50 protein-coding genes, 2 tRNA genes and 1 rRNA gene (1 of these 53 cut by a window edge) are annotated in these 57124 nt (G+C 72.0%); 11 read left to right on the top strand and 42 right to left on the bottom strand.

What is annotated here, in order from left to right:
* Positions 1-670, top strand: the 3' portion of a protein-coding gene (locus tag ABD999_RS42050) for an aldo/keto reductase (RefSeq protein ID WP_148030011.1). Its footprint begins 284 nt before the window's first position; the window shows 670 of its 954 coding nt (coding positions 285-954); its start codon lies off the left edge, out of view; the stop codon is at positions 668-670.
* 15 nt (positions 671-685) lie between these two features.
* On the opposite strand, the gene ABD999_RS42045 is transcribed toward ABD999_RS42050, so the two are convergent.
* The 3 genes from ABD999_RS42045 to ABD999_RS42035 all read right to left on the bottom strand — a co-directional run bounded on the left by ABD999_RS42045 (position 686) and on the right by ABD999_RS42035 (position 3434).
* The gene (locus tag ABD999_RS42045) at positions 686-1348 is read right to left on the bottom strand and encodes a response regulator (protein ID WP_148030010.1); all 663 of its coding nucleotides are present in this window, start codon (positions 1346-1348) and stop codon (positions 686-688) included.
* Positions 1338-2072, bottom strand: a complete 735-nt coding sequence (locus ABD999_RS42040) for a sensor histidine kinase (protein ID WP_148030009.1) — start codon at positions 2070-2072, stop codon at positions 1338-1340. The genes ABD999_RS42045 and ABD999_RS42040 overlap by 11 nt, the downstream gene beginning before the upstream one ends.
* Positions 2073-2519: 447 nt before the next feature.
* Positions 2520-3434, bottom strand: a complete 915-nt coding sequence (locus ABD999_RS42035) for a UbiA family prenyltransferase (RefSeq protein WP_271279808.1) — start codon at positions 3432-3434, stop codon at positions 2520-2522.
* Between the two features lie 357 nt (positions 3435-3791).
* On the opposite strand from ABD999_RS42035, the gene ABD999_RS42030 reads away from it, so the two are divergent.
* A complete protein-coding gene (locus ABD999_RS42030; protein WP_345483221.1) occupies positions 3792-5570 on the top strand; it encodes a 2-isopropylmalate synthase in 1779 nt (592 codons plus the stop codon).
* 122 nt (positions 5571-5692) lie between these two features.
* Positions 5693-8467: a helix-turn-helix transcriptional regulator gene (locus tag ABD999_RS42025; RefSeq protein ID WP_271278539.1), complete on the top strand. Its 2775-nt coding sequence runs from the start codon at positions 5693-5695 to the stop codon at positions 8465-8467.
* A gap of 5 nt (positions 8468-8472) precedes the next feature.
* On the opposite strand, the gene ABD999_RS42020 is transcribed toward ABD999_RS42025, so the two are convergent.
* The gene (locus ABD999_RS42020) at positions 8473-8682 is read right to left on the bottom strand and encodes a DUF5988 family protein (protein ID WP_148030005.1); all 210 of its coding nucleotides are present in this window, start codon (positions 8680-8682) and stop codon (positions 8473-8475) included.
* A gap of 25 nt (positions 8683-8707) precedes the next feature.
* Complete coding sequence (locus ABD999_RS42015) at positions 8708-10177, bottom strand: acyl-CoA carboxylase subunit beta (protein ID WP_271278538.1); 1470 nt, start codon at positions 10175-10177, stop codon at positions 8708-8710.
* A 197-nt stretch (positions 10178-10374) separates the two neighbouring features.
* On the opposite strand from ABD999_RS42015, the gene ABD999_RS42010 reads away from it, so the two are divergent.
* Positions 10375-13581, top strand: a complete 3207-nt coding sequence (locus tag ABD999_RS42010) for a GH92 family glycosyl hydrolase (protein ID WP_271278537.1) — start codon at positions 10375-10377, stop codon at positions 13579-13581.
* 4 nt (positions 13582-13585) lie between these two features.
* Here the strand turns inward: ABD999_RS42010 and ABD999_RS42005 are convergent, their stop codons facing one another.
* The 7 genes from ABD999_RS42005 to ABD999_RS41975 form a co-directional block, all read right to left on the bottom strand.
* Positions 13586-14491 carry an SMP-30/gluconolactonase/LRE family protein gene (locus tag ABD999_RS42005; RefSeq protein WP_219548621.1) on the bottom strand — a complete coding sequence of 302 codons (906 nt, stop codon included), beginning with the start codon at positions 14489-14491 and terminating at the stop codon, positions 13586-13588.
* A gap of 39 nt (positions 14492-14530) precedes the next feature.
* Positions 14531-14603 (bottom strand) — tRNA-Ala (locus tag ABD999_RS42000).
* A gap of 52 nt (positions 14604-14655) precedes the next feature.
* A complete protein-coding gene (locus ABD999_RS41995) occupies positions 14656-15483 on the bottom strand; it encodes an alanyl-tRNA editing protein (protein WP_271278536.1) in 828 nt (275 codons plus the stop codon).
* A 5-nt stretch (positions 15484-15488) separates the two neighbouring features.
* Positions 15489-16709 (bottom strand): CynX/NimT family MFS transporter, encoded by a 1221-nt coding sequence (locus ABD999_RS41990; RefSeq protein WP_271278535.1) that lies wholly within the window; start codon positions 16707-16709, stop codon positions 15489-15491.
* A 129-nt stretch (positions 16710-16838) separates the two neighbouring features.
* A complete protein-coding gene (locus tag ABD999_RS41985) occupies positions 16839-17450 on the bottom strand; it encodes an SRPBCC family protein (protein ID WP_271278534.1) in 612 nt (203 codons plus the stop codon).
* Positions 17451-17481: 31 nt separating this feature from the next.
* Positions 17482-17862 carry a hypothetical protein gene (locus tag ABD999_RS41980; protein WP_271278533.1) on the bottom strand — a complete coding sequence of 127 codons (381 nt, stop codon included), beginning with the start codon at positions 17860-17862 and terminating at the stop codon, positions 17482-17484.
* Complete coding sequence (locus ABD999_RS41975) at positions 17859-18224, bottom strand: hypothetical protein (protein WP_271278532.1); 366 nt, start codon at positions 18222-18224, stop codon at positions 17859-17861. The genes ABD999_RS41980 and ABD999_RS41975 overlap by 4 nt, the downstream gene beginning before the upstream one ends.
* A 79-nt stretch (positions 18225-18303) precedes the next feature.
* On the opposite strand from ABD999_RS41975, the gene ABD999_RS41970 reads away from it, so the two are divergent.
* Positions 18304-18837 (top strand): 2-thiouracil desulfurase family protein, encoded by a 534-nt coding sequence (locus ABD999_RS41970; protein WP_271278531.1) that lies wholly within the window; start codon positions 18304-18306, stop codon positions 18835-18837.
* Positions 18838-18875: 38 nt separating this feature from the next.
* Here the strand turns inward: ABD999_RS41970 and ABD999_RS41965 are convergent, their stop codons facing one another.
* The 3 genes from ABD999_RS41965 to ABD999_RS41955 form a co-directional block, all read right to left on the bottom strand.
* Positions 18876-20375: a M28 family metallopeptidase gene (locus ABD999_RS41965; RefSeq protein WP_271278530.1), complete on the bottom strand. Its 1500-nt coding sequence runs from the start codon at positions 20373-20375 to the stop codon at positions 18876-18878.
* A gap of 75 nt (positions 20376-20450) precedes the next feature.
* Positions 20451-22010 carry a M28 family metallopeptidase gene (locus ABD999_RS41960; RefSeq protein WP_271278529.1) on the bottom strand — a complete coding sequence of 520 codons (1560 nt, stop codon included), beginning with the start codon at positions 22008-22010 and terminating at the stop codon, positions 20451-20453.
* A gap of 106 nt (positions 22011-22116) precedes the next feature.
* Positions 22117-23136, bottom strand: a complete 1020-nt coding sequence (locus ABD999_RS41955; protein ID WP_271278528.1) for an ABC transporter substrate-binding protein — start codon at positions 23134-23136, stop codon at positions 22117-22119.
* Positions 23137-23258: 122 nt separating this feature from the next.
* Between ABD999_RS41955 and nhaA the strand changes: the two genes are divergently transcribed.
* The 3 genes from nhaA to ABD999_RS41940 all read left to right on the top strand — a co-directional run bounded on the left by nhaA (position 23259) and on the right by ABD999_RS41940 (position 26002).
* On the top strand, positions 23259-25082 hold the full coding sequence (nhaA, locus tag ABD999_RS41950) for a Na+/H+ antiporter NhaA (protein WP_271278527.1): 1824 nt from the start codon (positions 23259-23261) through the stop codon (positions 25080-25082).
* A gap of 18 nt (positions 25083-25100) precedes the next feature.
* Complete coding sequence (locus ABD999_RS41945; protein ID WP_271278526.1) at positions 25101-25598, top strand: hypothetical protein; 498 nt, start codon at positions 25101-25103, stop codon at positions 25596-25598.
* Positions 25599-25702: 104 nt separating this feature from the next.
* Positions 25703-26002 carry a hypothetical protein gene (locus ABD999_RS41940; protein WP_271278525.1) on the top strand — a complete coding sequence of 100 codons (300 nt, stop codon included), beginning with the start codon at positions 25703-25705 and terminating at the stop codon, positions 26000-26002.
* Here ABD999_RS41940 and ABD999_RS41935 read toward each other — a convergent pair.
* A complete protein-coding gene (locus ABD999_RS41935) occupies positions 25999-26451 on the bottom strand; it encodes a hypothetical protein (RefSeq protein WP_148029989.1) in 453 nt (150 codons plus the stop codon). The two genes, ABD999_RS41940 and ABD999_RS41935, sit on opposite strands and share 4 nt — an antisense overlap.
* A gap of 44 nt (positions 26452-26495) precedes the next feature.
* On the opposite strand from ABD999_RS41935, the gene ABD999_RS41930 reads away from it, so the two are divergent.
* On the top strand, positions 26496-27470 hold the full coding sequence (locus ABD999_RS41930) for a helix-turn-helix transcriptional regulator (protein ID WP_271278524.1): 975 nt from the start codon (positions 26496-26498) through the stop codon (positions 27468-27470).
* Here the strand turns inward: ABD999_RS41930 and ABD999_RS41925 are convergent.
* Together ABD999_RS41925 and ABD999_RS41920 are read right to left on the bottom strand one after the other, a co-directional pair.
* Positions 27458-28411 (bottom strand): GNAT family N-acetyltransferase, encoded by a 954-nt coding sequence (locus ABD999_RS41925; RefSeq protein WP_271278523.1) that lies wholly within the window; start codon positions 28409-28411, stop codon positions 27458-27460. The two genes, ABD999_RS41930 and ABD999_RS41925, sit on opposite strands and share 13 nt — an antisense overlap.
* A gap of 30 nt (positions 28412-28441) precedes the next feature.
* A complete protein-coding gene (locus ABD999_RS41920; protein ID WP_271278522.1) occupies positions 28442-29371 on the bottom strand; it encodes an MBL fold metallo-hydrolase in 930 nt (309 codons plus the stop codon).
* A 114-nt stretch (positions 29372-29485) separates the two neighbouring features.
* Here ABD999_RS41920 and ABD999_RS41915 point away from each other — a divergent pair, with 114 nt between their 5' ends.
* Entirely contained in the window at positions 29486-30304 is an 819-nt protein-coding gene (locus tag ABD999_RS41915; RefSeq protein WP_271278521.1) for an NAD(P)-binding domain-containing protein, read from the top strand.
* A 47-nt stretch (positions 30305-30351) separates the two neighbouring features.
* Here ABD999_RS41915 and ABD999_RS41910 read toward each other — a convergent pair.
* From ABD999_RS41910 to nadD, 4 genes are all read right to left on the bottom strand, one after another.
* Positions 30352-30424, bottom strand: a tRNA-Ala gene (locus tag ABD999_RS41910).
* Between the two features lie 119 nt (positions 30425-30543).
* Positions 30544-31185, bottom strand: coding sequence for a histidine phosphatase family protein (locus ABD999_RS41905; RefSeq protein WP_148029985.1), 642 nt, complete (start codon positions 31183-31185; stop codon positions 30544-30546).
* Positions 31182-31577, bottom strand: coding sequence for a ribosome silencing factor (rsfS, locus tag ABD999_RS41900; protein ID WP_148029984.1), 396 nt, complete (start codon positions 31575-31577; stop codon positions 31182-31184). The genes ABD999_RS41905 and rsfS overlap by 4 nt, the downstream gene beginning before the upstream one ends.
* An 86-nt stretch (positions 31578-31663) precedes the next feature.
* Complete coding sequence (gene nadD / locus ABD999_RS41895; RefSeq protein ID WP_148029983.1) at positions 31664-32281, bottom strand: nicotinate-nucleotide adenylyltransferase; 618 nt, start codon at positions 32279-32281, stop codon at positions 31664-31666.
* A 96-nt stretch (positions 32282-32377) separates the two neighbouring features.
* Here nadD and ABD999_RS41890 point away from each other — a divergent pair, with 96 nt between their 5' ends.
* Complete coding sequence (locus ABD999_RS41890; RefSeq protein ID WP_148029982.1) at positions 32378-33391, top strand: M48 family metallopeptidase; 1014 nt, start codon at positions 32378-32380, stop codon at positions 33389-33391.
* 3 nt (positions 33392-33394) lie between these two features.
* Here the strand turns inward: ABD999_RS41890 and ABD999_RS41885 are convergent, their stop codons facing one another.
* From ABD999_RS41885 to rrf, 20 genes are all read right to left on the bottom strand, one after another.
* Positions 33395-35530, bottom strand: coding sequence for a serine/threonine protein kinase (locus ABD999_RS41885; RefSeq protein ID WP_345483219.1), 2136 nt, complete (start codon positions 35528-35530; stop codon positions 33395-33397).
* Positions 35531-35630: 100 nt separating this feature from the next.
* On the bottom strand, positions 35631-35792 hold the full coding sequence (locus ABD999_RS41880) for a hypothetical protein (RefSeq protein ID WP_187281013.1): 162 nt from the start codon (positions 35790-35792) through the stop codon (positions 35631-35633).
* A gap of 65 nt (positions 35793-35857) precedes the next feature.
* A complete protein-coding gene (locus tag ABD999_RS41875; protein WP_271279035.1) occupies positions 35858-37141 on the bottom strand; it encodes a glutamate-5-semialdehyde dehydrogenase in 1284 nt (427 codons plus the stop codon).
* A 231-nt stretch (positions 37142-37372) separates the two neighbouring features.
* Positions 37373-38488: a glutamate 5-kinase gene (proB, locus tag ABD999_RS41870; protein WP_378525367.1), complete on the bottom strand. Its 1116-nt coding sequence runs from the start codon at positions 38486-38488 to the stop codon at positions 37373-37375.
* A 31-nt stretch (positions 38489-38519) separates the two neighbouring features.
* The gene (gene obgE, locus ABD999_RS41865; RefSeq protein WP_271279037.1) at positions 38520-39872 is read right to left on the bottom strand and encodes a GTPase ObgE; all 1353 of its coding nucleotides are present in this window, start codon (positions 39870-39872) and stop codon (positions 38520-38522) included.
* A 277-nt stretch (positions 39873-40149) separates the two neighbouring features.
* Positions 40150-40407, bottom strand: a complete 258-nt coding sequence (rpmA, locus tag ABD999_RS41860) for a 50S ribosomal protein L27 (protein ID WP_068925700.1) — start codon at positions 40405-40407, stop codon at positions 40150-40152.
* Between the two features lie 15 nt (positions 40408-40422).
* On the bottom strand, positions 40423-40725 hold the full coding sequence (gene rplU, locus ABD999_RS41855; protein WP_148029977.1) for a 50S ribosomal protein L21: 303 nt from the start codon (positions 40723-40725) through the stop codon (positions 40423-40425).
* Between the two features lie 220 nt (positions 40726-40945).
* Positions 40946-44110: an Rne/Rng family ribonuclease gene (locus tag ABD999_RS41850; RefSeq protein ID WP_271279038.1), complete on the bottom strand. Its 3165-nt coding sequence runs from the start codon at positions 44108-44110 to the stop codon at positions 40946-40948.
* Between the two features lie 130 nt (positions 44111-44240).
* Entirely contained in the window at positions 44241-44993 is a 753-nt protein-coding gene (locus ABD999_RS41845; protein ID WP_261808373.1) for a TIGR03936 family radical SAM-associated protein, read from the bottom strand.
* A gap of 166 nt (positions 44994-45159) precedes the next feature.
* Positions 45160-47070 (bottom strand): TIGR03960 family B12-binding radical SAM protein, encoded by a 1911-nt coding sequence (locus ABD999_RS41840; protein ID WP_148029975.1) that lies wholly within the window; start codon positions 47068-47070, stop codon positions 45160-45162.
* A 28-nt stretch (positions 47071-47098) separates the two neighbouring features.
* Positions 47099-48265, bottom strand: a complete 1167-nt coding sequence (gene rodA / locus ABD999_RS41835) for a rod shape-determining protein RodA (protein ID WP_219548655.1) — start codon at positions 48263-48265, stop codon at positions 47099-47101.
* A complete protein-coding gene (gene mrdA, locus ABD999_RS41830; protein ID WP_271279043.1) occupies positions 48262-50298 on the bottom strand; it encodes a penicillin-binding protein 2 in 2037 nt (678 codons plus the stop codon). The genes rodA and mrdA overlap by 4 nt, the downstream gene beginning before the upstream one ends.
* A gap of 5 nt (positions 50299-50303) precedes the next feature.
* On the bottom strand, positions 50304-50768 hold the full coding sequence (gene mreD / locus ABD999_RS41825; RefSeq protein ID WP_271279039.1) for a rod shape-determining protein MreD: 465 nt from the start codon (positions 50766-50768) through the stop codon (positions 50304-50306).
* Positions 50765-51643 (bottom strand): rod shape-determining protein MreC, encoded by an 879-nt coding sequence (gene mreC / locus ABD999_RS41820; RefSeq protein WP_271279040.1) that lies wholly within the window; start codon positions 51641-51643, stop codon positions 50765-50767. Before mreC ends, mreD begins: the two co-directional genes overlap by 4 nt.
* Complete coding sequence (gene mreB, locus ABD999_RS41815) at positions 51643-52674, bottom strand: rod shape-determining protein (protein ID WP_219552595.1); 1032 nt, start codon at positions 52672-52674, stop codon at positions 51643-51645. Before mreB ends, mreC begins: the two co-directional genes overlap by 1 nt.
* Positions 52675-52948: 274 nt before the next feature.
* Entirely contained in the window at positions 52949-53359 is a 411-nt protein-coding gene (ndk, locus tag ABD999_RS41810) for a nucleoside-diphosphate kinase (RefSeq protein WP_148029969.1), read from the bottom strand.
* A gap of 136 nt (positions 53360-53495) precedes the next feature.
* Positions 53496-54977, bottom strand: coding sequence for a hypothetical protein (locus ABD999_RS41805; protein WP_271279041.1), 1482 nt, complete (start codon positions 54975-54977; stop codon positions 53496-53498).
* 11 nt (positions 54978-54988) lie between these two features.
* Entirely contained in the window at positions 54989-55339 is a 351-nt protein-coding gene (locus tag ABD999_RS41800; RefSeq protein ID WP_219552603.1) for a DUF4233 domain-containing protein, read from the bottom strand.
* Positions 55339-56661 (bottom strand): bifunctional folylpolyglutamate synthase/dihydrofolate synthase, encoded by a 1323-nt coding sequence (locus ABD999_RS41795; protein ID WP_271279042.1) that lies wholly within the window; start codon positions 56659-56661, stop codon positions 55339-55341. The genes ABD999_RS41800 and ABD999_RS41795 overlap by 1 nt, the downstream gene beginning before the upstream one ends.
* Before the next feature lie 364 nt (positions 56662-57025).
* A 5S ribosomal RNA gene (gene rrf, locus ABD999_RS41790) occupies positions 57026-57124 on the bottom strand; the annotation flags it as partial.

Genomic DNA, 57124 nt, shown 5'->3' with positions numbered 1-57124 from the left:
ACAGGCCTGCGAGTCCTCGCTCAAGCGCCTCGGCGCCGACCACGTCGGGATCTACTACCTCTACTGCCAGGACTCCCGCGTCCCGATCGAGCACAGCATGACCCGCCTGGCCGCCCTGGTGCGGGCCGGCAAGATCCGCTACATCGGGCTGTCCAACGGCACTCCCGACCAGCTCCGGCGGGCGCACGCCGTGCATCCGGTCACGGCGCTCGCCATCGAGTACTCCCTCTGGGGCACCTGCGTCGACTCCGCGCTGCTCGCCACGGCGCGCGAGCTGGGCGTGTCCGTCGTGGCCGCCCGCCCGCTCGGCCGCGGCTTCCTCACCGGCCGCATCAGGTCCGACGACCGCCTGGACCCGGGCGACTGGCGGCGCGCCGACCCCAGGTTCCGGCCCGAGCGGCTCCGGTCGCACGCCGGGCCGCTGCAGCGGCTCGAAGCCGTGGCGGCGCGGCTCGACCTGGGCTCGGGCCGGCTGGCGCTGGCCTGGCTGCTGTCGCGCGAGGAGCACATCGTGCCGGTCCCCAGCACGCGCGACCAGGTGCACCTGGAGATGAACATCGCCGCCTCGGCGGTCGAGCTGCCTCCCGAGTCCCGCGAGTGGCTGACGGGGTTGTCTCCCCAGGGCTTCCCCCCCGACACCGGCGGCCGGTCGCCCGCTCCCCTGCTCTGACGCGCGCCGGGCGCCTCAGTCGAGGTCGCCCCGGGTGCGCGGCGCGATCAGGGAGGCGGCGAGTGCCTTGTTGACCGCGTCGATCCGCGAGACCGCGTTGAGCTTGACGAAGATGTTGCGCATGTGGCGCTTCACCGTCGCCTCGGCCAGGCCGAGCTTGCGGGCGATCTGGCTGTTGCTCAGCGCGTGCGCCGCGAGCTGGAGCACCTCCAGCTCCTTGTCCGTCAGCGTGGGCGCGGCCGTCGCCTCCACCTGCGCGACGCTGTTGCGCGAGACGGCGAGCACGATCCTCGTGGGCTCCTCGTGCACGCTGCGCACCGCCGCGATCAGCTCGTGCCGGTGCACGCTCTTGAGCAGGTAGCCGCGGATGCCCGCGCCCAGCAGCCGGCTGAGCAGCTGGGGTCCGTCGTACATGCTGAGGATGATGATCCTGGTGTCCGGCGACAGGGTACGGATCCGCGACACGGTCTCGGTGACCTCGTCGCCGGGGATCTCCACGTCCAGCAGCACGATGTCCGGGCAGGTGTCGGCGATCATGGTCACCGCGGACATGGAGTCGCCCGCCTCGCCGACGATCCGCATGTCGCCGACGGACTCCAGGATCTCCCGCAGCCCTTCCCTGAACAGGGCGTGGTCGTCCACCAGGGCGATGGTGATGATGAGGTCGTCAGCCACCATCGGGGCCGTCGCTCTGCCTCTTGAGCGGGATGAACAGCTCGACCAGGCATCCGCCGCGCGGCTCGCTGGAGATCGCGACCCGGCCGCCGAGCAGCGTGGCCCGCTCCCGCATCGAGGCCAGTCCCACACCGCCGTGCTCGCGGGCGCTCGCCGGGTCGAAGCCCCGCCCGTCGTCCTGCACCGAGGCGATCAGCGCGTGGGGGGCGATGTCCACGCGGATGAACAGGGCCGCCGCCTCGGCGTGGGTGAGCGCGTTGCGCGCGGCCTCGCGGATGATGAGGAACGCCTCGTCGATGCACCTCGGCTCGGCCCACGACTCGTCGCCGTTGACGTCGAGCCCGATGCAGATCCGGTCTTCGTCGACGGTCTCCAGGAAGGCCAGCAGCGACTTCTCCAGGCTTCCCACGGAGGCGGCGGGGTGCAGCTCGGAGGTGATCTGCCGCAGGTTCTCCATGATCTCCTGTACGGCCTGCTGCACGATCGCGATCTTGGCCAGGGCCCGCGCCGGGTCGGTGGCGTGGTAGACCTCCGACAGGGCCAGCTGCTGGTGGGCGACGCTGATGCCGTGCCCGATCCGGTCGTGCAGCTCGCGCGCTATGCGCCGGCGCTCGTCCTCCTGGGCCTGGTGCACCTGGTTGAGCAGGAAGCCGTGGTAGCTCTCCGAGGCCTCGCGGACGCGCCGCGACAGGCTCTCCTCCATGCCGGTGACCGCCAGCGCCAGCACCTCGGCGGGCGAATCGAAGTCGGCGGCTATTCGCCGGGCGAGATGAGCGACCGCGGTGCCGAAGAAAAGTGAGCCAGCCTCAAGAGAAGCGGCGGGATGAACCCCTCCCGCCGCGCGCGCGTTCCCGACTTCCCGCGCGTGATGTTTGTAGAGGTTACTTACCTGAACCTTTCCGGCGCGTAGCGTAGCGGCCACGTCCTCCAGGATGTACTGCGCGGTCAATAGGGCCTGATGCCGGGCCTGAGAGGCAGTGAAGGCCGCGTTTCCGGCGGTCAGCAAGGCCGACTCGAATTCGGCCAGGATTTCGTCCCGACAGGCCTCCACGCATCTCGCCGGATCATCGGCCGCCTTGTATTCCCCCTCCACTGACGTCCCCTCCGCCCGTGGGCCGAGTACAAGCACGCCTTCCACTATCGATCATCCGAGTGATGTGCGCAACATTTATCGTCATATGTTCGACAGGACAGCCGTAACATGAACGAGCTGTTGCGTCGCCATAAACGTCTCGTAAGGCCTGCGCCGCGCGGCGCGGCCCTGCTCCCGGCCGACGGCGCGCGTCCCCGCGACGACCACGGCCACGACGCCGGCCGCCATCACCGCCAGCACGCCGACCAGCGGCACGTCCCACACGACGACCGCCACGCAGAAGGCGGTGAGCAGTCCGGGCGCCGCCACGACCATCATCCGGCGCGCGGCGCTCTCGCCGATCAGGACGCCGAGCGTGCGCCGGCCCGCCGCCGCGTCACCCGGGATGTCGGACAGGTCCTTCGCCGGCACGCCGACCAGCACCATCCAGCAGACCGCGGCGGCGGCGAACACGATCAGCCCGGTCGGCGCGACCTCGCCGGTCCCGGCCGTCGCGACGGTGAACCCGGCGAGGTAGGAGAGCAGCCCCGACAGCATGAGCACGATCACCGTGCCGCTCGAACTGGCCTTCAGCGGAGCGGGCGGTCCCGAGTAGAGATAGCCGAGTGCGAGGTTGACCGCGATGATCCAGGTCATCGGGCCGGGCAGGCCCACCGTGGCGACGAGCGACAGCACGGCGGCCACCGCCGCCACGGCCGCGGCGGTGCGGGGGCGCAGCTCGCCCCTGGCGATCGGCCGGCCGGAGCCGTTGATCCGGTCCTCGGCGATGTCGGTGACGCCGTTGTAGAGGTAGATCGCGAAGATCGAGGCCACCCAGGCGACGCCTCCCTGGAAGACCATGAGGGGATCGGCGAGCGAGGTGATCGGCAGGGCCAGGGCGACCCCGGTCAGGTAGCGGAGCGACGAGACGGCCAGCACGGACGGGCGGGATTCGGCGAGGCACAGCGTGATGACGCGGGCGGGGAAAGGGGCCAACAGTGTCCAATTGGCTGACATATTCGGGATTGTGACCAGGGGTGACCCGCCTGATAAGAGGGGCGCACGGAAGTTGTAGTGGGTCTACGCCTTTCGATACCCCAGGTTGCCTCCTTGGATACCGGTCCCGAACTCATGGTGCACCCGCTTGTCCCGCCTTGGCGACCCCTATAGTTTCGCCCTCGTACCCAGAGATCCGTCGACTTTCGAGACCGGCGCGCAAAGTCGCCCTCCGGAGAAGGCTCCGGGGACGATTTCCGTGATGAATCCCGCGATATTCGAGAACCCCGGCACGCTGCCGGAATCCGCCTCCGCCACGGCCGGTTCCCATCCGCCGCATATCCCAGAACAGGACGTCATCAGGAAGGAAATCAGACCATGCAGGGCGCCGAACGCTATACCGGTTTCACCCCCCTCGACCTCCCCGACCGGACCTGGCCCAGCAGGCGCCTGCGCTCGGCCCCGCGCTGGCTCTCGACCGACCTGCGTGACGGCAACCAGTCCCTGGCGCGCCCGATGACCCCCGAGCGCAAGCTCATGATGTTCGACCTCCTGGTCTCCATGGGCTACAAGGAGATCGAGGTCGGGTTCCCGGTCGCCAGCCGCGACGACCACGACTTCGTACGGCTGCTCATCGAGCGCGACCTGATCCCCGACGACGTGCGGATCACCGTGCTGACCCAGGCGCGCGAGGAGCTGATCAGGGCCACCCTGGACTCGCTCAAGGGCGCGGACCGGGCCATGGTCCACATCTACAACGCCACGTCCCCGCTGTTCCGCCGGCTGGTCTTCGACCTCGACCGCGCCGGCTGCCGGCAGCTCGCGGTCCGCGGCACCCAGGTGATGATGGACCACGCCGAGCGCGTGCTGGGCGACTGCGACCTGGGCTACCAGTACTCCCCCGAGCTGTTCAACGAGACCGAACCCGACTTCTCCCTCGAAGTCTGCTCGGCCGTCATGGACGTCTGGCAGCCGGAGGCGGGCCGGGGCATCATCCTGAACTTCCCGACCACCGTCGAGCGCTCGCTGCCCAACGTCTTCGCCGACCAGATCGAGTGGCTGGACCGCAACCTGCCACACCGCGAGCACGTGTGCCTGTCCGTCCACCCCCACAACGACCGCGGCACCGGCGTGGCCTCCGCCGAGCTGGCGCTGCTGGCCGGCGCCGAGAGGATCGAGGGCTGCCTGTTCGGCAACGGCGAGCGCGCCGGCAACGTCTGCCTGGTCACCCTGGGCATGAACCTGTTCTCCCACGGCATCGACCCCGGCATCGACTTCTCCGACATCAACGCCGTGCGCCGCACCGTCGAGCTGTGCAACCAGCTGCCGGTGCACCCCCGGCACCCCTACGGCGGCGACCTGGTCTACACCGCCTTCTCCGGGTCCCACCAGGACGCCATCAAGAAGGGCTTCGACGAGCGGGAGCGCCAGGCCGCGGCCACCGGCGCGGACCCGTCCGGCCTGCCGTGGCGCATGCCGTACCTGCCGGTGGACCCCAAGGACGTGGGCCGCACCTACGAGGCGGTGGTACGGGTCAACAGCCAGTCCGGCAAGGGCGGCGTCGCGTACGTGATGAGCGCCTGGCACGGGCTCAACCTGCCGCGCGGGCTCCAGGCCGAGCTGGCCGCCCGGGTCCAGGAGCGGGCCGAGACGCTGGAGGGCGAGCTGTCGCCGAGCGGGATCGGGGCGGTGTTCCGCGAGGAGTACCTGTACCGGGGCGACCCCGCCGCGCCGCTGGCGATCGGCAGGACACCGCTCGTGGCCACGCTGCACGTCGACGGCCGCATGGAGATGAGCGGGCCGCGCGCCGACGCGGTCCGCACGCTCGGCGCCGCGCTCGCCCCGTGGGGCGTCCGGCTCCGCGCCGTGCACCGCACCGCACCGCCGCTGGACGCGGACCTGACCCCGGAGCAGCCGGCGCTCGCCGGCCACTCCCCCGATGACGTCGTGGTCTACGCCGAGTGCGGCACGGGCACCGGCGCGGGCACGGGCGTGGCGTGGGGTGCCGGCATCGGCGCGGACGTGACGGCCGCGGCGCTGTCGGCCGTGCGGGCGGCGGGCCGCAGGCTGGCCCGCAGGGCCGACCGGCCGGCCCAGGCGCAGGACCGCGCGCGCCCGGCCGCCGACCGCCCCCACCTGATGGCCGCCGGAGAGTAGCCCGTCATGTCACGGATCAGGACCAGACGCCCCCGGCCCAGGCGATCCGGCCAGGACCCGCTCGACCTGCGGACGCCCTCCGGACGCAAGCTGCCCTACTGAACCCGCGCAAGAGGAGGATCATGGCACCGGACGATCGGCGGCAGGACGCGGCTCTCCTGATGGAGCTGCTGGAGGAGGCGAAGGCCGGCAGGGGCCGGATCGCGATGGTGACGGGCGCCGTCGCCACCGGCAAGAGCGAACTGCTGCACGACTTCGCCGAGCAGGCGCTCCGGCACGGCGCGCTCCCACTGTCCGCGACAGGCTCCCTCGCCGAGCGCGACCTGCCACTCGGCGTGCTCTCGCAGCTCGTGCGGAACACGCCGGCCGACGAGCACCGCGCGGCCACGCTGGACCTGCTGCGCGAGGGCGCCCGCGCGCACCTGTCACGCGCGCCGGGCGCGGAGTCCTTCGCGCACGTGGACGCGCAGATCGTGGACGCCCTGTGCACAGTGCTGCTGAAACTGTCGGAGCGCCGCCCCTTGGCGATCGTCGTGGACGACGTGCAGCACGCCGATCGCGCCTCGCAGCTGTGCCTGTCCTACCTCGCGCGCCGGGTGAGGTACGCCCGGGTCATGCTCGTACTCAGCGGCCCTGACCACCACGCCCACCCGCACCCGCTCCTGCGCACCGAGGTGGAGCGCCAGCCGCACTGCCGCCCGGTGCGGCTGGCGCACCTGGCGGAGGAGGGCGTGGCCGAGCGGGTGCGGCAGCGGGAGGGGGCGCAGGCGGCCGACCGCTTCGCCGCCCGGTGCCACGAGCTGAGCGGCGGCAACCGGCTGCTGGCGGACGCGGCGCTGGAGGACCTGCGGGCCACCGGCGAGCCCGGCGAGAAGTACGCCGACGCGGTGCTGGCCTGCCTGCAGCGCGCCGATCCCGACCTGCTCCCCGTGGCCCGCGCGCTGGCCGTGATGGGCGAGCCCGGCGCCGCCGGACGGCTGCTCGGCCGGGGCGAGGCGGCCACGGCCAGGGCGGTTCAGGCGCTGGCCGGGGCCGGGCTGCTCGCCGGCGGCCGGTTCCGGCACGAGGCCGCCGCGTCCGCCGTGCTGGCCGGGCTGGACACCTCGGAGCTGATCGACCTCCACCGCCGGGCGGCGGAGCTGACCTACCAGGAGGGCGCGCCCGCCGCCGTCGTGGCCGGCCACCTCCTGCGGGCCACCCACGCGGGAGACCCGTGGGCGCTGTCGGTGCTGGAGGAGGCCGCCAAGCAGGCGCTGCGCGACGACGGGGTCGAGTCGGCCATCGAGTACCTCAAGCTGGCCTGGCAGGCGTGCGACGACGAGCGGCGCAGGGCGCGGATCACCACCACGCTGGTGCGGGCCAGGTGGCGGATCGACCCGGGGACGCAGACCGGCCAACTGGCCGAGCTGACCGAGGCGCTGCACCAGGGCCATCTGGGCGGCGGCGACGCCATCGTGCTGGCCAGGGCGCTGCTGTGGCACGGCCACGTCGCCGACGCCAAGGACGTGCTGGGCTGCCTGGGCGACGGCGGGGAGCTGGACCGCGAGGCGGTGGCGGAGCTGGACGCGACCCGCGCCTGGCTCCGCAGCAGCTGGCCCGCCTTCCTGCCGCATCTGCCTGAGCCGCCCGCCGAGCAGGCGGGCGGCGCGGCCCGCTCGCTCGGCGCCGACCGCCGGCTGGTGTCGGCCGACGCGCTGGCCTCCACGCTGAGCGAGGGCCCGCAGGAGGAGCTCGTGACCGTGGCCGAGCGCATCCTGCGCGGCTCCCGGCTGGACGAGATGTCCATGGACGCGGTGGAGTGCGCGCTGCTGACCCTGATCTACAGCGACCGTGCCGACCGGGCCGCGCCCTGGTGCGACGTCTTCGTGTCCGAGGCGGCCGACCGGCACGCGCCCAGCCGCCAGGCGAGGCTGTCGGCGATCCGGGCGGAGATCTCGCTGCGCCGGGGCGACCTGGCGGCGGCGGCGCGCGACGCCCAGCGGGCCCTGGAACTCGTCTCGCCGGAGAGCTGGGGGGTCGCCGTCGGCGCGCCGCTGGGCATCCTGCTGATGGCCGGGGCCGGCATGGGCCGCCACCTGGACTACCTGCGCCAGGCCGCCCAGCCGGTGCCTGAGGCCATGCTGGAGACCCGGTTCGCCGCCCAGTACCTCTACGGCAAGGGCCGCTTCGCGCTGATGTCGGGCCAGCCCAGGCAGGCGCTGCGCGACCTGCGGCTGTGCGGTGAGCTGACGTGCGCGTGGGGGCTGGACGTCCCGGAGTTCGTCCCGTGGCGGCTGGACGCGGCCGAGGCGCTGATCCGCCTCGGCGAGGTGGACGAGGCGCGCGGGCTCATCGAGACCCAGCTCGCCGGGTGCGGCAAGCGGTCGAAGCGGGTGCACGGGATGGCGTTGCGCCTGCTCGCCGCGGCGAGCGAGGTGCGGCACCGCGTCATGCTCCTGCGCCGCGCCGCCGACCTGCTGCGGGCGGGCGGAGACCGGTACGAGCACGCCAGGGCGCTGTTCGACCTCACCGAGGCGTACCACGCGATCGGCGAGCACCGCAGGGCCGGGATGCTGAGCGGCCGGGCCGGCGCGCTGGCCCAGGAATGCCACGCGGGCGGGCTGATCCGCGATCCGGCCCGCGCCCGCAGGAACGGCCAGGTGAACGGACAGGTCAACGGTCAGGTGAACGGCCGGCTCAACGGGCACGCCGGCGGGCAGAGCCCGGAAGCGGCGCTCAGCGAGGCCGAGCAGCGCGTGGCGGCGCTGGCCGCCGACGGGTACTCCAACCGGGAGATCTCCGGCAAGCTCTTCATCACCGTGAGCACCGTGGAGCAGCACCTGACGCGGATCTACCGCAAGCTCAACGTCTCGCGCCGCCGTGACCTGCCGGCCGGTCTGGCCGGCAGGTCACTGTAGCGATCTCACTCGGCGACGGCCGTGCGCATGACCCACTCGAAGACGACGGCACGCTCGCCGTCGACGGTGGCGCTCTCGCCGCCGCGCCTGAAGTGCTCGTACCCGGCGCCGTGCGGGAGCTTGAACACCTCGGTGCCGGGGCTCACGCGCTGCACCCGCCGCTCGGCCGGAACCGCCTCCGGTCCGCCGACCAGGACGGCTCTGATCTCCTTCATGGTGCCTCCTCTTGGTGAGAGGTGTTCACAGCGGAATGCTGGAGTGGCGTCCGCGCGCCCGGGGCGCCCGGTCCAGCGCCTGGGCCAGCCTGAGCCGGGTCGTCTCCGGCGCGATCACCTCGTCGACCACGCCGAGCGCGATCGCGCGGGCCACCCCGCCGGCGGTCCGGCGCTGCTCCTCGGCCAGCCGGGCGCTCAGCTCGTCGCGCTCGTCGTCGGGGGCGGCGGCCAGGGTCTTGCGGTGCAGGACGCGTACGGCGCTCTCCGCGCCCATGACCGCGACCTCGGCGTCCGGCCAGGCGAAGGTCGCGGTGGCGCCGAGCGAGCGGGAGTTCATCGCGATGTAGGCCCCGCCGTAGGCCTTGCGGGTGATCAGCGTGACGCGCGGCACCACGGACTCGGCGAAGGCGTGCAGGAGCTTGGCGCCCCGCCGGACGACGCCGCCCCATTCCTGGTCCACCCCGGGCAGGAAGCCGGGGACGTCGACCAGCACGACCAGGGGAACTCCCAGGGAGTCGCACATGCGGACGAACCGCGCGCTCTTCTCCGCCGACAGCGAGTCCAGGCAGCCGCCCTTGCGGATCGGGTTGTTGGCCAGGACGCCGATCGGACGGCCGCCGAGCCGGCCGAGGCCGACCAGGACGTTGGCCGCCCAGCGGGGCTGCAGCTCCTCGAAGACCGGCCCGCGCGCGTCACCGTCCACGAGGGCGCGCACCAGCGGCCGCACGTCGTAGGCGCGCCGCGGCGACTCGGGCAGCAGCGCGCGCAGGTCCCTCGGCTCGCGCAGCGGGGCCAGCTCGAACCGGCCCTGCCCGCCGCGGAGCAGCCCGGCGAGGCGGCGGGCGCGGAAGCAGGCGTCGTCCTCGTCGGCGGCCTGCACGTGCACCACCCCCGACCTCGGGCCGTGCGCGTCGGGGCCGCCGAGCGCCGCCATGTCGATCTTCTCGCCGGTGACGCTCCGCACGATGTCGGGGCCGGTCACGAAGACGCGCCCGGAGCCGGTCATGACAATGACGTCGGTCAGGGCAGGACCGTAGGCGGCGGCCCCAGCGGCCGGGCCGAGGACGACCGAGATCTGCGGCACCACGCCGGAGGCCCTGGTCATCGCGGCGAACATGCGGCCCACGCCGTCCATGGACTCGACGCCGTCGGCGAGCCTGGCGCCTCCGGAGTGCCACAGGCCGATCACCGGGCAGCCCTCGGCCACGGCGGCGTCGGTGGCGGCCACGATGTGCCGGGCCCCGGCCGCGCCGAGCGCGCCGCCCATCCTCCTGGCGTCGGTGCAGAAGGCGATGACGGGCCGCCCGTCCACCCGGCCCCGCACCGCGGTCACGCCGCTGTCGTCGTCCGCGTGCAGCGCGACGGGCGTGCCCGGGTCCAGCAGCCGGGCCAGCCTGACCGAAGGGGCGCGCGGGTCGGCGGCGGGCTCCGCCCCGCGGTCGGCCGGCGCGCGGCTCACCGGCAGCTCGTCCGGCAGCGTGGGCAAGACGGTCATCCCTGATCCCCTGTGCTCGACGGTCTCTCACGGGTCCGGGACCCGTGGCACCCATCGAATGTGTCAACGGCCGGGGTGCCGGCCAACCCCTATTCACTCCTGCGCGGATGGCAACTTGTGCGCGCCGTTTTCGCTCGTTGACCGGGGTGTGGGGGCGGGTTTCGATGATTCGATCTCACCCTTGAAAGGTGTGCGACATGTCCTTGTGGTCGTTACCGATTGTCACCACGTTGCTGGCCACGGCGGTGTTCCCCGCCGGGGCCGTCACGACCCCCGATCCGGGATCCGCCGCCGTGCGCGACCCGGCCTCGCTGGTCAACGTCTTCCACGGTACGAAGGAGGCGGCGGCCGACTTCGGGCACGGCGGCGGCGGGGGGATGACCTTCCCCGGCGCCGTGCTGCCGTTCGGGATGATGCAGTGGAGCCCCGACACGGTGGAGGACGCCGGCGGCGGTTACCGCTGGGAGGACGACCGCCTGCGCGGCTTCTCCATGACCCACATCTCCGGGCCGGGCTGCACCGGCGCCCAGGACTTCCCGGTGATGCCCTTCTCCGGCCGGATCGGCCGCTCCCCCGCGACGCACGGGATGGACTACGTCCAGACCTTCCAGCACACCGCCGAGAAGGCCTCGCCCGGCTTCTACGGCGTCACCCTGGACACCGGCGTCAAGACCGAGCTGTCGGTCAGCACGCGGGCGGGCGTCGGCCGCTTCACCTTCCCCGAGGGCAAGCCGGCCACACTGCTGCTGAACACCAGCGGCTCGATCAACGGCGTGGACGACGGCGAGACCCGGATCAGCGGGAACACCGTCGAGGGCTGGGTGCTGACCGGCGGGTTCTGCGGCCCCCCGACGCGCTACAAGGTCTACTTCCACGCCACCTTCGACCGGCCGGTCACCGGCTTCGGCACCTGGAAGGACGACCAGGTGCTGCCCGGCGCGCGGGTCGTCGCCAACGCCTCCGAAGGCAAGGTGAAGGGTCATGTCGTCACCTCTGACGACGTGGTGGTGAACGGGCCGGGGTCCGGCGCGTACCTGGAGTTCGACCCCGCCACGCCGGTGCAGATGCGGGTGGGCCTGTCGTACGTGAGCGTCGAGGGCGCCAGGAACAACCTGCGGACGGAGATCGGCGCCAAGAACCTGGAGCAGGTGGCGAGCGAGGCGGAGGCCGTCTGGAACGCCCGTCTCGGCCAGGTGCGGATCGAGGGCGGCACCGACGCCCAGCGGCGCACCTTCTACAGCAGCCTCTACCACGCGCTGCTCCAGCCGTACGTCTTCGACGACGCCGACGGCACCTACGTCGGCTCCGACTACGAGATCCACCGGGTGAAGCCGGGCCACCACCACTACGCGACCTTCTCCGGCTGGGACGTCTACCGCAGCCAGGTCCAGCTGCTGGCCCTGCTCGCGCCGGACGTGGCGAGCGACATCGCGCAGTCGATGTACGTCAACGCCCAGGCGCTCGGCAACGTGTGGGACCGCTGGTCGCACCAGAACGCGGTCACCGGCGTCATGGTGGGCGACCCGTTCCACGTGATCCTCTCCACGGTGCACGCCTTCGGCGCGCGCGACTTCGAGGCCGCCGAAGCCCTCAAGGCGATGGCCGAGGCCGCCCGGCGCAGCGGCCCGATGGACATCGGTCACCCGCTGCTGGACTACGACGAGCGGCCGGGCAACGCCGCGTACATGGACAAGGGGTACGTGCCGTCGGACCCGTCCGCGACGCTGGAGTACGGCGTGGCCGACTTCGGCATCGCCCAGCTGGCCTCCCGGCTCGGCGACCAGGCCACGCGGGCGGAGTTCATGAAGCGCGCGCAGGCGTGGCAGCACCTGTTCAACCCGGCCAACGGCTGGGTCCAGCCCAAGATGGGGGACGGCGCGTTCAAGTCGCCGTTCGACCCGGCCGCCGCCGACGTCTACATGGAGGGCAACGGGGCGCAGTACCACTGGATGGTGCCGCACAACCCGCAGGGGCTGATCACCGCGATGGGCGGCGCCCAGGAAGCGGTGAACAGGCTGGACGACTACTTCAAGGAGCTGAACGCCGGCCCGCACCGGCCGTACGCCTACCTCGGCAACGAGGTCGCGCTGCAGTCGCCGTGGCTGTACGCGTGGGCGGGCCGGCCGTACAGGACGCAGGAGGTCGTCCGGAAGACGCAGAAGGAGCTGTTCGGCCCCGGCCCCGACGGGCTCGTCGGCAACGACGACCTGGGCACGATGGGCGCCTGGTACGTGTGGTCGGCCATGGGCCTGTTCCCGGCCGTTCCCGGCCGGGCCGAGCTGCTGGTGAACACGCCGCTGTTCGACCGGATCACGATCGACAGGCCCGGCGGCGACATCCAGGTCAACGCGCCCGGCGCCGCGGGCGGCTACATCCGGGCGCTGCGCGTGAACGGCGCCCCGGTGTCGCAGGCGTGGCTGCCGGAGACGTTCGCCACGCGGGGCGGGCGGCTGGACTTCACGGTGGGCAGCTCGCCGAACCTCACCTTCGGAGCTCGCCCGGCGGACGCGCCGCCGTCGTTCGGCGAGGGCACCGAGCCGTACCTGCTGGGGCTCAACCCGGGAAGCGGGCCGGTGGCGCCCGGCGGGACCTTCGAGGCCGACCTCACGATCCGGTCCATGGAGCGGACGGCCACGGTCGCGTGGCAGGCCACGCCGCCGCCGGGGATCACGGTGACGCCGTCGAGCGGACGCCTGTTCGTGCCGGCCGGGCGCGCCACGACCCGCAAGATCAGCATCACCGTGGACCCCGGCGTGGCGCTCGGCTTCCACACCGTGCCGATCGTGGCGGGCGAGGCGACCGGCGGCGTGCGGCTGAACGTGGCCGAGCGCGGCACGCTGGCGTGGCACCACAACAACGCCGGCATCGGCGACGCCGCGGTGCCCGACGAGGCCAACATCGACGGGCCCGGGTTCAGCTACTCGGCGCAGGCCCTGGCCGACGAGGGCGTCGAGCCGGGCGGCACCGTCTCCTGGAAGGGCTTCGACTTCACCTGGCCCGACCGCAAGCCCGGCGAGTGGGACAACCTGCGGCCGGGCACCGCGCCGATCGAGGTGGCGGCGCCCGACGGGGCGAGTGAGCTTGCGTTCCTCGGGTCGGGCGTGAACGGCTGGCCCGAGTCGAAGGTGACGGTCACCTACACCGACGGCTCGACGAGCACCGGCAAGCTCGGCCTCAGCGAATGGATCCTGGACTTCGGCGGCGAGCCGCCGGCGTTCGGCAACGAGCCCGTGGCCAGCACGCCGCTCAGGCTCTTCTGGGGCTCATGGGCGTTCCAGCCCATCGGCGCGCACGTGTTCGCGGCTCAGCCGATCGCGCTGGACCCGGCCAAGAAGGTGGCCAGCCTGACCTTCGCCCCGGCGGAGGACGGCGAGCTGCACCTCTTCGCCTGGGCCTTCAAGTGACGGGTCAGGCCCAGACCGGGCGGGCGCCGCGGATGTTGAGCATGACCGAGTACAGCGACGTGGTCGCGGTGATGAAGACCCGGTTGCGCTTGGGCCCGCCGAAGACCAGGTTGGAGACGCTCTCCGGCAGGTTGAGCCTGCCGAGGAGCGTGCCGTCCGGGTCGTAGCAGTGCACCGAGGATCCGACGGCGGCCCACACGCGGCCGCCGTCGTCCAGGCGCAGGCCGTCGAAGCCCTCCTTGCCGTCGTGCGCGGCGAACACCCGGCCGCCGGTGAGCGTGCCGTCGTCGCGCACGTCGAAGACCCGCAGGTGGCGCTCCTGGGTGTCGGCGACGAAGAGCCTGCTCTCGTCGAGGTCGAAGGCGAGGCCGTTGGGCCTGGCGAAGTCGCCGGCGACCATCTCGGTCGCGCCGGTGCCCGGGTCGATCCGGTAGACGTGGCAGCCGTCGATCTCCTGCTCGGCCCGGTGTCCCTCGTAGTCGCCCAGGATGCCGTACGGCGGGTCGGTGAACCAGATCGACCCGTCGGAGCGGACCACGACGTCGTTGGGGCTGTTGAGCCGCCTGCCCCGCCAGCTGTCGGCCAGGGTGGTGACCGAGCCGTCGTGCTCGGTCCTGGTCACCCGGCGCGCGCCGTGCTCGCAGGAGATGAGCCGGCCCTCACGGTCGAGGGTGTTGCCGTTGACGTAGCCGGACGGCTGACGGAACGGGCCGACGGCGCCGGTCTGCTCGTCCCAGCGGAGCATCCGGTCGTTGGGGATGTCGCTCCACACCAGGAAGCGGCCCGCCGGGAAGTAGACCGGCCCTTCCGCCCAGCGGGTCCCGCGGTGGAGGCGTTCGAGGTTTCTGTCGCCGCGGACGGCCGCGATGCGCTTGTCGAACGCCTCGAAATCGACGGGAATGAGCTCCACGAGGACGGCCTCCGGGGGGGATCGGCTGCCCGACAGGGGTGGAGCTATGGGGATTCGAACCCCAGACCTCTTCCATGCCATGGAAGCGCGCTACCAACTGCGCCATAGCCCCTTGCGGATGCGTCGCCAAGTGTATCCGAATCCGGGGCCGCCCGTGTCATGTGTCAGCGCGGGGTGACGGTGGTGCGCATGGTGAGCGACTGCTCGCCGGTCTCCAGCGTGACCGTGACCTCGCCCAGCTCTCCCGTGCTCCGCACGTGGGTGCCGCCGCACGGGATCGACGCCTCGCCGCCGGGCAGGGCGCAGTGCCAGGTGCGGCGGGCGGTGAGCCCGGTGCCCGGCACGTCGATCCGGACCGGCGCGTCGGCCGCCACCCACGCCTTCAGCCGGGCGGCGACCTCGCGCGCCGTCTCCTCCGGGTCCAGCCCTTCGGCGGTGAACCCCTTCTTCCGCAGCGACTTGCCCAGCCGGTACTCGTCGACGCTCCCGTACGGGGAGATCCGCGAGGTGGTGATGGCGCTCTGGTCGAAGTCGGGGTTGCCGAGCCGGTCGCGCGCGGGCTCCTTGCGCCACCGGCCGGCCAGGGCGGCGTTGAGGGCGAGCGCGGCCAGATGGCAGGCGGTGTGCCCGGCCGAGAGCGCGGCCCGGTGTCCGGCGTCGACCTCCAGGCCGACCTCGGCGCCCACGTCCAGCGGGGTCTCGGTGACGTGCACGACCAGCCAGTCCCAGCCGTCGGCGCCGCGCCGTACCGGGATGTCGCCGCCCAGGACGATGTCGCCCCCGGCCGGGCGGGCGCCGGTCACGCAGTCGAGCACCGGCAGCCCGCCGATGGTGCCCCGGTCGGCGGGCTGGTCCGGCCAGGTGTGGTCGAGGGGGTGGAACGGGGTCTCGGTGACGACGAGGCCGTGCCGCTCCCCCACCGGCACGGCCTCGACGATCGTGGAACGGCCACTGACATGACCGTAGGGAAAGGTGACGACTGTCGAGTTCACGGACGTCATCCTGGCAGAGACACCCGCCGCTCGTCCTCCACGTACCGGTCACGGCCCGCGTACAAGCCCGTGAACAGCTGCGCGACCAGCACGGCGAAGATCAGCAGGTACGGGAGCGTCCACCCGCCGCCCACCTCGCGCAGCACGCCGACGAGCAGCGGGCCGGCGCCGGCGATGAGGTAGCCGGCGCTCTGCCCGAACGCCGACAGCGACGCCGTGGTCTCCGGCGTGCGGGTGCGCACGGCGAGCATGGTGAGCGCCAGCGGGAACGAGCCCATGCCGGCCGCCACCAGCACCACCCACACCGGCGCGGTGGAGGCGGGCGCCAGCCACAGCCCGAGGAAGCCGGCCGTGTACGCGACCACCAGGCCGACCACCACCGGCCGCTGGTCGCGGAAGCGGGCGGCGACGAGGGGGACGAGGAGCGAGACGGGGATGTTCAGCGCGGTGAAGACGCCGAGGATCACGCCCGCCTGGCTCACCGTGTAGCCGCCGTCGGTGAGGATGGTGGCGAGCCAGCCGAACATGATGTACGCGATCATCGACTGGGTGCCGAAGTAGACGGCGATCGCCCACGCCAGCCTGCTCCGCGCCATCCGGCGCAGGCCGCCACCCGGCCGGCCGTCGCCCCGCTCAGGCTCACTGCGCAGGAGCGCGAGCCACGGAATGGCGGAGACCGCGGCCAGCGCCGCCCACACCCCCAGCGCCACGTGCCAGTCGCCCGAGGCCTGCTCGATCGGCACGGTGGCCGCGGCGGCGAGCATGGTGCCGACGGCCAGCGAGGTGGTGTAGACGGTGGTCATGACCCCGGTGCGGGCCGGGAAGTGTCGCTTGATCAGTGTCGGGATGAGCACGTTGCCGACGGCCCCGCCCGACAGGGCGACGGCGCTGCTGGCCAGGAACACCGGCGCGGAGTCGACCAGGACCCGCACCAGCATGCCCGTGCCCAGCGTGACCAGGGCGAGCAGGAGCAGCCTGTGCTCGCCGACGCGGCGGGCCAGCGTGGGCGTGACCGCGCCGACGGTGGCGAAGGCCAGCACCGGCAGCGTGGTGAGCAGGCCGGTGCCGACGCTGGACATGCCGAGCGCGGCGGCGAGCTGGTCGAGCAGCGGGCCGACGCTGGTGACGGCGGTGCGCAGGTTCAGCGCGGCCAGGACGATCCCCAGCACGAGGAGCCAGGCGAGAGGGCCGGTTCTGGGCCGGGCCTCCTGAGTGAGCACGCTCATGCCGGACGGAATCCTCCACTCATCAAGTCATGGGATGAATCGACAGGATAACAGTTACAAATGAGACATCTATTCCACGGGCATGGCAAAGCCCCCGAAACATCGGGGGCTTGCGGGGGAACGGGGACGTTACAGAACCGGCCGGGGGCCCTGGGGCGGCTCGTTGCGCGGCGGGACGGGGCCGGGAGGCGGGAGCGTGCCGGGGTCCTGGGGGAAGCCGGTGTCGCCGCCGACCGTGCCGGGCGGGACCGGGCGGTCGCCGCCGCCGAGCGCGGAGCCGTGCTGGTGCGGGCCGGGGACGTCGCCCCGCCACGCGCCGGTCTCGCCGCTGCGCCCCTCGATGTACTCCTTGAAGCGCTGCATGTCGCCCTTGACGCGCGCCTGGACGATGTTGAGCCAGTCGCCGGCCTTCTCCACGAACCCCTCGGGGTCGTACTCCATCTGGAGCTGGACCCTCGCGGTCTCCGGGCCGAGCCGGTGGAAGGTGACGACGCCGGCCTGGTGCGGCCTCTCGACCGACCGCCAGGCGACGCGCTCGTCGGGGTGCTGCTCGGTGATCTCGGCGTCGAACTCCCGCTTGACGCCGGCGATCTCGGTGATCCAGTGGGTACGCGTGTCCGTGACCTGCTTGATGGACTCCACGCCCTCCATGAACTCGGGGAAGCTCTCGAACTGGGTCCACTGGTTGTACGCGACCCTGATCGGAACGTTGACCTCTACGGCGTGCTCGATCGTACTCATGGGAATCGTTGCTGCCCGGGCACGCGCGCGCCTAACGTCGGCGCCACAGCCAGTAGAGGCCCACGAGCGGCAGCACGAGCGGAATGTACAGGTAGCCCTTGCCGTAGCCCGACCAGACGGTCTCGTCGGGGAAGGCGGCCGGGTCGAGCAGACTCACGGTGCCGATGACGAGCACCCCGGCCAGCTCGATGAGGAGCGCCGCCAGCGCGAGCCGTCTCGCGCCGCGTGCGAGCGCGACGGTGAGCAGCAGGTAGACCAGCGCGGCGAAGGCCGACAGCGAGTAGGCGAGCGGCGCCTCGCCGAACCTGGTGGCGATCTGCACGGCGGCGCGGGCTCCGGCGGCCAGCGCGAACAGCCCGTAGAGGGCGAGCAGCGCCCGGCCGGGGCCGGAGCCGATGCCGGTGGTGGTCACGCCACGCCCTGCCAGATCTGCAGCAGCCGCCCGGTCATCACCGCGATCGCGAACCCGGCCACGACCAGGATGGCCGGGCCCCAGCGGCTGCGCTCGGCGAGCCCGAGGAACACCCCGGCGGGCGGGATGAGCGCCTCGGCGATCAGGTAGCCGTAGATCGTGACCGCCTCGCCCGACGGCCCCTCGCCGCCGGCCAGCGCGGCGATCACGAACCCCGCCTGCACCAGGACCGCCACTTCGAGCAGGACGAACCCGGCCAGCAGGATCACGCCCATGGGCCGGTTGCGGATGGCGGTGATCAGGCTCGCCAGCGCCAGCAGCAGCGCGCCGACGATGACGATCGTGGCAACGGTGGTGTTCATCGCAGCACAGGTTATCGCCCGCCCGGGCCGGTTCCCGATCCCGTCCGGCGCCCTCGGGCCGCTGCCTAGGATCGGAGGTATGGAGAGGATCCTCGTCAGCGCGTGCCTGATGGGCCGCCGGGTCCGCTACGACGGCGGCGCCAAGACCAGCTCCGACGAGCGGCTGGCGGCCTGGCGGCGCGAAGGGCGGCTGGTGGCGTTCTGCCCTGAGGTGCAGGGCGGGCTGCCCGTGCCGCGGCCGGCCGCCGAGATCGAGGGCGGCGCGGGCGGGGCGGCGGTGCTGGACGGGCGGGCCCGCGTGCTGGCCGCCGACGGGTCCGACGTGACGGCCGAGTTCCTGGCGGGGGCGCGGGCCGCGCTGGCCGCCGCCCGCGACGCCGGGGCCCGGCTGGCGGTGCTGAAGGAGGGCAGCCCGTCGTGCGGCACGCTGGCCGTGTACGACGGGACGTTCACCGGCCGTCGCGCCGCGGGCCGGGGCGTGACCACGGCCCTGCTGGAGCGCCACGGCATCCGGGTGTTCGGCGAGGACCACGTCGAGGAGGCCGCCGCCTGCCTGGACGCCCTGGAGTCCTCCGGCGAGGCCGGCTCCGCGTCCCTTCCGGGTCCGGGGTGACGGGCCGGGCGGGGATGCGTCCCGCCCGGCCCTCCGGTTCACTGCCGGGTGATCACCACGTCGTCCACCGCCGCCTCGACGAGGCTCGCGGTGCCCGCGTCGGCCGCCTCGACGACGACGCGCACGGTCTGCCCGGCGAAGGCGGAGACGTCGGCGGTGGCGGTGGCCCAGGCCGCGTCGCGGTCGACGGCCGCGCCGAGCCGCTCCACCACGGTCGCCGTGGTCGTGCCGACGACCCGTACCCGGAAGAAGTCGGCGCTGGTGGCGTTGCTGCCGTGGGCCAGGTACCACGACAGCGACAGCCGGAGCTGGCCGCTTGTCGGGAGCGTGATCGCCGGCGACCTGACGGTGGTCACGCCGCCGTCGATGTCGTACGCGCCGGCGCTCGAACCCGCGAGCGGGCCGGTGACCAGGGCGTTGACGCCGCTCGTGGTGGCGCCGAGCTGCTTGGGGCCGCTGGAGTCGGTGGCCTGCGGGTCGCCGCGCTCCCACACGCCGGTGGTGGCGGTGTCGGTGCCGCCGGGGTTCACCGTCCAGCCGGTGGCGGTCTCGAAGGTGTCGGACCAGACGGGCTGCGGCTGCTCGGCGGTCGCGAGGGTCCAGACGGCGTGCGCGACCGCGTCCGTGTTGCGGTCGAGCGCGGTGTCGCTGATGTTCGCGGTGGTGTCGCAGGAGCGGTGGTAGCAGGGGTCGAACGCCTGCCCGGCGGTGCCGCCCCAGAGCTGCGCCTGGGCGCTGGACTTGATGCCCTCGGCGCCGGTGAACGTACCGCCCGCCGGGATCCCGGCGCTGATGAACGGCCCGTAGTCGGAGCGGCCGTCGAAGTCGGTGCCCCGGGTGGGCACGCCGATGCCCGCGAAGTAGCTCTGCAGGACCTGCTCCAGCTCGGCCGACCCGGCAGGGCCCGGTCCCGCCCCGGTGCCGTCGGAGTCGTCGCCGTCGTAGATGAAGTAGCCGGCGTTGGGCGAGCCGACCATGTCGAAGTTCAGGTAGCCGCCGATCCTGGCGCGCTCGGCGGCGGGCAGGTTGTTCACGTAGTAGCGGGAGCCGCGCAGCCCCAGCTCCTCGGCGCCCCACCAGGCGAAGCGCAGGTGCCGGTTCGGCTGCAGCCCCTGGCGGGCCACCTCCAGCGCGACTTCGAGGATGGCGGCCGAGCCCGAGCCGTTGTCGTTGATGCCGGGGCCGGCGGTCACGCTGTCGAGGTGGGCGCCGACCATGAGCACGTCGTCCATGTCGCCGCCGGGCCAGTCGGCGATGACGTTGTAGCCGGTGGCGCCGTTGTAGGTGAACGACTGGAGGGTGGTGGCGTAGCCGGCGGCGTTGAGCAGGTTCCTGACGTAGTTGGCGGAGGCCAGGTAGCCGGGCCTGCCGTGCGCCCGGTTGCCGCCGTTGGCGGTGGCGATGGACTGCAACTGGCTCAGGTGGGCCTTCACGTTCGACAGGGGGATGTCGGGAGCGGCGGCCGCCGCCGCGGCGGGCGCGGTCAGGGCCAGTGGGACGGCGAGCACGACGGCGCAGAGCGCCGGGAGTAACTTCACGGGGTCCTCCGTGGGGGGTGAGAGGGGGAGCGGCGTGGTGCGCCGCTCCCCCGCCGGAGTGTCGGCCGGTGACGGTTACCGGCTGACCTGGTGGTTGTGCCCGTGGTACGGCGCGCCGCGCATCTGGAGCGGCGCCCCGGCGTTCGTGCGGGCGGTCGTGCCGCCCGGCAGGCTGCGGTCGTAGGCGTAGGTCACCGCTGAGTGCACGATGGCTCCCGTGTTGACCAGCAGCGCCTCGGTGCTGACGTTGTCGATCGTGTCGCAGGCCCGGTGGTAGCACGGGTCGTAGGCGGCTCCCGCCGTGCCGCCGTACTTCGCGGCCTCCTCCTCGGTCTTCACGCCCTCGGCGCCGGTGAACAGGCCGCCGGACGGGATGCCGGCCTCGATGAACGGCCCGTAGTCGGAGCGGCCGTCGAAGTCGGTGCCGCCGTGCGGCAGGCGCAGCGCGTCGAAGAACCGCTCGAACGTCGCCTCGATCTCGTCGGAGCCGGGCGGGCCCGCGGGCGCGCCGGTCGCGTCGGAGTCGTCGCCGTCGTAGATCTTGTACGCGTAGTTCGGCGAGCCGATCATGTCGAAGTTCAGGTACAGCTTGATCTTCGCGCGCTCCGCGGCCGGCAGGTTCGCCACGTAGTACTCGGAGCCGATCAGGTTCAGCTCTTCCGCGCCCCACCAGGCGAAGCGCAGCTTGTTGACCGTCGGCAGCTTGGCCATGAGCAGGGCGGTCTCCAGGATGCCCGCGCTGCCGGTGCCGTTGTCGTTGATGCCGGGGCCGGCGGTGACGCTGTCGAGGTGCGCGCCGAACATGACGACGTTGCCCGGGTTGCCGCTCCGGGAATCGGCGATCACGTTGTAGGTGGTGCGGGTCTCGCTCTCGGTGTCGGTGGCCAGGCGCACCACGCTGGTCGTGGCGGCCAGTTCGGCGCCGATCTCGAAGCCGGTGCCGACCACGGGGATCGTGACCGTGGGCACGCCGAGGGTGCCCTGCAGGGTCGCGGTGCGGCCTTCCTGGCCCTCGTTGAAGATGATCACCCCGGCGGCGCCCGCGGCCTGGGCATTCTCCGCCTTGACGCGGAAGTCGCAGCTGCCGCGCTGGATCAGGGCGATGTTGCCGGGCGTGAAGCCGGCGAAGTCCGCCGGCTCGCAGCCGGACGTCGAGCCCGGCTGGGCGGGCGGCGGGATCTGCAGGTCCACGTTCTGCACGGTCGCGGTCACGTCCCCGGCGCCGGAGTACGTCATGGTCGCGAACTCGCCGACCACGCTGCCGTCCGGCGGGGTCGGGGTGTACGTGCGCGGATCAGGTGAGATCCGTTGCATGGTGGCCGTGGAGTTCTGCATGAAGAACGGGAACTCGAACGGCTGGATCGTGACCTTGTAACCCGCCTGGCGCAGCTTGCCCGCGACGTAGTCGCGCGAGGCGTCGTAGCCGGGCGTGCCCGAGGCGCGGGTGCCCCCGTTGGCGTCGGCGATCCGCTGGAACGCCTCCAGGTGCCGGACGACCGGCTTGGCCTTGACCGATCTGGCCAAGGCCGTCGGATCGGGATCCGCCTGTGCCGGGGTGACGAAGGCGAGAGGAAGGGCGAGGGCCACTGCCAGGGTGCCGGCTCGGGCCACGCCCTTGGGGAGGTGGAAGCGCATTCGGCTCCTCCGCAAGGAATCTGGTTGGGACTGTCTCCCCCGATTCAAGTCGCGCTGGAACGTTAACCAGAGCAAGGCACCCTGAAAAGACCCAGATATGCGATTTTCAGCCCACTACGTCGTCCTTGGCTGAATCCACGTTGGTCTTCAGCTCCTCCAGCACCTTGGCGTACCCCAGGTAGCTGTACCGTTCGGCCGCACGCCACGGGTAGACCTGACCGGCCTTGACCGCGGGCAGCTCGCTCCAGGTCGGCTTCTTCGCCATCTCGCCGGCCTTCATGGACTGGGCCCGGGCGTCCACCAGGATCACGTCGGCCTCGTACTTGTCGGCGTTCTCCCAGCTCAGCACCTCCCAGAAACCGCCCTCGCTCTCCGTCGGACTGGCCGGGGAGACGACGTCGAGGCCCAGCTCCTTGAAGTAGGCCAGGTCGGGGTGGTCGGGCAGGTACGCGACGTACAGGTTGTCGGGGGTGGCCGTGACGACCATGACCTTCAGCCCCGGCCTCGCGGCGGCGGACTCCCTGAGCTGGGCACTCGCGGCCTCGAAGCGGGACTTGGCCTCGGCGACCGGCGCGGCGTTCAGGTCGGCGCCCAGCGCGGCGGCCAGGCCGGCGTAGCGCTCGATGACCTCGGTGAGCTTCTTGCCGCCGAGCAGGACGCCGAGCGTCGGGGCGACCTGCTCGATGGCGTCCGCCGACTCCTCGGGCACGTACCAGAGCGAGTCCTTCAGGTACATGCCCGAGACGAGCAGGTCGGGCCGGACCGAGATGAACTTCTCGACGTTGAACTCGCCCCACGTGTTGCCGATCGACTCGACGGCGGCGATGTCGACCTCGCCCACCTCGGGGTCGCGCCCGCCGTCCTTGAGCCGGTGCGGGCCGAACACGGCGACCGGGCGCACGCCGAAGTCCCACAGCGCCGCCGCGGAGGCGGACTGGGCCACCACCCGCTCCGGCCGCGCCGGCAGGGAGATCTTCTTGCCGCGATCGTCCGTCCAGCTCCAGGCTTCCTGCGCGGAGGCGGACGGCGCGGACGCGGGCGGCGCCTCCGTCCCGCCGCACGCAGCGGTTCCCAGCAGAGCGGCGACGGCGAGGGCGACGAGTCCCCTACGCGGGACAGTGGGCATGGGGACTCCTCCGGCTTTACCGATTCGTGGTCCGCATATTAGCTTAGGCTTACCTAAGTCGAAAGGGTCACCCGTGCACTCCCCGCGGAACCTTAAGATCGAGCGCAGGGGGTGAGCCGCCGATGCTCCGGGCGATATTCAAGACCGAGGCAGGCAGCACCACGCTGCTGCTCGCCGCCACGATCGTGGCCATGCTCTGGGCCAACTCGCCGTGGGGCGACACCTACGAGGCGTTCTGGCACATCCCGGTCGGGCTCACGTTCGGCGACGCCACGTTCTCCCTCGATCTGCGCCACTGGGTGAACGACGGGCTGATGGCGATCTTCTTCTTCGTCATCGGCCTGGAGATCTCCTACGAGATGCGCCTCGGGCAGATGCGCGACCGCCGGCTGGTCGCCGTGCCGGCCCTCGCCGCGCTCGGCGGGCTGGTCGTCCCCGCGGGCATCTACCTGATGCTCAACGCGGGCGGGCCCGGCGCCGTCGGCTGGGGCGTGCCGATCGCCACCGACACCGCGTTCGTGCTGGGCCTGCTCGCCGTGGTGGGGGCGCGCTGCCCCGACCCGCTGCGGGCCTTCCTGCTCACGCTGGCGATCGTGGACGACGTGCTCGCCATCATGATCATCGCCATCTTCTACACGGCGAGCCTGTCCGTCCCCGCGCTCGTCACCGCGGTGCTGCTGCTCGCCGCGATCATGCTGCTGCGGTGGCTGCGGATCTGGCGCGCGCCCGCGTACATCGTGCTCGGCTTCGCGCTGTGGGTGGCGACGCTGGAGAGCGGCGTGCACCCGACGCTGGTCGGCATCGCGCTCGGCGTGCTGGTTTTCGTGTACGCGCCCAGCGACCGGAAGCTGATCAGGGCCGGCGAGGCCGTGCAGGAGCTGACCTACGCGCCCAACCCGCGGGCGGCCGTGGAGGCGACGCGGCTGGTGCGCATGTCGGTCTCCGTGAACGAACGGCTGCAGCTGCTGCTCCACCCGTGGAGCAGCTACGTGATCGTGCCGATCTTCGCGCTGGCCAACGCCGGCATCCGGCTCGACAGCGAGACCCTGAGCGCGGCGATGACCTCGCCGATCTCCATCGGCGTGGCGCTGGGCCTGCTCGCCGGCAAGCTCCTCGGCATCACCCTCGGCACCTGGCTGCCGCTCCGGCTCAACTGGGGCATCCTGCCGGGCAACCTGGTGTGGGGCCAGCTGCTGGGCGGCGCGGCGGTGTCCGGCATCGGGTTCACGGTCTCGCTGTTCATCGTGGAGCTGGCCTTCGAGGACCCGCTGCTGATCAGCGAGGCCAAGATCGGCATCCTCGCCGGGTCGATCGCCTCGGCGCTGCTCGGCGGGATCATCTTCAAACTGGCGTGGAACCGGGGCGGCGTGTGCGCCCCTCCGGACGCCGCCGCCGAGCCGGAGGAGGAGCGGCCGGAGCTGCTCAGCACGCCGGTCGGCCCCGACGACCACGTGCGCGGCCCGGCGGACGCCGCCGTCACCGTGGTCGAGTACGGCGACTTCGAGTGCCCCTACTGCGGGCGGCTGCACCCGATCCTGGAGGAGCTGCGGCGCCGCCGCCCCGACGTGCGGTTCGTGTTCCGCCACTACCCGCTCCGCGACATGCACCCGCGCGCGCTGGCCGCCGCGCTGGTGGCCGAGGCGGCCGCCCGCGACGGCCGGTTCTGGGAGATGCACGACAAGCTCTACGCCGCCCAGCGCGCACTCGCCGACGCCGACCTCGCGCGTTACGCGGCCGAGCTGAAGGTCGACCTGTCGGCTCCGATCGCCGCCCGCGCCGCCAGGATCGAGCGCGACGAGCGATCAGGCCGGGAAAGCGGGGTACGAGGCACCCCGACCCTGTTCATCAACGGCGTACGCTACCGAGGCAGGCTGGACCTCGCACCGATCATCGAAGCGGTGGAGAAGGCACGCCCCGCCGCCGCCCCCGGGAAAAAGACCCCCTGACGGATGGAGATCTCCGGCATGGCCTCTTCGAACCTCCTCAACGTGCTGCTCGCGATCCTGTCCTGCGCGGTGCCGGGCATCGGCGTCGTGGTCACGGCCATGGGCCGGCGGACCCACGGACGCGCGGCGGTCATCGGCCTGCTGGGCTGCGTCGCGCTGCTGCTGGAGGGCCTGCTCCGGCTCGGCCAGACGATCTTCCTGCGGACCATCGTGGAGACCGTCGGCCTCCGCGAGGCGGGCGGCGTGCTGGCGTTGCTGGGGCTGGTCTCGTTCGTGCTGGCGACGACGGGCGTCGGCCTCCTGATCTGGGCCGTGGTAGCCCGCCGCACCCCGCAGCCCGCCGCCCCGGGTTGGCAGCAGCCGCAGCCCGGCCCCCAGCAGGGCTGGCAGCAGCCCGGCCCGCCCCAGCAGCAGCCCCCGGCCGGCCCGCACCAGAACCCGCAGGCGGGCCCGTACCAGAACCCGAACCCCGGGCCCTACCAGAACCCGCAGGGCTGGCAGCAGCCCCCGACCTGACCGATCCGGATGGGACGAAGGCGGCAGATGTGACAATCTTGGAGCACACCCCGCCTCCGAAGGGCATCATGAATCCAGAGCAGCCCGGCGGTCCCGAAGGGGACATGACGATCAGGCGTCGCTGGGACGGCCCGGCCCCGCCCCCGCCGCGGCGGCAGGCGACGCCCCCGCACCCCCTCCCGCCGCCCGCGAACGCGGCGCCCCTGTTCCCCCAGCCTCCGCGCATGCCGCCTCTGGAGGACAACCGGACGCAGCGGCTCGACTACACGCCGGACCTGCTGCCCGACGTCGCCTACGAGACCAGGAAGTCCCGGTCGGGCTGGTGGTGGCTGTTCGCGGTGGGCGGCGTCCTGCTGCTGGTGGTGGCCCTGGCCGCGGCCGTGCTGCTGTCGGCGAACTCCTAGGCCCTGGTGAAGTCCATCGTCCAGTTGGTCTCCCAGGTCCGCTCGCCGTCGGCCGAGAGCGCCTGCTCCCACCGGCAGGCGTCCGGCCCGAGCACGGTCCAGAGGAACCGGGAGCGCACCGGCGTCCCCTCATGCAGTTCGTCGGCGTAGAACCGGCCGCGGTCGCCGTCGAAGCCGCCCACCATGGGCGGCAGGTCGAGCGTGCCGGTGCGGCTGCTGGACCAGTAGATGGACCACAGCCGCGTGGCCGGCTCGTACAGCCGCAGCGTCAGCCCGCTGTAGCCGAGGGTCGGGAAGTGGATCTCGTCGAAGTTGGCGGCGCCGCCGAAGTGGCGGGTGCTGGTGGAGACGCCCGGGAACTCCTCCCAGTCGTCGCTGCCGGCCAGACGCTTGACCAGGCGGCGGTTGGCCACGTTCCAGGTGCCGGCGAGGAAGTCGAAGTCGTTCATGCGGAGACGGTAAGGGCGGGTCGCTGACATGTAGTGTCAGTGATGTGCGCGCCTCCCGCCTCGTCTCGATCCTGCTGCTCCTGCAGACGCGGGGCCGGATGACGGCCAGGGAGCTCGCCGAGCGGCTGGAGGTGTCGGTCCGCACGATCTACCGCGACGTGGACTCGCTGCACGCCGCCGGCATCCCGCTCTACGGCGACGCCGGGCCGAGCGGCGGCTACCAGTTGCTCGACGGCTACCGCACCAGGTTGACCGGGCTGACCGCCGACGAGGCCGAGTCGCTGTTCCTGGCCGGGCTGCCGGGCCCGGCGGCCGAGCTGGGGCTGGGCGCGGTCGTGGCGGCCGCCCAGCTCAAGCTGATGGCGGCGCTGCCGGTGGAGCTGCGCGACCGGGCCGGCCGCATCCAGGAGCGCTTCCTGCTGGACGCCCCGGCTTGGTATCGGGATCCGGAGCCGGTCACCCACCTGCCGACCGTGGCCGAGGCCGTGTGGAACGAGCACCCGCTGCGGGTCCGCTACCGCCGCTGGCGGGCGCCCCAGGAGGTGGAACGCCGGCTGGAGCCGTACGGGCTGGTAGTCAAGGCCGGGCGGTGGTATCTGGTGGCCCGCTGCGGCGACGGCGTGCGCACCTACCGCGTGTCGCAGATCCTGGAGCTCCACCCGCTGCCGGGCCGGATCACCCGCCCGGCGGGCTTCGACCTGGCCGCCCACTGGCAGGGCTACCTGGCGGAGTTCGAGGCCAGGCTGCGCCGGGGCGAGGCGGTGGTGCGGCTGTCGCCGTCCGGCCTGGAGCGGCTGCGCGACCTGATGACGCCCGGCGTGGTCGCGGCGGCGAAGGAGACGGCCCAGCCGCCGGACGAGGAGGGCTGGATCACGGTGACGCTGCCCATCGAGTCCGTCGGGCACGCGGTGGCCGAGTTCCTGAGGCTGGGCGCCGACGCCGAGGTGGTCTCCCCTCCGGAGCTGCGCGAGCGGGTCGCCGACACCGCCGAGCGGATCGTCCGCCGCTACCGCGGCTGAACCAGCCGCATCACGTGGAACCGCCGGGTGACCTCGTACCCGGCTCTCGTGTAGAGGTTCCCCGCCGGGCCGGTCTCGCCGGTCCACAGGAACCACGACCCGTGCAGCCCCTCGGCCCGCATCCCGGTCATGGCCGCGTGGAGCAGGATCTTGCCGAGCCCGGTGCCGCGTTCGGCGGGGTCCACACCGAACGGCCCGAACCGCTCGGGGATCTCCCGGTACGCCCCGTACGCCGCGAACCCCACGATGCGCTCCCTCACCGCGACGAGCAGCCGCCCCCGGTCGCCCATCCTCCTGATCGCCTCGCCCCAGTCGGGATTGAACACCCCGGCCGCGAACCTGATCAGCTCCGGCAGCTCCCCATCGGCCGGCGCCCGGAACGCGTACCCCTCCCGCTCCCGCGCCGCCCGCAGCTCCCGCACCTCGTCCGGCATCGTGTAGCCGACGAGCGTGCGGTCCATGGCCACCGGCGTGTACAACGTCCGGAAGCCCAGCCTCTCAAGCAGCCGGTACGCGTCCGGATAGACCGCCGCGTCCACCCCGGGCAGCACGTAGTTGGGCGTGTACGGGGCGAACTCCACCGTCGTGCGCCCATGCCGCGCCAGGAACGCCAGCGCCTCCTCCACCAGCCGCCGCCCCAGCCCGCGCCCCCGATGCTCCGGCGCCACGAAGAAGAACGGGATCCACCCGATGCCCGGCTCCAGATCGGTCGACGGGGCGAGCGGAACCAGCCTGCGCACCCCGTACGCGCACCCGGCGAACTCCCCGCCGACCACGGCCACTCGCAGCCCCTCGGGGTCGAAGTTGGGATCGAGCAGCACGCAGTCACGCAGCCAGCCGGACGTCGTGGGGTCGGCGGGCATCCCGCGGTTCCAGGCCGCCACGAGCGGCCCCTCATCCCCCGCGGCGAACCCCCGGACCGTGGTCGTCGGATTGATCACCCGGCCATGCTGCCAGAAGGCGGGCCGCCGTCAGACCCGGGTCGGCAGCGGGCCGCCGTGGTAGGTCATCGCGTCGCCGAAGGCGGTGAGCAGATCCACCTCGCCCCCCTCGGCGTCCGCGTACGCCCGGTGCAGGTTGAGCACCAGCCGCTCGGAGTCGTCCCACGCGGCGAACTCGCCCAGGTCGGCCCCCCGCGCCGCCGCCAGGGGAGTGAGCCCGTGCTCGCGCCCCTTCCGCGCGACGTCGAGCACGAGCCGGTAGTAGCGCTCGTGCGCCGCCAGGATCCCCGGCAGCGACGCCGCGTCCGCCAGGGGCCCGTGCCCCGGCACCACGTGCTCGGCCCCGAACGCCGCCAGCCACTCCAGCGACTCCAGCGCGCCCCGTACGGACCCCATCATCACCAGCGGCGTCAGCCCGTTGAAGATCAGGTCGCCGGTGAACAGCACCCGCTCCTCGGGCAGCCACGCCACCACGTCGCCCGGCGTGTGCGCCGCGTACCCGGGGTGCCGCAACTCGACCCGCCGCCCGCCCGCGAACACGGTCACCTCGCCGCGGATCGCCACGTCGGGCACCCGCCGCGTGACGTTCCCCCAGTCGGGCACCGGCGTCCAGAACGGCGGGCACCCGTCGATGACGAAGTCCGCCAGCAGCGCCTCCCGCATGGCCTCGTGCCCGAACAGCACGGCGGCCTCGGGAAGCAGGCTGTTGCCGTACGCGTGATCGCCGTGCTGATGGGTGTTGACCGCCATCCGCACCGGCACGCCCCCGGTGGCCTCGTCCAGCGCCCCCAGGAACCGCCTGGTCCGCTGCTCGGTGGCGCACGTGTCGACCACGAGGACGGCCCCGTCACCGGCGACGGCGCCCGCGTTGTTCACCCACCAGGTCCCGTCCGGCTGCACCCACGCGAACACCCCGTCCACGACCTGGCGCAACCGCACCTCCGCGACCGGCTCGCCCATGTCTCCTCCTGCCGAAAGCCCTCCCTCATACTCCCCCGCCCGCCGCGGTTTCGCTGGCGTACGGGGCGGTCCATGAGGCAAAGTGAAACAGCGTTTCCCTCAGGAGGTCGTGACGTGCGTTATGTGATCATCGGTTGCGGCAACGTCGGCATGGAGCTGGCCCGCCGCTGGACCGCCGCCGGCCACCGGGTGACCGGCACCACCACCACGCCCGGCCGCGTCGGCGAGCTCCGGGAGGTGTGCTCGGACGTGGCGGTCCTGCGGGGCAGCGACCGGGCGGCCGTCCAGCGGGTGGTCGAGGAGGCCGACGCGGTCGTCCTGACCGTGAGCCCGCGCCTGACCCGTTCCTTCGACGCCGCCCAGCGGGTCGCCGAGTACGCGGACACGCTGACCGCCAGCGCCCGCACCGCCGTCGAGGCGCATCCCCGCGTGGTCTTCACCAGCTCCGTGTCCGTCTACGGCGCCGGCACGGGAGCCGTGGTGGACGAGGACACGCCCGTGACCGGCGACCCCGACGCCTCCCCGCGCAACTTCGCCGCCGCCGAGGCCGCCGTGCTCGCCACGGCCGGCGGGGCGGTCGTCCGCATCCCCGACGTGTACGGGCATCCGCGTGACATGGACTACCCGGCGCGGGTGAAGCTCGCCCACGAGATGCTGGGCGGGAGCGTCCCCTTCTCCGCCGAGGCGCTGCTCTACCGGATCGACTACAGGGACGCGGCGTCCGCCCTCGGCTTCGTCGTCGGCGAGGGCCTGACGGGGATCTACAACGCCGTCCCCGATGCCGTCGCGCCCCGGACGAACGCGGAGGTGTTCGGCGAGATCTGCGCCGCCGGAGGGTGGCCGCCGCTGACCTTCCGCGGCGAGATCAGGACGCCGACCGTACCGGTGAGCTCGGCCAAGCTCCGGGCGGCGGGATTCGCGTTCGCCCACTGAGGCCGGAGACACGAAAATGCCCCGCCGTGAGGGCGGGGCATCGTCTGTGGAGCTATGGGGATTCGAACCCCAGACCTCCTCCATGCCATGGAGGCGCGCTACCAACTGCGCCATAGCCCCTGATCACCGCTCGCGAGCGGGCCTCCGAGAGCATATAGCCATCCCGGCGATTCGCCTAATCGCACGCCCGTACCAGGAACGGCGAAAGAGACGGCCGCCCGCGTGACGCGAGCGGCCGCTCACGCCGGTTGGCGCCCCTCGGCGTCGGGGCTGTCGTCGCTGCTGATCGGCTCGGGGAGGGTGCCGGCGTTGTGCTCCAGCAGGCGCCATCCGCTGCGCCCCTCGTGGAGCACGGACCACGAGCAGTTGCCCAGCCCGCCGATGGCGGACCACAGCTCCAGCGGCAGCCTGAGCAGCTCGCAGATGCCGAGCCGCAGCGCCGCGCCGTGGGAGGCCACGACGAGCAGCCCGTCGTCGTCGAGCTTGGCCGCCCAGCGCCGCATGGCGGCGGCGACCCGGACGGCGACGTCGGTCACGGCCTCGCCGCCGGGGGCCTCCCAGGCGACGTACTCGCGCGGCCAGCGTTCGGCGATCTCCTGGCGGGTCAGGCCCTCCCACTCACCGCCGCCCCGCTCGCGGAAGTCCTTGTCGACGGCCACCTCGATGCCGGTGACGCGGCCGAGGGCGAGGGCGGTGTCGTTGGCCCGCTGGAGGTCGGAGGACACGATGAGAGTCGGCCGCAGCGAGGCGAGCAGGGACGCCGCCCTGGCCGCCTGGGCCTGGCCGGTCTCGTCGAGCGGGATGTCGGAATGGCCCTGGAAACGGTGTTCGACGTTCCACAGGGTCTGCCCATGACGGAGGCAGACGATGCGTCTGCTCAAGTGCGGGCCCTTTGGATGTTGGCCTGCATGACGCTCTCCGGCAGGGAAATGGCCGGGCAGTCCTTCCACAGCCGCTCCAGGGCGTAGAAGGTGCGGTCTTCCTCGTGCTGGACGTGCACGACGATGTCCATGTAGTCGAGGAGGACCCAGCGGCCCTCGCGCTCGCCCTCGCGGCGCACCGGTTTGGCGTCGGCCTCGGTGCGCAGCCTCTCCTCGATCTCGTCGACGATGGCGCGGACCTGGCGGTCGTTGGTGGCGGAGCAGAGCAGGAAGGCGTCGGTGATGACGAGCTGCTCGCTGACGTCGTAGGCGAGGATGTCTTCGGCCAGCTTGTCGGCGGCGGCCTCGGCGGCGATGCGCACGAGCTGGACGGCGGTGTCAGATGCTGTCACGGTGCGGGTCGGACCTCCTGAGTCGGCAACATGCCCTATATGGAGGGTACCCGTTACGGCCGTCCTGCCCCACGTACGGCACTACTTCACTCGTGCGAGCGGTAGAGGTCGCGCTTGTTGATGTACTGGACGATCCCGTCGGGCACGAGATACCAGATCGGCTCCCCTTTGGCCACGCGCTGCCTGCACTCCGACGACGAGATGGCCAGCGCCGGGATCTCCAGCAGCGTCACCCTGCCCTCGGGCAGCCCGGGGTCGTGCAGGTGGTGCCCCGGCCTGGTGCAGCCGACGAAGTGGGCCAGTTGGAAGAGCTCGTCGGCGTTCTGCCAGTCGAGGATGGCGCCGAGCGCGTCGGCGCCGGTGATGAAGAACAGCTCAACCTGCGGCCCGTAGATCTCCGAGATGTCGCGCAGGGTGTCGATGGTGAACGTGGGCCCGGGGCGGTCGATGTCCACCCTGCTGACGGAGAAGCGCGGGTTCGACGCGGTCGCGATGACGGTCATCAGGTAACGGTCCTCGGGCGCGGACACCTCGCGCTCCGACTTCTGGTACGGCCTGCCGGTGGGCACGAACACGACCTCGTCGAGCTCGAAATGATGGGCCGCCTCGCTGGCGGCGACCAGGTGCCCGTGGTGGATCGGGTCGAACGTGCCGCCCATGACTCCCACGCGTCGCTTCCCCTGCATACCAGGCGCGTTCATCATGAAACGGACCTTACGCGGAAGCCTCCACAAGACATCACGGCACCCCCCTTCACGATGGCCGCGCATACCTCCCGTCGCGGACGTAGCATGCCGGGCATGACGACCACCCCGGACCGCAGCCGCGTCCAACTGCCCGGCATCTCGTCCCGTGCCTACGAACACCCCGCAGACCGGTCGGCTCTGGTCGCTCTGCGCAAGTTGAGCGGGTTCGACACGGTTCTCAAGCAGATGTCCGGCCTAGTCAGCGAGCGGCGCCTTCGCCTCATGTACCTCGCCTCTGCCGTGCGGGTGAGCGAGACCCAGTTCCGCTCCCTCTACGACATGGGCCGCGACGCCGCCTACGTCCTCGACCTGCACCGGATCCCGGAGATCTACGTCCAGCAGGACCCGCAGGTCCAGGCCAAGGCCATCGGCTTCGACGACCCGTTCATCGTCGTGACCACCGGCCTGCTCAACCTCATGAACGAGGAGGAGCAGCGCTTCGTCATCGGCCACGAGACGTCCCACATCCTGTCGGGCCACGCCGTCTACCGGACGATGCTCGACATCCTCACCCGCCTCGCGGCCCGCGTCGCCTGGATCCCGCTCGGCTACATCGGCCTGCGCGCGATCGTGGCCGGCCTGGAGGAGTGGTACCGGAAGTCGGAGCTGTCCTCCGACCGCGGCGGCCTGCTCACCGGCCAGGACCCGGAGGCCGCCAAGCGCGCGCTGATGAAGCTCGCCGGCGGCGACTACACGCACGAGATGAACATCGAGGCGTTCCTGGAGCAGTACGCCGAGTACGACACCGCCGGCGACCTGCGCGACGGCTTCCTCAAGGTGCTCAACCTGCTCGGCACCACCCACCCGTTCGCCGTGGTCCGCGTGGCCGAGCTCGACAAGTGGCAGCGCAGCGGCGAGTACGACCGCATCATCGGCGGCGACTACCCGCGCCGCGAGGACGACCCCAACGCCCGCGTCAGCGAAGAGGTGAAGGCCGCCGCCGAGTCCTACCGCAGGTCCTGGTCGGAGTCCCAGGACCCGTTCATCGGCGTGCTCCGCGACGTGGCCGAGGGCGCGGTCAACGCCGGCGAGCGGATCTTCAACCGGTTCGCGCGCCGCGACGGCTGACCGTCACAGCAGCAGGGCGATCGCGCGCACGGCAGCCGCGCACAGGGCGACGAACCCGCCCAGCACGGCCAGTGCGCGCAGCCCTTCCCTGCGCAGCTCGGGCAGCCGGGCGCCGACCCGCTCGATCTCGCGCCCGGTGATGCCGCCGCACAGCATGCCGAACACCACGGCGGCGGCGGTGACCGGAGCGGGCTGCTGCCACCAGGTCGAGTCGATGTGACCGCCGCCGGTGATCCACAGCGCTCCGCCGGCCGCGACGGCCACGGGCGCCCCCGGCCAGACGGCGGCGCTGGCCAGCGCTCCGGACAGCGCGAACGGAAGCGTCACCGCCCTCATGGTGGCCCGCAGCCACCCTTCGGCGTGGTTGCGCACCATCCAGTGGCTCATCCACAGCGCCCTGGTCAGCACCACGAACACGGCCGTGATGCCGATGGAGGCGATCGGCCACATCACCGACGCCACCACGCACGGCACGGCCAGGACGGCGAGCAGCAGCAGCGCCGTGTTCCCGGCAGGCAGCGTGGTGGCCCCTTCGGCCCTGCTCTTGACGCCCTTGGCCACGCTCTGCGTCCTCGTGCGGGTCCGCGCCGCCGTCTGCGCCCTGGCCCGCACGGCGCCCTCGCCGCTCCGCCCGCGCCCCGCGGCCGTCTCCACGGCCCGCCGCCCGGCGCCGTCACCGGCCCTGCCCCGCCCTCCGGTCCCGGCGGCCGCGGCCCCCGTCGCGGCGACAGCCTCACCCCGCCCGCGCCCGGTCGTCCCGTCACTCTTGCCGCGCCCCGCGGCCCCGTCAGCCCGCCCACGGCCGGCGGCCCCGTCGGTCTTCCCATGCCCCACAGCGCCGTCGGCCCGCCCGCGCCCGGCGGCCCCGTCACTCTTCCCCCGTCCCGCCGCGCCGTCAGCCCGCCCACGTCCGGCGGTCCCGTCGGCCCGGCCCCGGCCCGTCCCCTCGTCCGCCGCGCGCCCGCGCGGCGCGGGCACCTCTCCGGCACGCCCCCGCACCCCGTCGGCACGCGCAGCCGCCTCACCCGTACGAGACCGCGACGGCGCACTGTCAGCCGAGCGCCCGCGCACCCCCTCCGCACGCGCGGCCACCTCACCCGCACGCGACCGCGGCGGCACGCTGTCTCCCGAACGCCCGCGTCCTCCCTCAGCACGCGACGCCGCCCCTTCACCTGTGCGGGACCGAGGCGGCACGCTGTCCCCTGAACGCCCGCGCGGCGCGGGCACCTCTCCGGAACGCCCCCGAGCCGCCGGCTCGGAGCCACGGCCGCGGGGCGACGGGACGTTGCCCCCGGGGCGCGAGGCGTCCCCCGGCTCACCGGCGCCGGCGTCGGGGTCGTCGAGACCGCTCGCCTTGACCAGCCGGGCCAGCCGGTCGGCCAGCAACGCGGCGGTGGGCCGCTTGCGCGGCTCGCGGTTGAGCGCCGCCCGCACCAGCGGCAGCAACTCCACCGGCACGCCCTTGAGGTCCGCCTGCCCATTGAGCACCGCGTACATCTGCGCCTCGGCGGTCCCCCGCCCGAACGCGGGCCGCCCCGTCGCCGCGAACGCCACCGTCGCCGCCCACGCGTGCACGTCGGCGGGCGAGTCCACCTGCTCGTCGGCGAAGATCTCCGGGGCGGTGTAGCCGGGGGTGCCGAGGAAGGTGCCGGTCAGGGTGAGCCGGGTGGCGTCATGCACCTGGGCGATGCCGAAGTCGATGAGCACCGGCCCGCCGGCGCCCATGATGATGTTGGCCGGCTTGAGGTCGCGGTGCACCACCCCGGCGGCGTGGATGATGGCCAGGGCCGCGGCGATGCCCTGCGCGAGCCGTACCAGCTCCGCCAGATCGAGGGCCCCGTCCTGGCGCACCCGCTCCAGCAGGGTGACACCCTCGATGTGCTCCATCACCAGATAGGGGCGGTCGCAGGACAGGTCGGCGTCGAGCACGCGCGCGACATAGGGGCTCTCGACCCGGCGCAGTGCCCGGACCTCGCGTTCGAGCCGGATGCGTGCGGCGTCGTTCTCGGTCAGGTCGTGCAGGACCTTGACCGCGACGCGCTCGCCACGGCGGGCGCTGGCGAGGTAGACCTCGCCCATGCCACCCCGGCCGAGCCTCTCGAGCAGGGTGTACGGCCCGACCTTGCCGAGCTTGCTCACCGTCCCTCCCCGCTCGGCGCGCCCATAAGGGACACAACCCTAGCGCTGTGAAAGGTGTGGACGCCTGAGGCACGCCGAAACTTCTATCTGCCGACTCCGATCACGACAGCAGCTTGTCGAGCTCGGCCCTGGGCTCGCGCCCAAGATCCCTGCGCCCCTTCCTGCGCCAGTTGACGTGACCGTGGCTCTCCAGCCAGAGCATCAGCCGGTCGGCGCCGAACAGCACGGCGGCCGCGAACGCGAGGGCGATGACGATCTCCATGCGCCCAGTCAAGGAGGCGCGCGCGGGGCCGCGGGCGCCGACACGCCGCCCGCGACCCGATCACGTCACTGTCCTGACTTGGCGATGACCGTGCCCTCCGCGGTGCGCAGCTGGCCCTCGCCGGTGTAGACCCACTTGGTGGAGGTCAGCTCGGGCAGGCCCATCGGCCCGCGCGCGTGCAGCTTCTGCGTGGAGATGCCGATCTCGGCGCCGAACCCGAACTCGCCGCCGTCGGTGAACCGGGTCGAGGCGTTGACCGCCACCGCTGCCGAGTCGACCAGCGACACGAACCGCCGGGCCGCCTGCTGGGACCGGGTGACGATGGCGTCGGTGTGGCCGGACCCGTAACGCCGGATGTGGGCCACCGCGTCCTCCAGCGAGTCGACGACCGCGGCCGCGATGTCGAGCGAGAGGTATTCGGCGGTGAAGTCGTCCTCGGTGGCCGGCACCACGTCGTCGCCGTAGCGGGCCACGCGCGCGTCGCCGTGGACGGTCACCCCGGCCGCCTTCAGCGCTTCCAGCGCCCGGGGCACGAACGCGTCGGCCGCGTCGGCGTGCACCAGGAACGTCTCGGCCGCGTTGCACACCGACGGCCGCTGCGCCTTGGCGTTGACCAGGATCTCCACGGCCAGGTCGAGGTCGGCGCCCGCGTCGACGTACACGTGGCAGTTGCCGGTGCCGGTCTCGATGACCGGGACGCTGGACTCCTCCACAACCGAGTTGATCAGCGACGCGCCGCCGCGCGGGATGAGCACGTCGACCAGCCCGCGGGCGCGCATCAGCGTCTTGACCGAGTCGCGGGTGAGGCCCGGCACGAGCTGTACGGCCCCGGACGGCACCTCGGTGTCGGCCAGCGCCTCCTGCATCACCTTCACCAGAGCGGTGTTGGAGCTGTAGGCGCTGGAGGAGCCGCGCAGCAGCACCGCGTTGCCGCTCTTGAGGCAGAGCGCGGCGGCGTCGACGGTGACGTTGGGGCGGCCCTCGTAGATGATGCCGATGACACCGAGCGGCACCCTGAGCTGACGCAGCTCCAGCCCGTTGGGCAGGGTGGAGCCGCGCATCACCTCGCCCACCGGGTCGGGCAGGTCGGCCACCTGGCGCACGGCCTCGGCGATGGCGGCCACCCGGCCCTCGTCGAGCCGCAGCCGGTCGATCATGGCCTCGGCGGTGCCCTGCGCCCTGGCCTGCTCGACGTCCGCGGCGTTGGCCTCGACGATCTCGGCGGCATGCGCCACCAGGGCGTCGGCGACGGCGCGCAGGGCCCGGTCCTTGGGCGCCCGCGGCAGCGGGGCCAGCTCGGCGGCGGCCTCTCGTGCCGCGTGGGCGACCTTCAGGAACTCTGTGTTCATGTTTGATTGCTCTCCGTTTGATTGCTCCGCTGCGCTCCGCGGCGAAGGGCTCCTCAAGCCTCGCTCTTCCCTCGTCACTCCGGTCGCTTCGCTCCCTGCGTTCCTCAGTCCAGAGCGAGGCGAGCCCTTCGCAAAACGACGTGCCCCTTGGTGCGTCAGCCGTGGGAATCTGTTATCCAGTCAGCCTTGGGACTTTGTGTCTCGGTCGGCCTTGGGACTCCAGTATTCCGGTCAGCTTTGGGGTTCCAGTATGACGATGTCGTCTCGGTGGATCAGTTCGCGTTCGTACTCTGGGCCGAGTTCGGTGGCCAGGTCGCGGGTGGAGCGGCCGAGGAGGCCTGGGATCTCCATCGCGTCGAAGTTGACCAGGCCGCGTGCCACCACGCGGCCGCGCGGTCCGCACAGGTCGACCGGGTCGCCGGCGGCGAACTCGCCCTCGACGGAGGTCACCCCGGCCGGCAGCAGGGACTTGCGGCGGGTGACGACGGCCTCGACCGCGCCGGCGTCGAGGTGGAGCCGGCCGCGCCCGGTGGTGGCGTGGGCCAGCCACAGCAGGCGCGTGCCCGGATGGCGGCCCTGGGGATGGAAGAAGGTGCCGACGTCTTCTCCGGCCAGCGCGTGCGCGGCGTGGGCGGCGGCGGTCAGCACGACCGGCACGCCCGCGCCGGTGGCGATCCTGGCCGCCTGCACCTTGGTGATCATGCCGCCGGTGCCGACGGCGCCGCCCTTGCCGAGCTGGACGCCGACCAGGTCCTCGGGCCCGCGGATCTCCGCCAGCCGCCGCGCGCCCGGCCGGCTCGGCGGGCCGTCGTAGAGCGCGTCGACGTCGGACAGCAGGATCAGCGCGTCGGCCCGGATGAGATGGCTGACCAGCGCGGCCAGCCGGTCGTTGTCGCCGAAGCGGATCTCGTCGGTGGCGACGGTGTCGTTCTCGTTGACGATGGGCACGATGTCGAGCTCCAGCAGCCGGTCGAGGGTGCGCTGGGCGTTGACGTGGTGGGTGCGCCGCATCATGTCGTCGGCGGTCAGCAGCACCTGGCCGACGCGCAGCCCGTACCGGGCGAAGGAGGAGGTGTAGCGGGCGACCAGCACGCCCTGCCCGACGGACGCCGCCGCCTGCTGCGTGGCCAGGTCGCGCGGTCGCGCGGGCAGCCCGAGCGGGCCCAGGCCCGCCGCGATGGCGCCCGACGACACCAGCACGAGCTGGGTGCCGGCCCGGCGGCGCGCGGCGAGCACGTCGACGAGGGCGTCGACCCGGTCGACGTCGATCATGCCCTGGGGGGTCGTGAGCGACGACGAGCCGATCTTGACGACGACCTTCGACGCTGAACCGATCTGTTCCCGCACGTCCAAACCCTATCCGAGCCCGCCAAACGGTTTATCCGAGGCGGCTGTCGGTGCCGCGCGGCCCCTGGCGGACCGCCTCGGCGTTGAGCGTCGGCTGCCAGTCGAAGATGTAACCGCCTTCCATCGGCCCGATCACCACCTCGACCCCGGCGGTGGCGCCGGCCTTGGCGAGCTCCTCCTCGACGCCGAGCCGCTCCAGCCGGTCGGCCAGGTAGCCGACGGCCTCGTCGTTGCTGAAGTCGGTCTGCCTGATCCACCGCTCCGGCTTCTCGCCGGTCACCTGGAACAGGTCGTCATTGACCTTGCGCACCTTGAACCCGGCCTCGCCGAGCTGCTTGGGCCTGATGACGAGCCTGGTCGGCTCCTCGACGGGCTTGGCGGCGCGGGCTGCGGCCACCCACTCGCCCATCGCGTACGTGAGCTCGCGCAGCCCTTCGTGGGCCGCCGCCGACACGGTGAACACCCGCAGCCCGCGCTCCTCGAACTCGGGCCGTACGAGGTCGGCCAGGTCACGGGCGTCGGGCACGTCGGCCTTGTTGAGCACGACCATGCGCGGCCGGTCCTCCAGCTTGCCGTAGGCGTGCAGCTCCGCCTCGATCACCTCGTAGTCGGTGACAGGGTCGCGGCCCGGCTCCATGGTGGCGCAGTCGATGACGTGCACGAGCATGTCGCACCGCTCGACGTGGCGCAGGAACTCGTGGCCGAGCCCCTTGCCCTCGGACGCGCCGGGGATCAGGCCGGGCACGTCGGCCACGGTGAACACGTTGTCGCCCGCGGTGACCACGCCCAGGTTGGGGATCAGGGTGGTGAACGGGTAGTCGGCGATCTTCGGCTTGGCCGCGCTGAGGGCGGCGATCAGCGACGACTTGCCCGCGCTGGGGAAGCCGACCAGCGCCACGTCGGCGACGCTCTTCAGCTCCAGCATCACGTCCAGCGCGTCACCCGGCTCGCCCAGCAGCGCGAACCCGGGCGCCTTCCGCTTGGTGCTGGCCAGCGCGGCGTTGCCGAGGCCGGCGTGGCCGCCGCCGGCGATCACGTAACGGGTGCCGGCGCCGACCAGGTCGATGAGCACCTCACCGGTCGCCGCGTCCTTGACCACGGTGCCGTTGGGCACCGGCAGCACCACGTCGCCCCCGTTGGCGCCGTCGCGGTTGGAGCCCTGCCCCTGCTTGCCGTTGCCGGCCTTGCGGTGCGGGCGGCGGTGGTAGTCGAGCAGGGTGGCGGTGTTGGGGTCGACCTCCAGGATGACGTCCCCGCCCCGCCCGCCGTTGCCGCCGTCGGGGCCGCCGAGCGGCTTGAACTTCTCCCGGTGGATGGAGGCGCAGCCGTTCCCCCCGTCACCGGCCCTGACATGCAGGATCACCTGGTCCACGAAGTCCGGCATTCAGCTCTTCTCCTCCATAGGCCCGCGTACGGGCACACCATCACATCCAGCCGAGCACCCTCAGGAAACGGGTACCTCCGCCCCCTCAGACGAACGGACTCCGCAGAGGTGCCCCGCCGATCGGCCGCTCCCCCGTAAGAGGATCCGGCCGTACGACCGAGCCCTCCACACGGGACCGGCCGCAAGACCGGCCCTTCCACGGAAGGAGTCGTACAACGGGACAAGGGGTGGATCGGCAGGCGATCCACCCCTTGTCTCAACCCCTCGCGACGGAGATTTACTCCGCGACGGGGACGATGCTCACGGCGCGGCGACCGCGCTTGGTGCCGAACTGGACGTGACCGGCGGTCAGCGCGAACAGGGTGTCGTCGCCGCCACGGCCGACGTTGTCACCCGGGTGGAAGTGGGTGCCGCGCTGGCGGACGATGATCTCGCCGGCGTTGACCAGCTGGCCGCCGAAGCGCTTGACGCCCAGGCGCTGAGCGTTGGAGTCGCGGCCGTTGCGGGTGGACGACGCGCCCTTCTTGTGTGCCATCTCTCAAACTCCCGATCAGGCCTGGTCGATACCGGTGATCTTCACCTGGGTGTACCGCTGACGGTGACCCTGGCGCTTCTTGTAACCGGTCTTGTTCTTGTACTTGAGAATGCGGATCTTCGGACCCTTGGTCTCACCGAGGATCTCGGCGTTGACCGTGAACCGGCCCGCCTCCGTGGTCACATCGCCGTCGTTGACGACGAGCACCGTCGGCAGCGAAACCGAAGAGCCGACCTCGCCGGCGACCTTGTCCACCTCGAGGACGTCACCGACGGAGACCTTCTGCTGCCTGCCGCCGCAACGAACGATCGCGTACACCGCGGAACCCTTCTACTGACTAGCTGTTGTCGATACACCGGCGCCCCGAGCGGGACGACCGCTGCCTCCGAATGCTGCGCCCGACCTCCGGCTCGTCCGAAACCGACGAACCGAGGGGCGCGCCAACAGGGCACGCCACCTAGCGCACCGATCCACTAGGGTACCGGATGATCCGTGCCCCTGGCGAACCGGACGATTCATCGGATCGCCCGCCAAGCGGTCACTCGGCGGACTTGGCTCGGCGGGAACGTCGCCGCCCCCTGCCGGAAGACTGGCCGCCGTGGTCGTCCTCATGCGGGACATCGTCAAGCGCACCGGTCACCGTATCACGGTTCCCCGTGTCCTTGGCCGCGGAGACCTTGTCGCCCATCTTGTCGGAGACCGCCTTCTCGACCGCCATCTTGCCCTGCGTGCCGCGCGGCTCCGGCTTGCTCTCGACCGGCTCCGTGGAGACGATCAGGCCACGCCCGTTGCAGCAGTCGCACGGCGTCGAGAACGCCTCCAGCAGGCCCTGACCGACCCGCTTACGGGTCATCTGGACCAGCCCCAGCGAGGTCACCTCGGCCACCTGGTGCTTGGTCCGGTCGCGGGCCAGGCACTCCAGCATGCGCCGCAGCACCAGGTCGCGGTTGGACTCCAGCACCATGTCGATGAAGTCGATGACGATGATGCCGCCGATGTCGCGCAGCCGGAGCTGGCGCACGATCTCCTCGGCCGCCTCCAGGTTGTTGCGGGTGACGGTCTCCTCGAGGTTGCCGCCCTGGCCGGTGAACTTGCCGGTGTTGACGTCGACGACGGTCATCGCCTCGGTCCGGTCGATCACCAGCGAGCCGCCGCTCGGCAGCCACACCTTGCGCTCCATCGCCTTGGCGAGCTGCTCGTCGATCCGGTACGACTCGAACACGTCGCCCTGGCCGCCGTCCCACTTCGTCAGCCGCTCGGCCAGGTGCGGCGCGACGTACTTGACGTACTCGTCGACCGTCTCCCAGGCGTCCTCGCCCTGCACGACCAGCGAGCTGAAGTCCTCGTTGAAGACGTCGCGCACCACCCGGATGGTCAGGTCGGGCTCGGCCGAGAGCAGCTCGGGCGGGCTGGCCGACTTGGCCTTCTTGCGGATGTTCTCCCACTGCGCCGACAGGCGGGCGACGTCGCGGGCCAGCTCCTCCTCCGAGGCGCCCTCGGCGGCCGTACGGACGATCACGCCGGCGTTCTCCGGCATGACCTTCTTCAGGATGCTCTTGAGCCGGGTGCGCTCCTTGTCGGGGAGCTTGCGGCTGATGCCGGTCATCGACCCGTCGGGCACGTACACCAGGTAGCGGCCGGGCAGGCTGATCTGCGAGGTCAGCCGGGCGCCCTTGTGGCCGATCGGGTCCTTGGTGACCTGCACCAGCACCGACTGGCCGGACTTCAGCGCCGACTCGATCCGCTTGGGCTGCCCCTCCAGGCCGGCGGTGTCGAAGTTGACCTCGCCCGCGTACAGGACGGCGTTGCGCCCCTTGCCGACGTCGACGAACGCGGCCTCCATCGACGGCAGCACGTTCTGCACCTTGCCGAGGTAGACGTTGCCGACGTAGGACTGGCTGGCCTCGCGGTTGACGTAGTGCTCGACGAGGATGCCGTCCTCCAGCACCGCGATCTGCGTGCGGTCGCCCTGGCGGCGCACCACCATCATCCGGTCGACGGACTCGCGGCGGGCCAGGAACTCCGACTCGGTGATGATCGGCGGACGCCGGCGGCCCAGCTCGCGGCCCTCGCGCCGGCGCTGCTTCTTGGCTTCCAGGCGGGTGGAGCCGCGCACGCTCTGCACGCCGTCGGCGGAGGTGTCGTGGGCGGCCGCCCGGCCGGAGCGCGGGGCGCGGATGCGCACCACCGTGTTCGGCGGGTCGTCGGGCGTCGTGTCGGCCGTGTCGTCGTCAGCGCCGCGGCGGCGACGGCGACGGCGACGGCGCGAGCTGGAGCCCGCCTCGTCCTGGGACTCCTCGGACGCCTCCTCCTGGCCCTCCTCGTCGGAGTCGTCGGAGTCGTCGCCCTCGTCGTTCTCGTCACGCTCGCGTGACTTGCCGCGCCCGCGCCCGCCGCGCCTGCGGCGACGGCGCCGGCCACCGGTCTCCTCCTGGTCGTCGGAGGTGTCGGCGTCGCCGTCGGTGTCGATGTCGGTGTCGTCCTCGGCGGTGACCTCGGCGCTCTCGTCGTGCGCCTCCACCTCAGGCTCGGGCTCCGGCTCCACCGGCCGTACGGGCTGCGCCTGCGTGGGGTCGGGCGCCTGGAACAGCGGCGCGAAGATGGCCGCCGGGCGCCGGAAGGCGGAACCTCCGGCCTCGTCCCGCCTGCGGGCGGCCAGCCCGAACGGGTCGGCCAGCAGGTTGACCTTGATGTCGTCCTCGTCGAGGTCCTCCCCGGCGGGCTCGTCGTCGAGCGGCTCGTCCTCGGGCAGGATCTCGAGAATCTCCTCCTGCTCGTCGGCGGACCCGTCACGCTCTGCCGCGGCCTCCCCGGCCCCCGCGGCCACCTGCGCGGCCACACCCGGCTCGACGCGCGACTCAGCGGACTCGACCCCGGCACCACCCGCCCGGGCAGCGTCGTCACGGACCTCACCCGTACGAGCAGCGCCCGCACGGTCGGCACCGGTACGAGCAGCGCCCGCCGCAGCGGCACCCGTACGGTCAGCTCCCGCCGTAGCGGCACCCGCGCGGTCGGCACCCGCCGTAGCAGTGCCCGCGCGGTCAGCGCCCGTCGCAGCGGGCTCTCCCGCCTCGATCTCCGACTCGGCCTTCTTACGGGACCGGCGCCGCTTCGCGGGCGCTTCCGGCTCGGCGGCCTCGCCCGGCGCACCGGCGCCGGAGACCGCGGCCCCGCTCACCTCAGCCACGCCAGGGGTCTCGGTGCCGGAGGCCGCGACCGCGTCGCCACGGGCCGCCTCAGCGCCGTTGGCAGGCACCTGGGCGTCGGGGGCGCCGACGGCCGCGTCCGGGGTCTCGGGGACGCCGGACGCACCGGTCTCCGCCTCGTCGGCGGTCTTCTTGCGGCGCCGGGTCGTCGTGGCCGTCGACCGGGTCCGCGTGGTGCGCTTGGGCTTGGCCTCCTCGACGGCGGCGGCCGCCGCCTCCTCGGCCGGGCTCACCGGAGCCGGCGCGGCGACGACCTCGCCGGGCTCTCCGGCCGCGCGTTGCGCCGCCACACTGGGCAGCGGCCGCCCTTCGGTCACCGACGGCGCGGCCTGGGCGGCCGGGACGGTGACCGGGGCGGAGGGCTTCTCCTCAGGGATCTCCGGCGGGGGCCCCGCCGGCCTCTTGGCCGCGCCGCGGCGCCTGGTCACCTGGGACTGTTCTGTTGTCTCCCCGTCAGGGCCATTGGCCCCGGCGTTGGGCTCGTTCTCGTCGAGCATGCGGGCGCTCTCCCGTCAGCCCCCGGGCGCGTCGCCGCGCCGCGCAGGAGCATCGTGTCTCGTTGTCCGCCACACCCGGAGGCGTGGCGCCAAGTCCTGTCTGCCGGTCACACCCCATGGGGCGCTCCCCTTAACCGGCGACGTGCTCACCCGCCGGTCCCGCCTCGCCGCCGCGCGTCGTATCGCGGTCCAGGTCGAGCGGGTCGGCAAGTGCACCGGTGCCGGCGTCGAGTGGCCCCTGCGCCAGCCTGGTCACCTCGGGGGGGACCGGCGGCGCGAAGTCGGCCACAAGGCGCAGCCCTGTGAGCACATCGTCGGGTCGAACGGCAGGAGTCATGTGCCGAACAACCATGCGCAGTATGACACACGACTGTCCGGGCACCTGAGCTGCTGTTCTCCCTGTTCCCTCCGGCACCGTGAGCCTCAGCACGGCCTCGCGCGCGTCGAAGCGCCGCGGCCCCTTCTTGGTGAGGCGCTCAACCTCCACGTGGCCGGCCGCGAGGAACTTCTGCACCGCCTCTTCGGCGTGCTCGCGGTCGGCGCCGGGCAGCCGCACCTCCCACTCGGAGACCTCCAGGCGGTCGGCCAGCGCGCCGGGGCCGGCCTCGACGACGTCGAGCACGTCAAGGCCCGGCGGCAGCGATCCGTCGAGGTCGGTCTTGACCTGCCGGGGATCGCACGGCGTGGTGACGCCGATCTCGAGGTATTCGGCTTCGCTGGCAACGCCGGTCGGCGCTGCTCCCGCGTAGGAGATCTTCGGATGTGGCGAGAAGCCCGCACTGTAGGCCACCGGAATACCGGCACGACGGACCGCACGCTCGACGGCCCGCGAGATGTCGCGGTGGCTGGTGAAGCGCAGGCGTCCGCGCTTGGCGTAGCGCACACGCAGGCGCTGCACCGTGGGCGCGGGCGGTGGCCCGTCGGGAACAGGTTTCAGTGCCTTGTCGTCCTTCCCTTGTAAGAGTTTCTTCTCTCAGGATAAGCCGCCCGGGCACCCGCGTGTACAGGATCATGTACGGCGAGACACCGGCCGCGCACCCGGCGCGTCGTCAGACGACCGTGAGCGGAAGGAGTTTGCGGCCCGTCGGACCGATCTGAATCTCGGTGCCCATGGTGGGGCAGACGCCGCAGTCGTAGCACGGGGTCCAGCGGCAGTCTTCGACCTCGCCGCCCGAGACGGCGTCCTGCCAGTCCTGCCAGAGCCACTCGCGGTCGAGCCCGGCGTCGAGGTGGTCCCAGGGCAGGACCTCGTTCTCCTCGCGCTCGCGCGTGGTGTACCAGTCGACGTCGACGCCGGCCCGCTCGGCGGCGGCCATCCATCGTTCGTAGGAGAAGTGCTCGCTCCAGCCGTCGAAGCGGCCGCCGTCTTCCCAGACCGCGCGGATGACGGCGCCGACCCGGCGGTCGCCGCGCGACAGCAGGCCCTCCACGATGGACGGCTTGCCGTCGTGGTAGCGGTAGCCGATGGCCCGGCCGTACTCCTTGTCGCGGCGCAGCGAGTCGCGCAGCGCCTTGAGCCGCCGGTCGACGGTCTCGTGGTCGGCCTGGCCCGCCCACTGGAACGGGGTGTGCGGCTTGGGCACGAAGCCGCCGATGGAGACGGTGCAGCGGATGTCGCGCGACCCGGTGGCCTCGCGGCCCGCCTTGATGACCTTCTTGGCCAGGTCGGCGATGCCGAGCACGTCCTCGTCGGTCTCGGTGGGCAGCCCGCACATGAAGTAGAGCTTCACCTGCCGCCAGCCCTGGGAGTAGGCGGCGGTGACGGTGCGGATGAGGTCTTCCTCGGTGACCATCTTGTTGATCACCTTGCGCATGCGCTCGGAGCCGCCCTCGGGGGCGAAGGTGAGGCCGGAGCGCCGCCCGTTGCGGGAGAACTCGTTGGCCAGGTCGATGTTGAACGCGTCGACCCGGGTCGAGGGCAGCGACAGCGAGGTGTTGGTGCCTTCGTAGCGGTCGGCCAGGCCCTTTGCCAGGTCGCCGATCTCGCTGTGGTCGGCGGACGACAGCGACAGCAGCCCGACCTCGTTGAAGCCGGACTCCTCGATGCCCTGCTTCACCATGGCGCCGACCGTGGTGATCGACCGCTCCCGCACCGGACGGGTGATCATGCCGGCCTGGCAGAACCGGCAGCCGCGGGTGCAGCCGCGGAAGATCTCCACGCTGAAGCGTTCGTGCACGGTCTCGGCCAGCGGCACCAGCGGCTTCTTCGGGTAGGGCCACTCGTCGAGGTCCATGACGGTGTGCTTGTGGACCCGCCACGGCACGTCGGGACGGTTGGGCGCGACCCGCTTGATGCGGCCGTCGGGGTGGTAGTCGACGTCGTAGAACTTGGGCACGTAGACGCCGCCGGACTCGGCCAGGCGCATGAGCAGCTCGTCGCGCCCGCCGGGTCTGCCCTCGTCCTTCCACTCGCGGATGACCTCGGTGATGGCGATCGCGATCTGCTCGCCGTCGCCGAGCACGGCCGCGTCGAGGAAGTCGGCGATCGGCTCGGGGTTGAAGGCTGCGTGGCCGCCCGCGAGCACGATCGGGTCGTCGTCGCCGCGCTCGGCGGCCACGAGCGGGATCCCGGCCAGGTCGAGCGCGGTCAGCATGTTGGTGTAGCCGAGCTCGGTCGAGAAGGAGACGCCGAACACGTCGAACGCGCGCACCGGCCGGTGGGCGTCGACGGTGAACTGCGGCACGCCCTCGGCCCGCATGAGCGCCTCGAGATCCGGCCAGACCGCGTAGGTGCGCTCGGCCAGGGTCGCGGGCAGCTCGTTGAGGATCTCGTACAGGATGGCCACGCCCTGGTTGGGCAGCCCCACCTCGTAGGCGTCGGGGTACATCAGCGCCCAGCGCACGTCGGCGGAGTCCCACTCCTTGACCGTCGAGTTGAGCTCACCCCCGACGTACTGGATCGGCTTCTGCACCTTGGGCAGCAGCGGTTCCAGGCGAGGGAAAATCGACTCCGCAGTCATACGACCCAGGGTAGCGGCGCCTGGCCGTTCAGCCGAACGCACGCTGCCTCACGTGGATGGCCTGCAGCAACCCGACCCCGATGAGGTTGGCGAAGGTGGAGGTGCCGCCGTAGGAGACGAACGGCAGCGGCAGCCCGGTGATGGGCATGATGCCGATGGTCATGCCGACGTTCACGAACATCTGGAAGGTGAACCAGCACACGATCGTGCCCGCCATCAGCGTGCCGAACCGGTCCTTGCAGTGCCGCGCGATCCACAGCCCGCGCAGCAGCACCAGGCCGAGCAGCGCCACCAGGGTGACCGAGCCGAGGAAGCCGAACTCCTCGCCCGCCACGGTGAAGATGAAGTCGGTGTGCTGCTCCGGCACGAACCGGCCGGTGGTCTGCCCGCCCCCGAGCAGCCCTTTGCCGAACAGCTGCCCGGAGCCGATCGCGATCAGCGACTGGGTGCTGTTGTAGCCGACGCCGCGCGGGTCGACGCTCGGATCGACGAACGCGGTGAACCGGGCCACCTGGTACGGCTCCAGCACGTCGAAGAAGAAGACGCAGAAGATCCCGGCGGCGCCGATGAGCGTGAACAGGGCGATCAGCCGCTTGCGCACCCCAGAGATGATCATGGCGGAGGCCGTGACGGCGGCCAGCACGAGCGCGGTGCCGAGGTCGGGCTGGAGCATCACCAGCACCAGCGTGATCCCGGCGGCCACCAGCGCCAGCAGCACGTCCAGGCCGCGCGGCCGGTCGGTGCCCTCGACCGGCTGGGCCAGCAGCATGGACGTGATCAGCACCAGGCCGACCTTGGCGAACTCCGACGGCTGCACCGCGAATCCGCCGCCGAGCAGGATCCACGAGTGGGACCCGTTGATGGTCGCGCCCAGAGGAGTCAGCACGAGCCCCAGCCCGACGAGCGAGACCAGGTAGACCACCGGCGCGTACGCCCGCACCGCCCGGTAGTCGGTCATCGCGACCGCGAGGCACAGAGCCACCCCGATCACCTGGTTCAACAGGTGCTTCCACAGCAGCCCTGTGGAGCCGGGCGCCCACGTCCGCGTGGACGACCAGACGAGCAGGGAGCCGAGGACCAGCAGCGCGGCCACGGCGACCAGCATCACCACGTCCAGCCGCCACACCGCCGACTCCGGCCCGAACACCCTGCGGGTGAACGGCCGCCGCCCCGCCGCCAGCGCACCACCGGTCATCCTGGCACCACCGTCCCGTCGGGCCGGAACGTCGGCAGCTCCGACACCGGCTTGCCATCCCGCACCGCGGCCGGCCGTTTGATGCCGAAGATGCCCTCGTAGATCTCACGGGCGGCGGGAGCGGCGGTCTCCGCGCCGAACCCGCCCTGGGAGACCATGACGACCACGACGAACCGCGGGTTACGGGTCGGCGCGAACGAGGCGAACCAGGAGGTGTCCTGCTTGCCCCACACCTCCGCCGTGCCCGTCTTGCCGCCGATCGTCACCTGGTCCATGGGGAAACCGGCGAAGGCCCCGGCCGCGGTGCCGTCGGAGGGGACCTGGCTGAGCGCGTTCTTGATGTAGCGCCGTTCCTTCTCCGTCACCGGGAGCCTGCCGACGACAGGCACGGGAATGGTCTTGACCACCTTCCCGTCCGGCCGCACCATCGCCCAGCCGATCCGCGGGCTGCGCACCTTGCCGTCGGTGGCGAGCGCCGCGTACGCGCGAGCCAGCTGCAGCGGCGTCACCAGCACGTCCCCCTGACCGATGCTGAAGTTGGCCGAGTCGCCCGGCCGCAGGATGAACCCCTCGGCGCAGTTCTCGTGCGCCAGCCGCTTGAGGAACGCCGCCCGGGCGCCGTCCTTGACCTCGGGATAGCCGGTCTGCGCCCGCTTGCAGTTCTCGCCGCTGGTCAGCGCCCAGCTCTCCTTCTTCCAGCGGCGGTCGGGGATGCGCCCGTGCGACTCGCCCGGCAGGTCGACACCGGTGGGCGCGCCGAACCCGAACTTCCTGGCGGTGTTGGCGAACACCTCGGCGACGTGCTTCTTCGGCGTCCGCCCGCCGTCCTTCAGGTACTGGTCGTACGCGGCCTTGTAGAAGATCGTGTCGCACGACTTCACCAGCGCCGTGTGCAGGGTGAGCGTGCCGAGCGGGATGCCGCGGAAGCCGTTGAAGGCACGGTCGCCGATCATGACGGAGCCGGGGCAGCTGTACTGGCCGTCGAGCGGGTATCCGGCCCGCAGCATCGAGGCCACGGACGACACCTTGAACGTCGAGCCGGGCGCGAACTGGCCGTTGATCGCCCGCGACGTCAGCGGCTTGCCGGACTTCTCCGACAGCAGGTGGCGGTAGGTGCGCGCGGAGATGCCGCCCGCCCACACGGACGGGTTGTAACCGGGCGCGCTGGACATCGCGAGCACCCGCGAGGTGCGCGCGTCGAGCACCACCGCCGCGCCCCCGTCGGCGGCCGGCGCGGACTTCATCGCCTTCTGCAGCGCCCGCTCGGTGACCGCCTGGATGCGCGCGTCGATGCTGGTCACCAGGTGGTGGCCGGCGACGGACGGCACCTCCTTCTCCACCCCGAGCGGCTTGCCCATCCGGTCGACCTGCACCCTGCGGATGCCGGCCTTGCCGCGCAGCTCCTCGTCGTAGAAGTACTCCAGGCCGTCGCGCCCGGCCAGGTCGACGCCCGAGAAGGTGGCCTTCAGCCCGACCCGCTTCTCCAGCTCGGCCTCGGTCACCGGGGACAGGTAGCCGAACATCTGCGCCCCGGCCTCACCCAGGGGATACTCCCTGATGGCCTGGATCTCCGCCGACACCGCGGGGAACTTCTCCTGCTGCTCCAGGATCTGCAGCGCCTCGCGGGTGTCGACCTTCTCGTCGAGCGGCACGGGTTGGTACGGGGAGCCGGTCCAGCACGGCTTGGGCACGTCGGGGCCGCAGGGCGTGATCCGCCTCTGCAGCTGCGAGACGGGCCGGCTGAGCACCTCCGACAGCTTGCCCAGCACCTTGACCCCGCTGTCGCGCATCCGCACCAGCCTGTTGCGGTCGACCGAGACGACCAGCCGGGACTTGTTGCGCACCAGCGGGCGGCCCGAGGAGTCGAGGATCTGTCCGCGCACCGCGGGCACGATGACGGTCCTGGTGCGGGTCTCGGTCGCCCGGTTGACGAACTCGGGGCCGCGTACGACCTGCACCTGCCAGAGCCGCACGGCGAGCGCCGCGAGCAGCACCAGCACGAGCACCTGCACCACGAGCAGCCGGGTCCGCATGCGGTTCACAGCAGGTGCCTCTCCCGCGCGCCACGCGAAGCCAGCCAGACCACCACGGGGGCGACGATGAGCGTGCAGGCCACGGTCACCGGGACCTGCTGGGTGAGCGTCGAGACCGTGACCCGCGGGTCGGACAGCAGCCCGCTCACGGCCGCGGCCAGCAGCGGCGCGAGCAGCACGCACAGCACGACGGTGACGACCTTGTTGCCCACGCCCCGCCCGGCCAGATAGCCCACCAGCGCGAACACGAACGCGTACAGCCCCGCCACGTGCGCCGTCGGCGGCGCGAGATCGACGAGCAGCCCAGCCCCGAACCCGAGCACCGCCCCGGCGGCGGGCCCGCGCGCCAGGGCGGCCCCCACGACCGCCAGCAGCACCAGGTCGGGCGCTCCCCCGGCCGGCAGGCGCAGCCGGTTCACCAGGACGAACTGCACCAGCAGCGCCACCACCACGGCCACGACAGCCGTCATCGCGTCCCCTCCCTCCGCGGCAGCACCGCGTCTCTCGGGTCGCGCGCGGGCGGCTGCACCACCACGCCGACCACGTCCAGCGCGGTCATGTCCGCGTACGGGCGCGCGTACGCGGTCCTCGTCAGCTCGCCCGACGCCGGCTCCACCCGCTCGACCACCCCGATCGGCACCCCCGGCACGTACGGCGCGCCCCGGTGCGAGCCGAAGCTGACCAGGCGCGAGCCCCGCAGCACGGGCGCCGTCGCGTCGAGAAGCTGGAAGCGCAGCAGCCGGCCGTGTTCTCCCACGCCGTGCACCACGCCGATCTCCCGGCCCTGCTCCAGGCGGGCGCCGGCCGCCGAGGCGGGATCGCTGAGCAGCACCACGCTCGACGTGCGCGGGCTCGCGTGCACGACCCGGCCGACCAGCCCGTCGCCGTTGATCACGGTCATGTCGGCACGGACGCCGTCGTCGGTGCCGGCGTCGAGTTCGACCGCCTCCTCGAACCCCGGCTGGCCGCGCCTGGCGATCACGTTGGCCGGCACCACCTTGTAGCCGCCGAACGAGGCCAGCCCGAGCATCCGCTTCAGCTCCGCGGACCGCATCGTGTCGACCTTGCCGGCGGCCAGGTCGGCACGGAGCCGCGCGTTCTCGCGGCGGAGCCTGGCGATGCTCTCCTGGGCGGCGGGAGCCCCGGCGAGGGCCTCGACGAATCCGGTGACCGGCCCGAACACCGTCGCCCCCGCCTGCTCGGCCGTACCGAACACCCACGAGCCGGCCGCGCGCAGCGGCTCCAGCGGCGAGCTCTCCCCCGCCCTGTGGTCGACGGTCAGGATGACCAGCGCCGCCGCCAGAAGAGTTCCCAGGATCAGCCGTGCCTGGCGCGAGTCCCTCATCAGCGCCGCGACTCCGGAACCAGGACCTGCTGCAGCGCCTCGAAGTCCTCCACGCACCGGCCGGTGCCCAGCGCGACCGAGTCGAGGGCGTTCTCCACCAGGTGTACGGGCATGCCCGTTTCCTGCCTGAGCCGTTCGTCCAGTCCCTTGAGCAGCGCGCCGCCGCCGGTCAGGGCCAGCCCTCGGTCCATCAGGTCGCCGGACAGCTCCGGCGGGCACAGGTCGAGAGTCGACCTGACCGCGTCGGCGATGGCGTTGACCGGCTCCTCGATGGCCTTGCGGATCTCCTCGGCCGACACGATGATCGTCTTCGGCATGCCGCTGACCAGGTCACGGCCGCGCACCTCGGCGTGCGCCTCCTCGCCGTCGGCCCAGGCCGAGCCGATCGTCATCTTGATCTCCTCGGCGGTGCGCTCGCCGAGCATGAGCGAGAACTCCTTCTTGACGTACGTGATCACCGCCTGGTCCAGCTCGTCGCCGCCGACTCTGATGGACTTGCTGGTGACCACGCCGCCCATGGAGATGATCGCCACCTCGGTGGTGCCGCCGCCGATGTCGACGACCATGTTGCCGGTGGGCTCGTGCACCGGCAGCCCGGCCCCGATCGCCGCCGCCATCGGCTCCTCGACGATGTAGACCTTGCGCGCCCCAGCCTGGTAGCCCGCCTCCTTGACGGCCCGCTGCTCGACGCCGGTGATGCCGCTGGGCACCGCGATGATGATGCGCGGTTTGGAGAGATGGCGGCGTTTATGCGCGCGTTGGAGGAAATATCGCAACATCCGCTCGGTGACCTCGAAGTCCGCGATCACCCCGTCCTTGAGCGGGCGGACCGCCACGATGTTGCCGGGCGTACGGCCGATCATGCGTTTGGCCTCGATGCCCACGGCGACGATCTTCTCCGTGGCGGTGTTGATGGCGACGACCGACGGCTCGCTGAGCACGATGCCGCGGCCGCGCACGTACACCAGCGTGTTGGCGGTACCGAGGTCGACCGCCATGTCACGGCCGAGAAAGGCGAGCTTGCTACCCATGGGGAACGGAGCCTTCCCGTGACGTTCGCAAAGGACTAAGGACTCACGACCGAATCCAATGCCGCTATGACTACGGACTGAATTCGAATCGTAACGTGACGTACCCACCTGTCCGCACACTGAGCCCGTGCGCCCCACAAAAATCTCAAGTCCCTGCGCGCACCGCGATTTTGCCCGGATTGCGCGCTACCACCCGCGTCCTCGGGTAGGCCCCGTAAACGACGAATGCCCGCGAGGCTTCAGAGCCTGCGGGCACTCGGGCGAACCGTGGACCTCAGAACCGGTCGGGGAAGAAGATCTTGATCTCCCGCGCGGCCGACTCGGGCGAGTCGGAGCCGTGGACGACGTTCTCGCCGATCTCCAGGGCGTGGTCGCCGCGGATCGTGCCGGGAGGCGACTTCACCGGATCGGTGAGCCCCGCCAGCGAACGGAACGCCTCGACGGCCCGGTGACCCTCGGCCACCAGCGCCACCAGCGGCCCGGAGGTGATGAACTCGACGAGCTCGCCGAAGAACGGCCTCTCGGAGTGCTCGGCGTAGTGGGCCTTGGCGGTCTCGACGTCGAGGGTGCGCAGGTCCATCGCCACGACCTTGAGGCCCTTGCGCTCCATGCGGGCGATCACGTCACCGATCAGGCCGCGCTTCACCCCATCGGGCTTGATCAGGACAAGAGTGCGCTCGGACACTTCGGGTTCTCCTTCGAACTGGGTCGCGGATGCGGGCTACGAGCACGGCCTGGCCCGGGATGCTCCGCCGCACAGGCCATCGCGAAGCTGCGGCACAGCTTACCGCCCCACGCCGGTCACCTCGTTTCCCGGCGGCTCAGGCCCCGCCCTCGGGCGACTGCGCGGGCGGCGGCACCGGCGGCATCTCACCGCCCCCGCCCGCCTGCCCGTCCTCCGCCGGCGTCGTACGGATCGCCGCACCGGCCCCGCCGTCCGCCGCCGGCGCCCGGCGCGACATGACGGACACCAGGACGATCACGGCCACGGCCAGGAACCCCCCGACCAGCGCCCAAAGATGCAGAACACCGACGTAGCTGTCGACGAACTCCTGCCTCGAACTCTGGTCGAGCAACGTCTTCTGCATCCCGGTGCCCAGAAGGTAGCCGGCCAGCACGCCGGGGAAGCAGAGCGCCAGGCCGAACATGGCCGCCCCCGCCCCCACGTCGGCGAGCGCCGCCGTCAGCGCCACGGACGCGCCGACCGCGAGCAGCGTGAACGGCACGACCAGCACCAGCCCCTCCGCCGAGGGCACCAGCACGCGCACCGAGCACAGCCCGGCGACCATGGCGAGCAGGCCGAGCTGCGTGAGCCACTGGCTGGACGCGGCCGACACGCGCACCGCGACCGCCGCCACCACCCCCAGGACGCCCGCGACGCAGAACGGGACCCACAGCCCCTTCAGCCCCGGCCCGCCCATGCCGCCCATCTCCACATACGTCACCTGGGCGACGCTGGGCAGCAGCACGACGCCGACCGCCACCATGGTGTACGCGAGCGTACGGCTCTCCCGGGCGCCGATGGAGGCCAGGGCGAGCAGTCCCACCATGGCGAGCGCCGCCAGTGTGATCATCAGCCCGCCGTGCCAGTCCTGGCTCGCGGCGCCGATGGCCACGGCCGCCACCCCGGCGGCGGGCACGATCGCGAGCAGGACGCGGCTGCGATCCTCGGGCCGCGGGCCCGGCGTGGACGGCCGCCCGCGCAGCAGCCAGAGCATGAGATACACGGCGGCGAGCGCCAGCGCGATGCCGCTGAGCAGCGGATAGGGCTGCAGCGTGACCCGCCACTCCGTCGCTCCGGCGAGCGGCCAGAGCGCGAGCGCCTGGGCACCGAGCAGGCTGAGGGCCAGCGTGCCGGCCCACAGGCCGCGCAGCCACCGCGGCCGGTCCCACACGGCGACCAGCGTGGCGGGCACGAGCAGCCCGGCGCCGACACCGTGGGCGACCCGCAGCACGCCGACCACGAAGGCCGAGTCCGCGTAGCCGCCGGCCGCGTCGGCGACGGCCAGCAGCGCCAGCCCCGCGACGAGCAGGTGGGCGGCCTTGACCCGGCGCAACGCCATGGCCGCGAGCGGCACGGCCAGCATCATCGCCGGCAGGGCGAGCCCGTGGGCGCGCATGAGCCCGACCCGGTCGATGCCGGCGGGCAGCAGCTCGGCGACGACGGACACGGTATTGGGGATGGCGACGATCGCCAGCGGCAGCGCGGCCACGATGAGCAGACCGAGCACGGCGTCGAGCACCGGCGCCGGACCTGCGTGCGGCTCGGCCTCTGGGGACCGATGAATCGGGGGGACGGCCATGACGCCCGACTTTAGCGGGAAGTCACGCCCTCGACACGGCGAGCGACGATAATCGCGGTGACCCAGAGCGCGGCGAAGATCGTCCCGAGGAAGAACATCGCCGGCACGAGGAACCCCATGGCGATCGCCAGCACCTGCGCCACGCTGCCGAGAACGTAACCGATGGGCCGCTTGAGCAGCCCGGTGGCGATGACGCAGAACACGGCCAGGCCGATGCCGGTGGTCACCGCCAGCGCGGGCGTGATGCCGCCGATGGTGATCATCACCGGCGTTGCGAGGCCGACCACGATCGCCTCCATGCCGAGCACACTCGCGCCCAGCCGCCGCATGCCAGGAGTCACCTGGAAGCCGAGCAAACCCATCACGCACCCTCCGCCTTCAGCAGGACCCGCGCGTCACCCACCGTGACCACCGACCCGGTGATCAGCACGCCGGTGCCGGCGAACTCGCCATCCGCGTCGGCGATGCCGATGGCCTGGTCGATGGCGTCGTCGAGACGCTCGGTGACGTGCACGCGCTCCTCGCCGAAGACGGACTCCGCCAGCGCCCCGAGCTCGGCGGCCGGCATCGAGCGCGGCGACGAGTTACGGGTGACGACGACCTCGGCGACCATCGGCTCCAGCAGCTCCAGCAGCCCTTCGACGTCCTTGTCGGCCATGACCGCCACGACCCCGACGACCTTGGGGAAGTCGAACGCCTCGTGCATCGCGTCGAGCGTCGCCTGCATGCCGCCCGGGTTGTGCGCGGCGTCCAGCACCACCGTGGGGTTGCGCCGCACCACCTCCAGCCTTCCCGGCGAGGACGCCTGCGCGAACGCCGCACGCACCAGCTCGACGTCGAGCGGGTCGTCGCCGCCGGTCAGCGCCTCGACCGCGGCCAGCGCGCAGGCGGCGTTGCTCGCCTGGTAGGCGCCGTAGAGCGGCAGGTAGACGTCGTCGTACACGCCCTTGAGCCCTCGGAAGGTGATCAGCTGCCCGCCGATGGCGACCTCACGGCCGAGCACCCCGAACTCCAGGCCCTCGCGCGCCACCACCGCACCCACGTCGGCGGCCCGCCGCATCAGCACCTCGGCCGCGGCAAGCTCCTGCTGCGCGAACACGGCGGTGGCGCCCGGCTTGATGATGCCGGCCTTCTCCTGGGAGATGCTCGGGATGTCGGGGCCGAGCCTGTCGGTGTGGTCGAGCGAGATCGGCGTCACGACCGCCACCGTGCCGTCGGCGACGTTCGTCGCATCCCAGGAGCCGCCCATGCCCGCCTCGACCACGGCCACGTCCACCGGCGTGTCGGCGAACGCCGCGAACGCCATGGCGGTCAGCAGCTCGAAGAACTGGATGCGCCGACCGCCCTGCGCGTCGGTCAGCTCTACGAAGGGCTCGATCTCCTCATAGACCTGGGCGAAGCGCTCCTCGCTGAGTGGCTCGCCGTCGACGGTGATCCGCTCGCGCATCGACGACAGGTGCGGGCTCGTGAAACGGCCCACCCGGAGGTTGCGCTCCCGCAGCAGGCTCTCGATCAACCTCGCCGTGCTGGTCTTGCCGTTCGTGCCGGCGATGTGTATGACCTGGTAGGCCCGCTGAGGCGAGCCGAGCAGGTCCAGAAGGGCCGCGATCCTGTCGAGCGTCGGCTCGAAATCCCACTCGACGCCGCGCTCCAAGATCGCGCGTTCAACCGCACGAAAGTCCACCCCTCAACCCTACTGACCACCGCGACCCCTTTACTCACAACCCCCCGACGGTGGATCGGACCGAAACGCTCGATCTCGCCTCATTCCGCCTCCTTGACAGGCTGTCATCGACAAACACAAAGGGCCTCGGCGATCACGCCGAGGCCCCAAAAAACAAGAAAAGTCCCGAAGCCATAGCCTCAGGGCTCACCACAAGAAAAGCCCCGAGGGCCGAAGCCTCGGAACCTCCATAAACAAAAAGGCCCGAGGCCGTAGCCTCGGGACTCACCCACAAGAAAAGCCCCCAAGACCGAAGCCTCGAAACCCTCCTAAAACAAGGAAAGGCCCCGACAGAACCTGTCGGGGCCCTTCCCATATGAAAATTGTCCGGCGGTGACCTACTCTCCCACACCCTCCCGAGTGCAGTACCATCGGCGCAGAGAAGCTTAACTTCCGGGTTCGGAATGTAACCGGGTGTTTCCTT

Source organism: Nonomuraea ferruginea (genome assembly GCF_039540635.1).
GTDB lineage: Bacteria > Actinomycetota > Actinomycetes > Streptosporangiales > Streptosporangiaceae > Nonomuraea > Nonomuraea ferruginea.
Note: the sequence above shows the minus strand (reverse complement) of the source record. Positions and strands in the feature narration are given on the sequence as shown.

What these genes read in the sequence shown, in the direction of transcription:
- ABD999_RS42010 (WP_271278537.1), top strand. Translation starts at nt 10,375, where the DNA reads ATGTCCTTGTGGTCGTTACCGATTGTCACCACGTTGCTGGCCACGGCG.
- ABD999_RS41880 (WP_187281013.1), bottom strand. Translation starts at nt 35,792, where the DNA reads ATGGAGATCGTCATCGCCCTCGCGTTCGCGGCCGCCGTGCTGTTCGGC.
- obgE (WP_271279037.1), bottom strand. Translation starts at nt 39,872, where the DNA reads ATGCCGGACTTCGTGGACCAGGTGATCCTGCATGTCAGGGCCGGTGAC.
- ABD999_RS41840 (WP_148029975.1), bottom strand. Translation starts at nt 47,070, where the DNA reads ATGACTGCGGAGTCGATTTTCCCTCGCCTGGAACCGCTGCTGCCCAAG.
- mreB (WP_219552595.1), bottom strand. Translation starts at nt 52,674, where the DNA reads ATGGGTAGCAAGCTCGCCTTTCTCGGCCGTGACATGGCGGTCGACCTC.
- ABD999_RS41805 (WP_271279041.1), bottom strand. Translation starts at nt 54,977, where the DNA reads ATGGCCGTCCCCCCGATTCATCGGTCCCCAGAGGCCGAGCCGCACGCA.
- ABD999_RS41875 (WP_271279035.1), bottom strand. Translation starts at nt 37,141, where the DNA reads ATGAACACAGAGTTCCTGAAGGTCGCCCACGCGGCACGAGAGGCCGCC.
- ABD999_RS41935 (WP_148029989.1), bottom strand. Translation starts at nt 26,451, where the DNA reads ATGAACGACTTCGACTTCCTCGCCGGCACCTGGAACGTGGCCAACCGC.
- nhaA (WP_271278527.1), top strand. Translation starts at nt 23,259, where the DNA reads ATGCTCCGGGCGATATTCAAGACCGAGGCAGGCAGCACCACGCTGCTG.
- ABD999_RS41945 (WP_271278526.1), top strand. Translation starts at nt 25,101, where the DNA reads ATGGCCTCTTCGAACCTCCTCAACGTGCTGCTCGCGATCCTGTCCTGC.
- nadD (WP_148029983.1), bottom strand. Translation starts at nt 32,281, where the DNA reads ATGATGAACGCGCCTGGTATGCAGGGGAAGCGACGCGTGGGAGTCATG.
- ABD999_RS41800 (WP_219552603.1), bottom strand. Translation starts at nt 55,339, where the DNA reads ATGGGTTTGCTCGGCTTCCAGGTGACTCCTGGCATGCGGCGGCTGGGC.
- mrdA (WP_271279043.1), bottom strand. Translation starts at nt 50,298, where the DNA reads ATGCGGACCCGGCTGCTCGTGGTGCAGGTGCTCGTGCTGGTGCTGCTC.
- ABD999_RS42015 (WP_271278538.1), bottom strand. Translation starts at nt 10,177, where the DNA reads ATGACCGTCTTGCCCACGCTGCCGGACGAGCTGCCGGTGAGCCGCGCG.
- ABD999_RS41970 (WP_271278531.1), top strand. Translation starts at nt 18,304, where the DNA reads ATGGAGAGGATCCTCGTCAGCGCGTGCCTGATGGGCCGCCGGGTCCGC.
- mreC (WP_271279040.1), bottom strand. Translation starts at nt 51,643, where the DNA reads ATGAGGGACTCGCGCCAGGCACGGCTGATCCTGGGAACTCTTCTGGCG.
- ABD999_RS41850 (WP_271279038.1), bottom strand. Translation starts at nt 44,110, where the DNA reads ATGCTCGACGAGAACGAGCCCAACGCCGGGGCCAATGGCCCTGACGGG.
- ABD999_RS41990 (WP_271278535.1), bottom strand. Translation starts at nt 16,709, where the DNA reads ATGAGCGTGCTCACTCAGGAGGCCCGGCCCAGAACCGGCCCTCTCGCC.
- ABD999_RS41985 (WP_271278534.1), bottom strand. Translation starts at nt 17,450, where the DNA reads ATGAGTACGATCGAGCACGCCGTAGAGGTCAACGTTCCGATCAGGGTC.
- ABD999_RS41955 (WP_271278528.1), bottom strand. Translation starts at nt 23,136, where the DNA reads ATGCCCACTGTCCCGCGTAGGGGACTCGTCGCCCTCGCCGTCGCCGCT.
- ABD999_RS42030 (WP_345483221.1), top strand. Translation starts at nt 3,792, where the DNA reads ATGCAGGGCGCCGAACGCTATACCGGTTTCACCCCCCTCGACCTCCCC.
- ABD999_RS42045 (WP_148030010.1), bottom strand. Translation starts at nt 1,348, where the DNA reads ATGGTGGCTGACGACCTCATCATCACCATCGCCCTGGTGGACGACCAC.
- mreD (WP_271279039.1), bottom strand. Translation starts at nt 50,768, where the DNA reads ATGACGGCTGTCGTGGCCGTGGTGGTGGCGCTGCTGGTGCAGTTCGTC.
- ABD999_RS41960 (WP_271278529.1), bottom strand. Translation starts at nt 22,010, where the DNA reads ATGCGCTTCCACCTCCCCAAGGGCGTGGCCCGAGCCGGCACCCTGGCA.
- ABD999_RS41975 (WP_271278532.1), bottom strand. Translation starts at nt 18,224, where the DNA reads ATGAACACCACCGTTGCCACGATCGTCATCGTCGGCGCGCTGCTGCTG.
- ABD999_RS42020 (WP_148030005.1), bottom strand. Translation starts at nt 8,682, where the DNA reads ATGAAGGAGATCAGAGCCGTCCTGGTCGGCGGACCGGAGGCGGTTCCG.
- ABD999_RS41920 (WP_271278522.1), bottom strand. Translation starts at nt 29,371, where the DNA reads ATGGGCGAGCCGGTCGCGGAGGTGCGGTTGCGCCAGGTCGTGGACGGG.
- ABD999_RS41890 (WP_148029982.1), top strand. Translation starts at nt 32,378, where the DNA reads ATGACGACCACCCCGGACCGCAGCCGCGTCCAACTGCCCGGCATCTCG.
- rodA (WP_219548655.1), bottom strand. Translation starts at nt 48,265, where the DNA reads ATGACCGGTGGTGCGCTGGCGGCGGGGCGGCGGCCGTTCACCCGCAGG.
- ABD999_RS42035 (WP_271279808.1), bottom strand. Translation starts at nt 3,434, where the DNA reads ATGTCAGCCAATTGGACACTGTTGGCCCCTTTCCCCGCCCGCGTCATC.
- rpmA (WP_068925700.1), bottom strand. Translation starts at nt 40,407, where the DNA reads ATGGCACACAAGAAGGGCGCGTCGTCCACCCGCAACGGCCGCGACTCC.
- ABD999_RS42025 (WP_271278539.1), top strand. Translation starts at nt 5,693, where the DNA reads ATGGCACCGGACGATCGGCGGCAGGACGCGGCTCTCCTGATGGAGCTG.
- ABD999_RS41940 (WP_271278525.1), top strand. Translation starts at nt 25,703, where the DNA reads ATGACGATCAGGCGTCGCTGGGACGGCCCGGCCCCGCCCCCGCCGCGG.